The sequence below is a fragment of the Brevibacterium sp. Mu109 genome (assembly GCF_900169375.1).
GTDB classification, from domain to species: Bacteria; Actinomycetota; Actinomycetes; order Actinomycetales; family Brevibacteriaceae; genus Brevibacterium; species Brevibacterium yomogidense_A.
This window is the reverse complement of sequence record NZ_FXZF01000010.1, coordinates 1-57,671: the sequence shown is the minus strand read 5'-3', so window position 1 is coordinate 57,671 and position 57,671 is coordinate 1. Positions and strand designations below refer to the sequence as shown.

The window sequence follows — 57,671 nt, the reverse complement described above, 5'->3', positions numbered from 1 at the left end:
GAATGCGGACTGCATCGTCATCCAGGGGTCGAACATGGCCGAATGCCACCCCGTCGGCTACCAGTGGGTCGTCGAAGCGCGCATGCGCGGGGCGAAGGTCATCCACGTCGACCCCCGGTTCACCCGCACGACCGCGAACGCGGACAAGCACGTCCCGATCCGGGCGGGCTCGGACATCGTGCTCCTGGGCGCACTCATCCACGGGGTCCTCGAGCAGGACCTGTTCTTCGACGAGTACGTGCGCCACTACACGAACGCAGCGAACCTCATCAGCGAGGACTACCAAGGGCCGGAGGACCTCGAGGGGCTGTTCTCGGGCTTCGATCCCACGACGCACACCTACAACAACGCGACGTGGCAGTACGCGCTGGACGAGGACGGCGAGCCGCTCGTCGACCCGACGCTCGAGGACCCGCGGACGGTCTTCCAGATCCTCAAGCGGCACTACGCCCGCTACACGCCCGAAGCGGTCGAGACGACCTGCGGCATCAGCCCGAAGGACTTCGACTACCTCCTGCGCGCCGTCACGGAGAACTCGGGACGCGACCGCACGACCTGCTTCGCCTACGCCGTCGGCTGGACCCAGCACTCGCTGGGGGCGCAGTTCATCCGCACCGCGTCGATCCTCCAGCTGCTGCTGGGCAACATGGGCAGGCCCGGCGGCGGCGTCATGGCGCTGCGCGGTCACGCGACGATCCAGGGCTCGACGGACATCCCGACGCTCTTCAACCTGCTGCCCGGCTACCTGCCGATGCCGTCGGCCGTCATCCACGACCGCTTCGATGACTACCTCACCGGGGTCGGCAGACCGGAGACCCAGAAGGGCTTCTGGTCGAACGGGGATGCCTACACCGTGAGTCTGCTCAAGGCCTGGTGGGGCGATGCGGCGACGGAGGACAACGACTTCGCATTCGACTACCTGCCCCGCATCAACGGCGCGCACGGCACGTACCAGACGGCGGTGCGGATGCTCGAGGACGGCGTGGACGGCTTCTTCGTCCTCGGCCAGAACCCCGCAGTGGGATCCGCCAACGGCCGCATGCAGCGCATGGCGATGAGCCACCTCAAGTGGTTGGTCGTGCGCGACTTCTCGCTCATCGAGTCCGCCACCTGGTGGAAGGACGGCCCGGAGATCGAATCCGGCGAACTCGCCCCGGAGGACATCGACACGGAGGTCTTCTTCCTGCCCGCGGCCAACCACACGGAGAAGGCCGGCAGCTTCACCCAGACCCAGCGCCTGGTGCAGTGGCGCCACAAGGCCGTCGACCCGCCGGGGCAGGCGCAGAGCGAGCTCGACTTCTTCCACACCCTGGGTGTGAAGATCCGCGAGCGGCTCGAGGGCTCCGAGGACCCGCGTGACCGTCCCCTGCTCGACCTCACGTGGGACTACCCGATCGACGAGCACGGCGACGTCGACGTCGAAGCGGTGATCCGCGAGATCAACGGCTTCCACATCGGCGGCGAGGACGACGGCCGGCCGGTCGACGGCTTCAACGAGCTGCGCGGCGACGGGTCCACGGCCAGCGGCTGCTGGATCTATGCGGGCGTCTACGCGGGCGGCGAGAATCAGGCGGCGCGCCGGAAGCCCCGCACGGAGCAGGACGAGACCGCGCTGGAATGGGGCTGGGCGTGGCCGGCGAACCGACGGATCCTCTACAACCGGGCGTCCGCGGACCCCGAGGGCCGCCCCTGGTCGGAGCGCAAGCGCCACGTGTGGTGGGACGCGGACGCCGGACGCTGGACGGGCAGCGATGTGCCCGACTTCCCGGCGGATCGCGCCCCGGGCTCGACGTTCGAATCGGCCTACGGCGGCACGGGCTCCCTGCGGGGCGACGACCCGTTCATCATGCAGGCGGACGGCAAGGGGTGGCTCTTCGCCCCGTCGGGCATGATCGACGGTCCGCTGCCCACCCACTTCGAGCCGCAGGAGTCGACGGTCCGCAACCCGCTCTACCGGCAGCAGAACAACCCCACGCGGATGACGATGCCGCGCGAGGACAACCTGTCCGCACCCGGCGCGGGACTGCCCGGCTCCGAGGTCTACCCCTACGTCTTCACGACCTACCGCCTCACGGAGCACCACACCGCGGGCGGCATGTCGCGCTGGCTGCCGTACCTCTCCGAGCTGCAGCCGGAGATGTTCTGCGAGGTGTCCCCGGAACTGGCTGCGGAAGTGGGCCTGGAGCCCTACGGCTGGGCGACCATCGTGTCCCCGCGCGCCGCGATCGAAGCCCGTGTGCTCGTCACCAAGCGCATGCGGCCGCTCACCATCGCGGGGCAGACGATCCACCAGATCGGCCTGCCGTACCACTGGGGCGCGGGCGGCGGCGGTGCCGTCGTCGAGGGCGACTCCGCGAACGACCTCCTGGGCGTCACGATGGATCCGAACGTCTTCATCCAGGCGTCGAAGTCGCTGGCCGGTGCGATCATGCCGGGCCGGCGCCCGCGCGGTCCGGACCGCCAGGACCTCGTCGAGAAGTTCCGCAGCGAAGCCGGCCTCACGGAGGAGTCCGGCAACCAGCACGTGACCGTGCCGCCCGAGTACGTCGCCGCGTCGGTCGCCGCCGGCCACCTCGCGGAGCCGCTGTCCCAGGAGGAGCTCGAGGTCGCCTACGGGCCGCACGGCCCCGGCTGCACGTGCGACACCCCGATGGTCGAGGGTGCGGACTTCCGGCGGGCGGAGCAGCCGACACCGATGACGCACACCCACACGGACGACCGCACGGGTCGGGTGGGGATACTGCCCGGCGCCGAGGCCGTGGCCGAGGGGCCTGCCGGCGGTAGCGTGGGAGAACCCACGGCGGAGACCCCACGGGGCGACGTCGAGGAGGCTGCGCAGGAGCCGGCGGAAGAAGACGCCGAGGTGCGTGACGACGCCGACGGGCCCGGGGATGGTCGGGCGCAGGACGACGACGGCGGGCCCCGGACTGAGAGGGAGGACGACCGATGACGACGCAGGTCCGACGTGAGACCCTCGCGGAAGGAACATCCGCGAGCGGGTCCCCGGCGGCGGAGCCGCTCCTCGCGGATCGTCTGGGCGAGCCCACCGAGCACGCGAGCTGGGGCTCGCAGGCCCACGCGCGCAAGGGCTTCTTCACGGACACGTCGATCTGCATCGGCTGCAAGGCCTGCGAGGTCGCGTGCAAGGAGTGGAACCGCAATCCGCAGGACGGGACCTACGAGCTCCTCGAATCTTCCTACGACAACACCGGTGGCCTGGGCGCGAACACCTGGCGGCACGTCGCATTCATCGAGCAGGACGGCGACCGGATCGAGAAGGCCCGCGAATCGGGCCGGAAGCTCGTGGGTCTGGGGATGCCGACGGTGGGCCCGCCCGCGGGGGCGGCGACGACCTCGGGAGCGGCGGCCTCGAACGAGGACCCGGCGACGGCCTCGGGCGGGGGCTGCTCCGGGTGCGGCCCGTCCGGCTGCGGACCATCGGGCTGCGGGCCGTCCAGCGGCGGGGGCTGCGGCTCTAGTGCACCGGCCGACGCGGCGATCGGTGCTGGTCAGCCCAGCGGGGCGACCGTCACGACGGACGTGCTGGGAGGCCTGCTCGACGGGGGCGGGACCGGAGTGCCCGCGGATCTGTCGGGCATCGACACCACGCCGCCGGACACCGCGGACTTCCGCTGGCTCATGTCCTCCGACGTCTGCAAGCACTGCACGCACGCCGGCTGCCTCGACGTGTGCCCCACCGGCGCGCTGTTCCGCACGGAGTTCGGCACCGTCGTCGTCCAGAACGACGTGTGCAACGGGTGCGGCACGTGCGTGGCCGGCTGCCCGTTCGGCGTGATCGAGCGGCGCGACGACGGCACGATCAACACGCCGACGGACCGTGACGACCGCAGGGCGTCGGAGATGGATGTCCCCGACGCGGGCACCGCGAACAAGTGCACGCTCTGCTACGACCGGCTGCTCGAGGGGCAGGAGCCGGCGTGCTCGCAGACCTGCCCCACGCAGTCCATCAGGTTCGGCGACCGCGAGGACATGGTCGAGAAGGCCGAGGTCCGGGTGCGCGATCTGCACGCGAAGGGGCTGACGGAGGCCCGACTGTACGGAGCGAATCCGCACGACGGCGTGGGTGGCACCGGGTCGGTGTTCCTGCTGCTGGACGAGCCGGAGGTCTACGGACTGCCGCCGGACCCCCGCGTGCCCACGAAGGATCTGCCGGGCATGTGGGCGAGCGCGGGCGCGGCCGCCCTGGGCATGATCGGGGTCGCGGCCCTGTCATTCCTGGGAGGGCGCCGATGACGACCTCGCCGTACGATTCGTACCGTCCGCCGGACGGGGACCGGAAGCGCCGCCGCCGAGGCGGTGGTCGGGGCGGTCGCGGGGGACCGGGTGGCCGTGGTGGTCCGGGTGGCCGCGGCTGGATGAACCGCGGCGCCGACGGCGGGCGCGAGATGCCCATGGTCGAGGACGTCGAGTTCACCTCCTACTACGGCCGACCCATCGTGAAGGCCCCGCCGTGGGGCGACGAGATCAGCCTCTACCTCTTCCTGGGCGGCCTGGCCGGCGGCTCGGCGCTGCTGGGATTGGGCGCTCAGTTCACGGATCGGCCGGCGCTGCGGATGAGTACGCGGTTCGTGTCGCTGGGCGCGGTGGGTGCGGGTGCGCTCGCCCTCGTCGCGGACCTGGGGCGTCCGGAGCGCTTCCTCAACATGATGCGCACCGTGAAGATCACCTCGCCCATGAGCCTGGGGTCGTGGATCCTGGGCGGGTTCGGCACGGGAGCCGGGGTGGTCGCGGCCATCGAGGTCGACCGGCTGACGGGCGAGCGGATCCCCCTGGGGCCGCTGAAGCCGCTGCGGACGGCGCTCCATGCGCTGGAGACGCCTGCTGCCCTCGCCTCGGTCGTGTTCGCTGCCCCTCTGGCGTCCTACACCGGCGTGCTGCTGGGTGCCACGGCCGTGCCCACCTGGAACGCGGCGGGCCGGAACGGTCTGCCGGTGGTGTTCGCGGCCTCGGCGAGTGCGGCGGCGGGCGGCACCGCGATGGTGACGACTCCCGTCGACCAGGCCGGTCCCGCGCGGATCTTCGCGCTTGTCGGCACCGCGGCGGAGCTCGTCGCGATGAAGGTCATGAAGGACCGGATGCACCCGGTCGAGGTCGAGCCCATGGAGACCGGCGAACCGGGAGACAAGCTGCATCGGGCGGAGATGCTCGCGATCGCTGGCGGTGTCGCGACGGCCGCGCTCGAGGTGGGGGTACGGCTGCTGGGACGGCGTGCTGCGCGCGGGGCAGGCCGCGGGCAGACAGCCGTGCGCGTGGGTCTGCAGGTCGCGTCAGCAGCGGCGGGAGCGGCACTGGCGGGGGCCTCGGCGTTCACGAGGTTCGGGGTGCTGGAAGCAGGCATCGCCTCCACGACGGACCCGCGCCACGTGGTGGAGCCCCAGCGGGACCGGCTCGAGGCGCGTCGGGCCGCCGGCATCACGCACGATTCGATCACGACCATCGGCTGAGGGGCTCAGTAGCTGAGTGGTCGGAGCAGGTGAGGGGCTGAGCGGCCGGAGCGGCGGACGGCCGGACGACAAGGAGGTCCGGCCCGAGCGCTGAGCCCACGCGGTTCCGGTCCGTGCAGTCCCGGGCCGGGGGTTCTAGTCTTGGGGCAGGATCACGACGAAGGAGACCCACGATGTCGACATGGCTGATCACCGGATGCTCCACGGGGCTGGGGCGGGCGCTCGCCATCGCAGTGCTCGAGGCGGGCCACGACGCGGTCATCACGGCGCGCGACCCGCAGGTGCTCGCGGAGCTGGGTGATTCGTACCCGGAGACCGCAGCCGTCGTGCCGCTGGACGTGCGCGACCACGACCAGATCATCGCGGCGGTGGATGTGGCGAAGGACCGGTTCGGCGGAGTGGATGTGCTCGTGAACAATGCGGGCTACGGCTACAGGTCCGCCCTCGAGGAGGGCGACCCGGCAGAGGTCGAGCAGCTCTTCGCGACGAACTTCTTCGGGGCCGTCGACGTCATGAAGCAGGTGCTGCCGGGCATGCGGGAGCGCGGGGCGGGCACGATCGTGAACGTCTCGTCCATCGCGGGGCGGACGTCGCAGCCGGGGTCGGGGTACTACTCGGCGACGAAGTTCGCGCTCGAAGGCGCCTCCGATGCGCTGTCGAAGGAGGTCGGGCCGCTGGGAGTGCGGGTCGTCATCGTGGAGCCCGGCGGGTTCCGGACGGACTTCGCGGGGCGGTCGCTCACGCAGTCGGCTGTGCCGATCGAGGACTACGCGGACACCGCCGGCCTGCGGCGGAAGGAGAACGCGACGATCGATGGCCGCCAGCCGGGCGATCCCGTGCGCGCTGCCCAGGCGATCCTGCAGGTGGTGGCCTCGGACAATCCGCCGCTGCGCTTGCTGCTGGGGTCGGACGCGCTGCGCCGCGCCGAGGGCGAGCTCGTCGGCCAGCGCGCGGACATCGACGCGTGGGTCGACGTCACGCGCAGCACCGACTTCCCGGAGTGACCTGACTTCCCGGGGTGAACTGACTTCTCGGGGTGAACTGACGTCCCGGAGTGACGGTGCGGCTGGTGCCTCGTTCCAGATCCACCGCCTCGTCCCGAATCGTCGAGTGAGTGCAAAGCGGACCATCCGGGCGGTCGTGGGGACGGGTTGTACTCACTCGAGTGCCGCAGTGAGGTGGCCACCAGTCACCGGGGCACAGTCGGCGGCCATCAACCACCTGTCACTGGGGCACATCGAGTCGACACTCCTGCACGTCTCGGCCCCGATCCGTGTGCAGGAGTGCCGCCTCGACGAGGGATTGGTGCAGGAGTTCCGCCTCGACACACGTCGCGCTCACCGCACGTCGATGCCGTCTCCCGCGACCGTCTCGCCGATGACGGGGTAGCCGGGCACCTCGCCGACGACCAGCAGCCCGCCTGAAGTCTGGGCATCCGCGAGGACCAGCAGATCGTCCTCCGTGATCCCCGCATCGGCGCGGACGTGGGGCCGCACCCAGTCGAGGTTCCGGCGAGTGCCCCCGGACACGAACCCGTCGCGCAGGGCCTCCGCCGCGCCGTCGATGAGCGGAACCGCCGCCCGGTCGATCACCGCGCCCACGCCCGAGGCCCGCACCATCTTGTGCAGGTGCCCGAGCAGTCCGAAGCCGGTGACGTCCGTGGCGGCCTTCGCCCCGGCGGCCAGAGCTCCGTCCGCAGCATCCCGGTTGAGCGCGGTCATCGATGCGATCGCCGCATCGAACACCTCGCCCGTCGACTTGTGGCGGTTGTTGAGCAGGCCCACTCCGATCGGCTTCGTGAGGGTCAGCGGCAGACCCGCGACAGCAGCGTCGTTGCGCAGCAGCCGGTCCGGGTGCGCGGTGCCGGTGACGGCCATGCCGTACTTGGGCTCCGGGTCGTCGACCGAGTGGCCTCCGATCACCGGGGTGCCCGCCGCGTTCGCCACGTCCAGTCCGCCGCGCAGCACCTCGCTCATGAGCTCCATCGGCAGGACTTCGCGCGGCCATCCGACGAGGTTGATCGCGACGATCGGTGTGCCGCCCATGGCGTAGATGTCCGACAGGGCGTTCGCCGCGGCGATCCGGCCCCAGTCGTAGGCGTCATCGACGACGGGAGTGAAGAAGTCAGCGGTGGACAGGACCGCGAGCCCGTCCTGCACCCGGACGGCTGCGGCGTCATCGCCGTCGTCCAGGCCCACGATCACGTAGTCGAACTTCTGCCCGGAGAGTGACGAGAGGGCGGTCTCCAGTTCCCCCGGGGGGATCTTGCAGGCACAGCCCCCGCCGTGCGCCATGGAGGTCAGTCGGACCGGGGGTGTCTGGATCGTCGGTGTCTGGATCTGCGGCATCTGCTGGTCAGCGTCCTCGGTACCCATATCCGTGAGTGTACGTACGATCGGCGGCCCGTCGACACCCACTGCGCTCGATCCCGTGCTCACTGCCACGGACCCATTGCCGCACACGCCGCGTCGCATCCTCGTCGCGGGTGTGTCCGGGGCGGGCAAGACGACCTTCGCGGGACGGATCGATGCGACCACGGGCATCCCCCACACGGAGATCGACGGCCTGTTCCACGGCTCCGGAGGGGCCGCTCACAGATGTGTTCAGGACCCCCGACCACATCCTCCGGTGGGCGGTCTCCACGCGGCGCAAGTACGCGACGCTGGTGCCGCGCGTTGCCGCCCGAATCCCAGGCCTCGTCATCGTGCGACTGCGGACACCCGCCGAGGCCGCGGCGTGGCTCAGCGGCCCACTCGCCTCTGCGCAGGGTCAGGCGGCGGGCCGCTGAGCGGTGGGGTCCGGCGGGTCGGCCGTCGTGACGGCGACGGTCACGCGTGCCCGGCGCCTGCTGGGCTGAGACGTGCGGGATGCGGAGCTGATCTGCGCCGGTCGGACCGGGCGCCCCAGCGGCCGTCTTCGCGGTGGACCGCGATCGGGTGGTCGAATGTGGCCGTCACGTTGTCCGTGGTGAGCACCCGGTCTGCCGGCCCGTGGTCCAGCAGGGCGCCGTCGCGCAGCAGCAGGGCATGGGTGACGGAGCTCGGGATCTCCTCCAGATGGTGCGTGACCAGGAGAGTCGTGAGGTCCGGGTGCGTCACGGGCAGGACGTCGAGGGTCTCCAGCAGCTGTTCGCGTGCGGCCACGTCCAGGCCCGTCGCGGGTTCATCGAGCAGGAGCAGCTCGGGCTCAGTGAGGAGAGCGCGCGCGAGGAGAGCTCGACCACGCTCGCCCTGCGAGAGGGTGGGCCACGTGGCGCTCACCCGGTCAGCCAGACCGAAGATCGACAGCAGGTGGTGTGCGCGTTCCTGCTGTTCGGGGGTGGGTGTCCAGCGCAGCATGGTCTCGACTGTGCCGGTCAGACCGGTGAGCACGACGTCGAGGGTGGTCAGCTTCGACCGCAGAGGATGACGGGGATTCACGTGCCCGATCCGTTCGCGCAGCGCGCGCAGCTCGACGCGGCCCAGACGGTGCCCCAGCACGTCGACGGTTCCACTGGTGGGGTGCGCCGTCCCGCCTGCCAGGCTGAGGATCGTGCTCTTCCCCGCACCATTGGGACCGAGCATCACCCAGTGCTCTCCGCGCCCCACGGCGAACGAGATGCCGGGGAGGATGACGGTGGAGGCGCGGCGGACGGTGACGTCAGCGAAGGCGAGTGCGGTGGCGCGGGGATCGGTCATGGATGTCCTCGGGATCGTCGGTGGCGGAGTGAGGTGGGTGGAGGATCACGACGTTGCGGAGCGGGGGTCCTTGAGGCCCAGAAGGACCACCCATGCGAGCGCCGGCAGGGCGATGAGCGGCAGGAGCGCGTACTCGAGCCCCACTCGGTCGCCCAGTGCGCCGATCGCGGGGGACGCGAGCCCTCCCACGGAGACGGCCAGGCCCAGGGTAACCCCACTGGCGGTGCCCATGTGCCGTGGCAGGTAGTCCTGGCCCAGGCTGACATGCAGGGAGAACGGCACGTACAGCACGATCGAGGCCAGGGCGATGAAGAGGTAGGCGACCGGCCCGGGGATCAGCAGCATCCCGGCGACGATCGGCACAGCGAGCAGGTAGGCCCACCGGAGGATCGTGGTGCGCGGCCAGCGGCGCGCGAGGTGTCCGCCGATCGCCGTGCCGAACGCGCCCCCGATGTAGAAGACGAAGAGGGATGCGCTGGCCAGCGTCTCACCGACGTCGCGGTGCACGCTCATGAAGAGCACGATGAACGAGCCCATTCCCACGAAGACGATGGACCGGCAGATGATCGCGATCGACATCCGCAGGAATGCCGGCCAGTCGTCCCTCGCCCCGGCCGCACTGCTGCCCGCTCGTCGCGCGGTCACCGGTGCGGGCGAGTGGAAGCGGCCGATGAGTCCGACGGCGACGATGCCCGTCAGCGCCGGGATCACGAGCAGCGGCGCAGCCCGCAGTCCGAAGATCCCGACGGTCGCGGCGACGAACAGCGGGGAGACGGCGAAGCCGATGTTGCCGCCCAGGGAGAACCAGGACATCACGACGTGATCGTCGCGGCTGATCTCACGTGCGCGGCTGGCCCCCGCGGGGTGGAAGGCGGCGACTCCCGCACCGGAGACGGCGGCCGCGAGCGCCGTGATCCAGAAGGATTCGGACAGGGCGATCGCGCCGACTCCCACGCCCGCGAAGAGGATGCTCACAGGGATGAGCCACCGCATCGACCAGCGGTCGCCGAGGGCTCCGAAGAGCGGCTGGATGACCGAGGAGGACAGGGAGGACGCGAGCACGATCCCGGCCGCGGCAGCGTAGGTGTACCCGCGCTCCAGCACGAGGAAGGGGACGAGCGCGGCGATCGCGCCCTGGTAGAAGTCGACGCTCGCGTGGGAGTACGCCAGCAGCCGCGCCCCATGACGGGCGCTGCGCGATACGGGCGTGGAGAGCGGGGCGGACGACGTCATGCGTCCTATCCTGCCGCAGTTCAGTCGCCGACCTGCAGTACCTCTCCGAGCCCCAGTCGCCGGTACTCGGCACCGCCGATGAGCCCCGGCAGGATCTTGTCGGCGATCTGCCTGCCCTCCGCGGACAGGATCGCATCGTGGATCGGGACGACTGTGGTGGGGGAGACCTCGGCGGCGTAGTCGGCCGCCTCGGCGAGCTTCATCCACGGAGCGCTGACGGGCAGGGCCAGCAGCTCGACCCGCGCGTCGTCCGGCAGTCGGGGGAAGGAGTCTCCCGGGTGGAGGACGACCTCGTCGATGAGGAAGGCGAGGTTGGAGACCTGCGGCAGGCTCGGATGGATGACGGCGTGCTGCCCGCCCAGCGCCCGGACGCGGAATCCGGCCGCCTCGAAGTCGTCCCCCGGCCCGGTGACGTGCACCCGGGCGACCGGGGCACCAGCGGTGGCCAGGGCCTCGGCGACGGATCCGGGTGCCCACACCTGCAGGTCGGGAGAATCGGCCATCGCCGCCGCGAGCCGCTCCGGCTCGACATGGTCGGCATGCTCGTGGGTGATGAGGACTGCCGCGGTCCGTTCGAGCAGTCGCGGATCGGTGAAGGATCCGGGGTCGATCGCGAGCCGTGCGCCGTCGCGCTCCAGCCGGATACCGGCGTGGCCCCACACTGAGAATTCGAGTGCCATGAGTACTCCTTCCGCGCCGCGTGGGCGCTCACGGACGGGGCTGGGGGATCTGACCGTCTCCACCGTAGACGGGGAAGGTCTGCAGTGGGAGTGGCGTGCGGAGGGCTCGGCGGACGTCATCGGAGTGGTGCCGTCACCGAGGCCCCAGCTCCTCTGTGAGGCAGTCGCCGAGGCCCGGGTGGGCGAAGTCGAACCCCGCCCGTTCCAGCGCGGTCGGCACCGCGTGCTGCCCGGCGAGCGCGAGTTCGTCCGCGCCGTCCTCACCCAGCAGCAGGGCGGGGCCGAACCGAGGCGCTCGGAGGAACGCAGGGCGGTGCACGTGGGAGCCCATCGCCTTCGCGAACTCCTTCTGCCGCACGATGCCCGGCGCCACGGCGTTGACCGGCCCCGTCAGAGTCGCATCGACGATCGCCCGCGCATAGACCCGCACGAGGTCGTCGTGGCTGATCCACGGGAACCACTGCTCGCCGGAGCCCAGCGGACCGCCGCCGCCGGCGAGGTACAGCGGGACCTGCAGCGCGAGGAGCCCGCCCAGTCCGCTCATGACCAGTCCGGTGCGCACGGAGACGCGGCGGACCCCGGCGGATTCGACGGCGGCGGCCTCGGCCTCCCAGGTGCGGCAGACCTCGGCGAGGAAGCCGTCGCCCGCAGGCGCTGCCTCATCGGCCGGCGTGCGTCGGTCCGTCCCGTAGAGGCCGACCGCCGATGCGCAGATGAAGGCTTCGGGACGGTCCTGCTCCGGCAGGGCTGCGATCGTCGTGGCGAGCAGGCGCGTCGTGTCGATGCGCGAGGTGAGGATCTCGTCCTTCGCCCGGTCCGTCAGTCGGCCGCCGATGCTGCGGCCCGACAGGTTGACGACCACGTCTGCCCACGCGAGGTCCTCGCGCAGCAGGTAGCCGGCCTGCGGGTCCCAGCGGGATTCCTGATCGGGGCGCTCGCCGGTGTCGGAGAGGGGGCGTGTGTCGTCCGCGGAGGTCGTGCCGGGGGCGGCCGCTGCCGAGGCCGTGGCAGGGTCGCCTGCTGTGCGGGCCCGCGCTGCGCTGCCGGCCGCAGGCTCGTGCCGGACCAGCCGACGCACGGTGTGGCCTGCGGTCATGAGCAGGGCGCACAGCTGGGTGCCGACGAGCCCCGATGCGCCGGATATGAGAATGCGCAGCGGCCGCGCGCCGCCGATCGTGGGCGCATCGATCTGACGGAGGAAGTCGAACTCCCGGTGCAGCCTGTCGGTGCGAGCGGCGAAGGTGCTGCGCAGGGTCTTGAGGAGCTGGTTCTCCGGGATGCGCGCTCCGGGCAGGCGGGAGAGTCGCGACCCGATGCGGGAGCCCAGCTCCGTGTCCGTGAGCAGGGCGGCGCGGGGAAGTTCGACGGTGACGTCGTCCTCGACGGAGGTGGCGATGGCTTCGGTCGAGGAGGCCGGGTCGCCGGCGGAGCGGAACACGTGCCGGTGCTCCCACGAGCGCAGCGGCGCCAGCGGCGAATCGACCATGAGGTCGCCGAAGCCGAAGGCGCTGCCGGTCAAGGCAGTGGGGGAGTTCTGCTGCGGGTCGGCATTCTGCGGGTGCGCTGCGAGCGGCGCGACGCCCGGGTCGTCCAGTGCGAAATGCTCCGACTTCCACGGGACGCGCACGGATCCCCGTGAGCCGGGGACCGCGATCTTCATCGATGTGCGGGTGCCGGGGGCATTCGGGTTCCCCTCGGCGACGACGGTCTGCGCCCAGTGGGGTGAGAGGCGGGTGACGGCGCCGGGCAGCGAATGCCAGCGCACCACCTGATCGAGCGGCGCGGCGATGGTCTCCTGCGAGTGGAAGCGGGTCATGGTGAGTCCTCTCGGGTCGGGTGTGTGGTCTGCGGGCAGGACTGCGGGAGGGCGATGACGTCGTCCGCGGTCCGCGCGAGCACCTCCAGCATCTGCGAGAAGCCGGGCTCCTCGACCGGGAAGTGGCCGCTGCCGTCCAGCATGTGTGAGGCGTGACCATACCCGGCGAGGCGGGAGTGGAAGGTGAGGGACACATCGGCGGGTGTCCAGCGGTCCTCAGCCGGGTGCACGAGGGTGGTGGCCGGGCCGGAGTAGTCCTCCGGGGCGACGAGCGGGCCGTCCGTCACGAGCGTGCGGTACCAGCCCAGCGGCATCGCGCCGGCGCCTCCGCGGTCGTCGGTGGTGACGGCCTCGGCGAGGCCCGGGTCGTTCGCGATGAGCTCCATCGGCGCGATCGTGGCGAGGGGGAGGAAGGCGGAGGCCAGGGGACCTCGGGCCAGGGTCAGGGAGGTGGGTACGACCGGTGCGATCTGCGGCCAGCGGGAGATCCGGCGCAGGACCGCGACGTCGGAGAGGTCCAGCAGGCAGGTTGCGACTACGGCGTCGACGTGCGGGGAGACGGCACCCAGGTCGTAGGCGAGCATCCCACCCATGCTCGCGCCGATGGCGATGAACGGCCGGTCAGCGATCCGAACGGTCAGTCCGAGGAGGAGCTCCTGCCAGTCTCCGTAGGTCACGTCCGGGTCGTGGGCGGGGCGGGTGAGGCCGTAGCCGGGCAGATCAGCCAGCACCACCTGGATGCCGAGGGCCGCGATGTGAGCGGCGAACGGGCGCATGGCCGCGGCGTTGCCGCCCGCGCCGTGTATGAGAAGGGCTCGGACGGGCGCATCATCGCTGCCGATCGCCTCGACATGGACATCCCACCGCCTGTGCCGCCAGGTGCCCATCCGCACCTGCGTCCCCGCGGGGACGGGGCGGACGAATGTTTCGTACCGGCGTGCGTGGGAGGTGAGGGTCGTGAGGGGGACAGCGGGATCGAGCAGGGATCCGAGGCTCATGGGGGCGAGCCTACGGCCGGCGCGGACCGACGGACAGGTCGAGAGCTCAACACTCGAGCGATTTCCGCCGTGGAATCACTCGAGTGTTGAGCTCTCGGCGACTCAGGTCGATCTGCCGCATGCGCTGCTGCGCGGTCGCGACCCCTGATAGATTCGCGGGCGGAGGCGTCTGCGTCCTGGTGGTCGTCCCGGTCTTCAAAACCGGCGAAGCTCAGTATCTGGGCTTGGCGGGTTCGATTCCCGTCCGCCTCCGCCGAGCTTCCGTCGTCCGAAGGAGGGCCCGTGGCGCACGATCCCCGCACGCAGGCAGGCGGTACCGCCGGCGATGATCCCGTCCGCGGCACCGGCGAACCAGCCCACGGCGACCCAGCCCGCGGCACCGGCGACCCCCGTCGCCGCATCCCCCGCACCGACGCCCTGCTGGCCCTGCCGCCGGTGGAAGCCGCAGTCGCCTCCCTGGGCGAGAGCGTCGTCAAGGGGCTCATCCGAGCCACGCAGGATCGTGCCCGCACCGGCGCCATCGCGCCCGAGGCCGTTCAGACGGAGCTGCTGACCGCTCTCGGCACTCAGCGCGCCTCCTCGCTCACACCGGTCCTCAACGCCACAGGCGTGCTCGTCCACACGAACCTGGGCAGGGCGCCGCTGTCCCAGGCCGCCCGGACGGCGCTCGCCGACGCGGCCGGATACACCGACCTCGAGTTCGACCTCGCCTCCGGGTCCCGCTCCCGCCGAGGCGCCGGGGCCCGCGCGTCCCTGCTCGCTGCCTGCCCGGCCGCCGAGGACGCCCTCGTCGTCAACAACGGCGCCGCCGCCCTCATGCTCGCGACCACCGCCTACGCGCAGGACGCGTCCGTCCTCATCAGCCGGGGCGAGTTCGTCGAGATCGGGGCAGGCTTCCGCCTGTCCGACCTCATCGAGTCCGCGGGTGTTGTTCTCACCGAGGTCGGTACGACGAACCGGACGCATCTGGCCGACTACTCACGAGAGTTCGAGCGGTCGGACGCGTCCGCGGACGCGGGTGGTGTCACCTACCTGCGCGCCGTCGCGTCTCCACCCATCGGTGCGGTTCTCAAGGTCCACCGCTCCAACTTCCGCATCGACGGATTCACCGCGGAATCGTCGATCGCGGACCTGGCGGCGCTGTGTCATGAGCGGGACGTGCCGCTCATCGTGGACCTCGGCAGCGGGCTGCTGGAGCCGGATACACGACTGCCGGAGGAGCCGGATGCCGCGACCGCGCTCGCCGCCGGGGCGGACGTCGTCATCGCATCCGGAGACAAGCTGCTGGGCGGTCCGCAGGCGGGGATCCTCCTGGGCCGGGCGGACGTCATCGCGACTCTGTCCCGCCACCCGATGGCGCGGGCGGTGCGGGCCGACAAACTCACGCTCGCCGCGCTCGAGGCCACCCTCGCAGCCGGCGAGCCGCCCGTCCACGAGGCACTCCACCTCGACCCCGAGGTCCTGCGCCTCCGCACGGAACGCCTCGCCGCCGCGCTCGACGGGCAGATGGCTGCGCGCATGGAGCGGATGCAGTCCGGTACCGGCGTGCCCGAGCGAGCAGTCGAAGGTGCGACCGCGGATGCGGATCAGTCGCAGCCCCGCCGAAGCCTCGTCGCCGCGCACGTCGTGCAGCACGCCGGCCGCGTGGGCGGGGGCGGCGGCACCGGAGTCGATCTGCCCGGTTGGGCGCTCGCCGTCCCCGAGGCCGCGGCTGCGCCCCTGCGCACCGGCACCCCCGCGATCGTGGGCCGGGTGCACGAAGGCCGCTGTCTCATCGACCTGCGCTGCGTGCCGGAGGACCGCGACGGCGACATCGCGACCGCCATCGTCGACGTGCTCGCGAACCTGATCCCGGAGCCGGACTCACGATGACGCGGCCAGGGTCGTTCGTCGTCGCGACGGCCGGGCACGTGGACCACGGCAAGTCGACGCTGGTGCGCGCGCTCACGGGCACCGAGCCGGACCGCTGGGACGAGGAGAAGCGCCGCGGCCTCACCATCGACCTGGGATTCGCGTGGACGGCGCTGCCCAGCGGCCGCGAAGTCTCCTTCGTCGACGTGCCCGGGCATGAGCGGTTCCTCGGGAACATGCTCGCCGGGATCGGGCCCGCCCCGATCGTCCTCTTCGTCGTCGCCGCCGACGAAGGGTGGATGCCGCAGTCGGACGACCACCGCGACGCGATCGCGGCGCTGGGCATCCGGCGGGGCCTGCTCGTCGTGACCCGGGCGGACCTCGCTCCGGATTCCGTCGCTGAGGTCGTCGCCCGCTCCCGCACGGAGCTTGCGGGAACAGGCCTCGCCGAGGTGGAGGCGGTCTCCGTGTCCGGGACGACAGGGGAGGGGCTCGATGCGCTGCGGGAGGCGCTCGATCGCGTGCTCGCACAGGCTCCGGTACCGGACACCGGTGCGCGCGTGAGGATGTGGATCGACCGGGCCTTCAGCATCTCCGGTGCGGGGACGGTGGTGACCGGCACGCTTGGGGCAGGGGTGCTGCGGCCCGACGACGCGCTCGTCATCGCAGGTGAGAAGGCTCGTGAGACGGTGACGATCAGGGGTCTGCAGAGTCATGACGCGGCTGAGGACGCACTGGCGCCGGTGACCCGCGCCGCGGTGAACCTGCGCGGCATCGCTGCGGACGACCTCGGACGCGGCGACGTCCTGCTGACCCCCGGCGCCTGGACGCTCACCGATACCGTCGACGTGCGCAGGGCGACAGGCGAGGACTTCGACGATGCCCCGCGCGAGCTGTCAGTGCACGTGGGCACGGCTGCCGTGCAGGCGAGGCTGCGACCGCTGGGCACCGAGCACGCCCGCCTCACCCTCGCCCGACCCCTGCCGCTCACCGTGGGCGACCGGATCCTGCTGCGGTCGACGGGCAGCCGAGCGGTGCGCGCGGGCGTGCAGGTGCTCGACGTCGACCCGCCCGCACTGGCGCGCCGCGGTGACGGCCGGCGCCGCGCAGAGACGCTTGCCGGCATGAGTGCCGAGGGGGACCTCCTCCACGAGGTCCGCCGCCGGGGTGCTGTGCCGGTCGCGCTGCTGACGTCCCTGGGAGTGGCCGTGCCGGAGGATGGGGCCGCGAGCGGCGCCGATGGTGGACGGCGTGGATTCGAGAAGACCGGCTCTCACGACCGTGAACCGCACCCAGCCTCTGCGCTGCCGGAGGGCGTCGTGCGGGTGCGCGATCTGCTGGTCGATGCGGAGCGGCTGGACGCGTGGGCGGCAGCGCTGGGAGACGCGGTCGAAGCAGACCACTCAGCGGACCCATTGTCGCCTGGTCTCACAGGGAAGGCAGCGGTCGATCGCCTGGGTCTCCCCGACCTCGGCGGTTTCGAAGAGGACCGTCAGCAGGCGGCGCAGGCGACCTCGGCGCTGTTGTCTGCAATCGTTCGGAAGAGCGGGCTTCTCGTCGAGGACGGGCGGATCCGGTCGAAGGCGGCGGTCCGCGGCATGGGAGCGGCCGAACCGGCGGTCCAAGCACTCGAGAAGGACTGGGCGGGGTCTCCGTACCGCGCGCCGGAGGCCCGTGACCTGGAGCGGTTGAGGCTGGGACCGCGGGAGATCGCGGCAGCGGAGAAGCAGGGCAGGCTCATCCGTCTGGGCGGGTCGGACGCTCGCGGGGGAGCGGGCGTGCGCGGCGGGACCGCAGGTCAGGGCGACAGCATCCTCCTGGGGCCGCAGGCACCCGCGCAGGCGATGCGGGTGCTGACGGGGCTATCGCAGCCGTTCACGACGAGCGAGGCGCGGAAGGCTCTCGATACGACGCGGCGGACTGTGATCCCGCTGCTGGAGCACCTGGACGCGCGGGGCTGGACGAGGCGGTTGGACGCCGGTCATCGGGAGGTCGTCGGCCGTTGAGAGTGCGGAGTCCCGGTGGGTCGCCCAGCGGAAGTCGGGGACAGGACCTCACCCAGTGCGTCCCGTTCGTCCTCAAGGAGGCGCTGCATCCGCATGGGCGATTCTCGCAGAGGTCCTGCGTCAGGTCTGGGTGAAGCGCGTCCGGTATGACGTGGGCGTCGTGGCGTATTCAGCGACGAAGCGCTGACGGAACGTCACGGGACTGCTGAACCCGCACTCGTCCGCGATGCGTGCGACCTGCCACGACGTGGTCTCCAGGAGCGAGCGGGCCCGGTCGAGCCGCCTCGACCGCACCCACGCTGCGGGACCGGTGCCCGTCACCTCGTGGAACCGGCGTGTGAAGTTCCGGCGGCTCATGTGGGCACGCTCCGCCAGATCGTCGACGGAGAGGGAGCGGTCGAGGTGCGCGAGCGCCCACTCGATCACCTCGCCCAGGGCGCCGTGGCCGTCCTCTGCGGGCAGCGGACGCTCGACGTACTGGGCCTGTCCGCCCTCGCGGTGCGGGGCGATGACGAGCTGGCGGGCCACCCTGGCCGCCGCAGCGGCTCCCAGGTGCTCGCGGACGATGTGCAGACAGGCATCGAGAGCCGAGGCCGTGCCTGCGGACGTGAGGACGTCGCCGTGATCGATGTACAGAGCGGACTGGTCCACGTCCACGCGGGGAAAGCGGCCGGCGAAAGCGCCGGCCGCTGACCAATGGGTCACTGCCGAGCGGCCGTCCAGGGCGCCGGCCTCCGCCAGCGGAAACGCGCCCAGGCACAGCCCCACCACCGTGGTGCTCCGGCTGTGCGCCGTGCGGATGAGGTCCGTGAGCCCGACGGGGGAGGGGCGCAGGTCCTCGTGCCAGGACGGGAGGATCAGGAGGTCGGCGCCCTGCGCCGCTTGTGGATCCCCGATCGGCGCGAGGTCGATTCCCTCTGCCGTGCGGATCGTGCCCCCGGTGTCGCTCCAGAGCACGACCTCCCAGTCGTCGGCGAGACCTAGTCGCCCGACCTCTCCGAACACCGTGACGGGGGCGGTCGTGTGGAAGAGGGAGATCCCGTCGAAGATGTGGACTGCGATCCTCATGTGGCCCGATTCCATCGATAATGCGCGTTCATGCCACTCACGGTACGCGTCCCGACCGGGGGATGCTGGATGCGGCAGCATCCGATCACACCAGGAGGAATCACCATGTCCGCACCCCGCCGCGCTCTCATCGTCGTCGACGTCCAGAACGACTACTTCGATGCGGAGGGCCCGCTCGCCATCCAGTACCCGCCGCGCGACGAGTCGCTCGCGAACATCGTGCGCGTCCTCGAGGCGGCCCAGCAGGCCGGTCTGCCCACCGCAGTGGTGCAGCACCAGTATCCGGAGGGCTTCCCGGTCTTCGCCGAGGGGTCCGAGGGACAGAAGCTCCACGCGGATGTGGGCGCGCTCGCACACGACGGGTGGAAGCGCGCGACGAAGTCGGTCGCCAGCGTCTTCCCGGAGACTGGCCTCGCGGCGTGGCTGGAGGAGAGCAGCGTCGACACGATCACGCTCGTCGGCTACATGACCAACAACTGCATCCTCGGCACTGCAGCGGATGCCGAGCCGATGGGCGTGGCCGTCGAGGTCCTGTCCGACTCCACCGGCGCGGTCAACCTCACGAACGCGCAGGGCAGCGTCCCGGCCCAGCAGGTCCACGAGACCCTCATGACGCTGCTGAACTCGAACTTCGCGGCCGTCAGCAGCACGGAGACGTGGCTGAAGGCGCTGGAGTCGGGCGAGGCCATCGAAGGCAGCAATCTCCCCGCCTCCGCCACGGGGGCGTGAGCCGGCTGCGGCGGAACGTCCCGGATGAGAACGCGATGACCCCCTGCCAGGTGGCAGGGGGTCATCGCGTGTTGTCATCCGGGACGTTCCGCTCCGGGACCGGTCCCGGGGTCAGCCCACGTCGTGGGAGACGACGACGTCCGCGCGCTTCGGGGCCTTGATGAATGGAGCGCAGACGACCGCGCTCGTCGCGAGGATCCCGCCGACGATGAACGCGATGCGGGCGCCGTGGAACAGGCCGTCGACCAGTTCGGACCCGCCCGTGGTCTCTGCGGCTGCGACGGCGCTCATGACCGTCACGAAGATCGTGGTGCCGATCGCGCCGCCCAGCTGCTGGCCGGTGTTGAAGATGGCCGAGCCGTGCCCGTAGAGATGGTGGGGGACGTCGCTCAGCGCGGCGGACAGGAGGCCGGTCATCAGCATGGCCAGGCCGATGCAGAAGATCGTGTGGAACGCGACGATGAGGCCGAGCGCGGTGCCCGGGTCGATGGTCGTGAACAGCCACTGTCCCAGCGCCAGCATGAGAGCACCGGGGATCAGTACCGGGCGCGGGCCGTGGCGGTCGAAGACTCGGCCGAAGATCGGTCCCACCGCGATCTGGATGAGTCCACCGGGAAGCAGCATCATGCCGATGGTCATGGTGCTCAGGCCGCTGCCGTTCTGCAGGAAGATCGGCAGGATGACGACGGTGCCGAGCAGTGTGCCCATGGCGATCATGATCATGGCGACGCTGAGCGTGAATGTGCGGTTCGCGAAAGGCTGCAGGTTCAGCAGTTCACGGCCGATGCGAGTCAGGTGGACCTGTCGGGTGATGAACAGCGCCAGTGCGGCGAGGCCGATCACGAGGCTGACCAGCGGGACCGTGGGGCTGTCCAGGACGCTGCCGAACGTGGAGATCGCATAGACCAGACCGCCGAACGCGAATGCGGAGAGGATGACGGAGAAGACGTCCACCGGCAGCCTGCGGTTGGCCGACGGCACCTTGATGAAGACGATTCCGAGGACCAGGATGACTGCGGCCAGAGGTGCCATCACTCCGAAGATCCAGCGCCATGACAGCGAGTTGACGATGATGCCCGACACGGTGGGGCCGATCGCGGGACCGACTGCGATCACGATCGAGTTCAGACCCATGACCATTCCCCGGTGCTGGGCTGGGACGAGTGACAGGGTGGTGCTCATGAGCAGCGGCAGCACGATGGCGGTGCCGATCGCCTGGATGATGCGGGAGATCAGCAGGACGCTGAAGCTGGGAGCGACGATCGCCAGGACGACGCCGACGAGGAAGCTGCAGAGCGCGAAGACGAAGAGGGTTCGCAGGGTGAAGCGCTGGATCAGGTAGCCGGTCAGGGGGATGACGACTGCCATGGTCAGGAGGAATCCGGTGGTCAGCCACTGACCCGCCTCCGCGGTCACCCCGAAGTCCGCCATGATCGATGGCAGCGCCACCGTGAGTACGGTCTCATTGAGGATCATCAGGAAGGCGCCGAGCGCCAGCGCGCCGATGATCCCGGTGAGCTGCTTCGTCGACAGAGCAGGTGGGGCCGGCGGGGCAGGACGGGCTGGTGAGGCCTGCGCGGCCGGTGCGGAGTGGGTGGACGTCGTGCCTTCGGCGGACTGAGCCATCGGGGCTACCTCTATCTGTGTGATGTGAACCGTCACGCATCATGTCATGGTCTGACATCTTTCATAAGCCAAACCTGTCAGTGTGTGACGCATATAATGCTGAGGAGGCATCCTCGGCCCGACAGGCCGCACTCCGTCACGAAATGAGCCGAACCGTGGGAATCCGAGAAGAGCACCGCGCTCGCATGCTCCGCGACATCCAGAGCGCTGCGCTGGACCTGGTCGAGCAGCAGGGCCTGGACGCGACGACGATCGGGGACATCGCTGCGCGGGTGGGGGTCTCCGAACGCACCGTCTTCCGGTACTACGCGTCCAAGGAGCACGCGCTCATGCCCGGTCAGCAGGGGCTGATCGACGCGCTGGTGGGGCACGAGAGTGCGCACACCAGCGCCGCGGGCATCCTCGAGGACCTGCTGGCAGTGGTGCGCGAGCTCTTCTCCCACGAGGTCGAGCAGCGTGACTTCCGCCGGATCTCCCGCCTGCTGGTCCATGAGCCGGAGATGGTGCGGGTGGTGGCGCGGCAGGAGCGGAGCATGGTCGAGGCGCTCAGCAGAGAGCTCGTGCGGCGCGACGCTCTGGGGGCGCTCCAGGGACTGGTGGTCGCGGAGGTCGTGACCGCCACCTGGCGGATCGCGTGGCAGTCCTTCGCGCAGGAGGAGTTCGACGGCAAGGACTCCGACCCGCTGGCACTCTTCGACGAGACGGTGCGCGAACTGGCAGGGCTGTTCCCCGGCGCCTGAGTTCCTGAGCCCTCGTCGTCCCGACGGAGCGCGCCGAGGTGACCAGCCAAGCCAGCCGAGGTCCCAGGCACAGTCCGGTGGCCCGGGCACACGTCGGTGGCCCGGACGCCGAGGCCGAGTGCGCGGTCCCTCCGTGTACCGTGAGATGGCCGCTGCGGACCGTGATCGTGAGCCCTCAGACCCCGTGCGCGCCCGTTGTGCCTCATCGTCTCGTCGTCGGAAAGGACTCCCATGACCGTTCGCATCATCGTCATCGAGCACGAGGACGGCACGGATGCGCGCCGATTCGGTCGTTGGCTGGAGGCGGCGGGGGCGACCCTGGATGTGCGTCGCCCCTACCGCGAGGCGAAGTCGTGCGGTGCGGTCGAGCGGGACGCGGCGCTCGCCCACCTGCCGACGCTCGAGGAGCTGCGGGAACCCGGGGTGGGCCTCGTCGTCCTGGGCGGTCAGGACGGGCCGATGGACGATGAGCAGAACCCGTGGTTCCCCGCGGTGCGTGAGCTCCTCCTCGCGTCGGTCGCAGGGGAGTTCACGAGCGTGAACATCTGCCTGGGCGGCGAGATGCTCGCCGAGGCGCTTGGGCGACCGGTCGTTCAGCGAGAGGTTCCGCAGGTGGGGCTCATGACGGGGCACCTGCGTGCGGAGGCGGCTGACGATCCGCTCTTCTCGCGTGTTCCCGCGGAGTTCCCCGTGGTGCTGTGGCACGGGCTGCAGATGGAGCTGCCCGACGGGGCGACGCATCTGGTCGACGGGACGGACGCGCCGATCCAGGCGTTCCGGGTGGGGTCGGCGTGGGGCACGCAGTTCCACCTCGAGGCCGATGCGGCTTTGCTGCGCGGCTGGGCGAAGGACGGGTCCTCCCTGCCGGGCGGGTTGACGGTCGATGAGGTCGTCGCGCCGGTGGCGGACGCGGAACCTGCCCTCCAAGAGGCGATGGACCCGATCGCCCGCGCCTACGTGGAGCTCCTGGCGGCCGAACGCTGACGGGCGCTGCCGACCCCTGAGCACTGCCGGGTGCCCCCGACCCCTGAGCGCTGACAGCCGCCGAGCGCTCCTGGCCGCCGCTCACTACGCTGCGCCTTCCGCGCCCCCGTATCCCCTCGAGACGCCGGTTACCGGTATCAAACGCCGCGCTCTGGCACGGTGTTTCATACCGGTAACCGGTGTTTCGTATCGCTGGTGCTCAGCCGGCGCGAGAGACGGCGTGCTTGATGTCGTGGAACGTCGACGGCGAGAACAGGTCGGCCCACGTGAGCTGGTAGACGCGGTAGCCGAGGTTCCGCAGCTGGTAGTCCTGCCGGCGTTCGCGGCGGGCACGCGCGGCGCCTGTCTCTCCGTCGGTGTACTTGATCTCCCCATTCACCTCGACGATGATCTTCGCTCCGCGATGGAGGAAGTCGACGCGAGCGATGAAGCCATCGTCCTTCGTACCGAAGGTGGCCTGCGGCACGAATCCCGCGATGCCGTGCTCGTGGAAGCGGACTGCGCAGATGGACTCCGCGGGGGACTCTCGCGCACGGTCTCCCAGAGAGAACGCCGTCCGAGCCCGCACCGAACCACGGCGCCGGCGGATGGACCTGGCCAGTTCGGCGATGTCCTCCGTGGACACCAGCTCCTTGCGCAGGGCATGGTCGATCATCGGCACGGAGACGTCCAACGGATAGTCGAGGGCGACATCCAGGAGCGTCCGGCGCACAGTCGTGACAGGCAGTCCGTCGATCTCTGTCGCTTCGCTGGGGTGGAGGACGCGCTGTCGGATGATGACCTGCTTGTAACCGCGCGACCTCCCAGGGCGCACGGCTTCAGCACGACCCTGGATCGGTCGGGTGAATGGCAGACCCCACAGGAGCGCGGCGCTGACGTGGGACAGAGTGCAGTCCTCGGCGAGGTCGTCCACGTATGTCCGCGTGAGGATCCGCAGCCTCGCTGCATGACCACGGAGCCCTTTCACATCGAGATCGATGAGGTCCCCGGTTGAGCGCTGCTTCAGCAGTGCCAGTGCGGCATGCGATCTGCGCGGGCAGTCTGGCCGGACGACGTACAGACCGCGTCGGACTCGTATGAGACAGCAGCGGAGTGCATCGGTGACCAGAGACCGTGAGAACCCCGCGCGGTGAAGGTCCGCTCGAGTGATGATGACGTCCATGCACCGACGGTCGCGCGCAGACAGAAGAGGTTCAAGAGCCCTCATATCCCTGTGGATAGAGCATGGAGCGTGCACGTGATTGTGACCTCGGGTGGGCACGTCGCGCCTCGTCGATTCCTACAGGTGCCCACACGCCGGCTACCGACACGAAACGCCGCGCCCTGGCACGGTGTTTCGTACCGGTAACCGGCGTCTCGGCGAGGACGGGACGGTGAGGAGGGGAGGGTGGGGAGGGGCCGGAGGGGACGGACGAGAGCCCCGGCCCGCGCACGGCCTCAGAAGAAGCCGCTCGTGATCTCCTCCGACTCCTTGGCCAGCCCGTTGTCCCGCTTCCATTCGAGCCACAGGCGGTACGTGTCCTCATCGGACGGGTCCGTCTCCATGAACTTCGCCCACTCCTCGTCGAGGCGCTCGCCCCGCTCGATGAGCTCGTCCTGCTTCGCCTGCGCCTCATCGCTCCAGCGGTCGTGCTCCTCGAGCCAGCGGATCGTGCCCTCGTGGAACGGCGTCTCCGTGGGGACGTCGAGGACCTGCTCGGGCTCCCAGCGCGGCAGGCTGATCGTCGTGTCCTTGTACTCCGGGTACGTCTTCGCCATCGCCTCGATCAGCGTGTAGATCTGATCCTCCGGCATGTCGTCGTACGCTGCGATCGCGACGCTGTAGAGGACGCCGTTGCTCTCTTCGCCCTCTTCCTGCGCCGGAGCGCGGTCGAAGGAGCCCACATTCAGCGCCGGGACGACCGCCTGCATGCGCTCGACCGCCTCCTCGTCATCCGCGTCCAGGTCGACCCATTCGACGTCGACATTCGACGCGAGCTCGTAGAGGGAGCCGCCGTAGACCGCGCCGTAGATCATGTCGATCTGCCCGTCCTGCATCGCGGAGGCCTGCTCGCCGTAGCCCACATTCACGAGTTCGACGTCGTCCAGGGTGAGGCCGCCGTGCGCGAGCAGCGCCTGCACCTTCGCGTTGGCAGACGGGTTGGCGGTGTACAGGGGCACGCGCATCCCCTCGAGATCGGCCATCGATTCGATGCCGTCGCCCGTGCGCGTCATGACGCCGTGCGGTGACAGCGGAGCCCAGACGACGCGGATGTCCTGCGGCCCCCAGTCCTCGTTCGCGAACTCGTTGACGCCCTCGAAGCCGAAGATGTACTCGTCACCCAGACGGCCGACCTTCGCCGCGCCTGCCCGCAGCGCCGCCAGCCGACCCACGGACGTATCGGACGTGATGATGCGCAGCCGTGCGCCGGTCTCCAGCGACACCCGGTCGGTCACGCCGGCCAGATCTGCGTACGAACCCGTGGTCGTGCCGTACGTGGTGAAGACAAGCGGGTCCGGCAGGCCACCGACCACATTGTTCTGCGCCTCGCAGCCCGACAGCACGAGAGCCCCGGCAGCGACAGCGGCGACCACAGACGTCGCCCGAGCGCGCCTGTGTGCACGATTCTTCAGCCTGATCATGTGTGCTCGTGTGCTCCTGCCATCGTCGTCGACCGGTCGGGTGGACCCGGGCACATCGTAGCGGACTACTGAGCCGTGCATCACTAATGATCATCAAATGATACTCAGGCGGCAAAACTGCTGAACGGCCGGAACATCAGACCGCGGAGCGCACGCGCAGGTTCTCCGAGAAGTTCTCCGCGAGCGCTTCGCCTGCGCGGTGGTGGAAGTCGCGGGTCGCCTCGCGCACGGCCCGGACGTCTCCGGCATCGAGCGCCTCGAGGACCTTCCGCTGTCCGTCCACCGTGATCTCCGGCCAGCCCGGGATGTCCGAGTACAGGGTGCGCGGGACGAACCGGATGCACAGCCCTGCCGTCCACCGCAGCTTGGGGGAGCGCGAGGCGTGGTTGATGAGCGAGTAGAACGCGCGATTGCGCGAGTCCAGACCGTTCGCGGCGTCGCGGTGGAGCATCGCGATCGATTCGTGGTGGAGCGCCCTGAGCTCGGTCCGCTGCGCATCGGTCAGCGCGTCCATCGCCCGCGCTGCGAGCTCACCGCTCACGAATCCCAGCGTGAGGAACACGTCGCGGATGTCGTCGCCCGTGAGCGGAGCCACGGCGAAGCCCACCCCTGGCCGGCGCGCGACCAGGCCCTCCGTCACGAGCCGCTGCATCGCCTCGCGGACGGGCGTCAGCGACATCTCGTACTGCGAGGCGAGTTCGTGGACGCGCAGAGAGCTGCCGGGGGGCAGGTGCCCCGAGATGATGTTCTCCCCGATGTCAGATGCGACGATCGACGCCGAGGTCCCATACCGGCGATCGCGCTCGGTCACCGTGCCGTGGTGCGCGTGCCCGCTGTCTCGTCCCATTGCCCGTTCGCTTCCTCTGCAGTCGCCTGATCGCCGCTACCAGCAGTGCGCGGGGCGGCCGATGCACTCGATCGACCGCCCCGCGCACCACTCGTCACAGACTGACGAGCACCGTCTTCGTCGCCGTGTACGCGTCGAGCGATTCATAGCCCTTCTCCCGGCCGTAGCCGGACTTCCCGAAGCCTCCGAAAGGGTACTCGACCCCGCCGCCGGCGCCGTAGGCGTTCGCGTAGACCTGGCCCGCTCGGATGCGGGCTGCCAGGCGGTGCACCCGGGACGAGTCCCGCGACCACACGGCGGCCATGAGCGCGTAGTCCGTGCCGTTGGCCAGCGCCACGGCTTCGTCCTCGTCCTCGAACGTGCGCGACACGAGGACCGGCCCGAACACCTCCTCCTGGAAGATCTCCGCGTCCTGTTCGACACCCGCGATGAGCGTCGGCGAGAAGTACGCGCCGTCGCCCAACGACGAGCCGGTGGGCCTGGTCCCGCCTGTGACCACACGGCCCGAGGCCCGCTCCACCATCCCCGTCACACGATCCTGCTGCTTCCGCGAGATGAGCGGTCCGAGGTCGGGGTCCGACGATCCCGGCCCCAGCGTGGTCGACTCGAAGGAGGCGCGCAGTCGCTCGAGCAGCTCGTCCTCGACGGAGCTGTGCACGAGCAGGCGCGACCCTGCCGAGCACGTCTGACCTGCGTTCTGCAGGATGCCCTTCGTGGCGAACAGCGCGACCCGGTCGAGGTCGGCGTCGGGGAAGACGACGTGCGGGGACTTCCCACCCAGCTCGAGCGTCGTCGGCACGACGTTGTCCGCCGCGGATCCGGCGATGAGCTTCCCCACCGCGTTCGACCCGACGAAGCCCATGTGGTCGATGCCCGGGTGGGCTGCCAGGGCGGCCCCGGCCTCGGCGCCGATCCCCGGGACCACGTTGATGATCCCGGGCGGGAACCCGGCCTCGACCGCCAGTTCGGCGAGGCGGACGGCGGATCGGGGAGTCTCGTCGGCCGGCTTGAGCACCACGGCGTTGCCGGTGACGACGGTGGGTGCGACCGCGCGGCCGAACAGCTGCAGCGGATAGTTCCAGGCGATGACGCTGCCGCACACGCCCAGGGGCTCGCGGCGGGTGTACACGTGGAACGCCGGGTCGACCGGCAGCTGCAGTCCGTAGTACGAGTCGATCGCTCGACCGTAGAACGTGAAGTACCGGGCGGTCACCTGCCCGTCGGTCCGCGCCTGTGAGATCGGCTTCCCGGTGTCCTCCGAATCGAGGCGGGCGAGCTCCTCGACGTTCTCGAGGACGAGCGCGGCGAACGCCTGGGCGACGTCCGCGCGGTGCTCCGGCTTCGTCGCCGCCCACTCCGGCTGCGCGCGACGGGCCGCGGCGACGGCCGCATCGATGTGCTCGGCGGTGCCCCTCAGGACCTCACCGATCACGTGGCCGTCCGCCGGATCGACGTTCTCGTACGAGTCCGCGCCGGTCACTCGCTCACCGGCGATGAATGCGGGCGTCTGAGTCATCGTCCCCGCGCACCTCCCCGTGCGGTCGTGGATCCCGCCGCCGAGGTCCCGGCCGGCTTTCCTCCGCTGTTCGCCTTCCCTGCGCCCGCCCGCGGCTTCCCAGCCGCCGGCGCGGACGCCGACTGCTTGGCGTCGGCCGTGACCGCTGCCTCCACGGATGCCCCGATGTCGTCGCCGGCGCGCAGAGGTCTGCCCTGGAAGATCCCTTCGTGCGCGAGGATCGGCCTGCGATCTCCGCCCAGCTCCGGGTAGCGCTCCTCCAGCTTCTCGCGCTTCTCCATCGAGCGGCGCCAGTAGTTCACCGCATCCGGGCTGCCGCCTGACATGCCCTTCCAGCTCTTGGGCATGTCCTCACGGCTGTGGCCGGCGGACGCGAATCCGCTGGTGCGCACGGTGGTGAGGACCCGGCGCGATGCCTCCCCGCAGTCCGGGCAGTCCGGTGCGGGCGACGACATCGAGGCGACACCGGCTTCGAAGCGATGGTCGCGTGTGCACTTGTAGTCGTAGAGGATCATGAGTAGTACTCGTCCGGTCCCATCTTGAAGTTCTGGCGCTGTGCCTCGTCGTGGCCGAAGATCATCTCCGCGCCCGTCTCCTGCTCGATGCGCCGCAGCTTCTCCACGGACTCCAGCCAGTCGAGCGAGCTCCACACGATCGCCGCGCCGATGGCCGGAGGCCCGTAGGACTCCTCCATGTACACCGCATCCGAAGTGAAGATCTTCGTGCCCTCGTTCGGCAGGTCCACGCGCAGCGACATCGTCCCCCATGTGTGTCCCGGGGTCTGGATGACGGAGACGCCGGGGACGATCTCGTCGTCACCGGTGATCCCGCCGATGCTCAGGCCCTTGTAGTCGTCCGGGATGTGGGCGCCCTTGTTGTAGCCCGAGATGTCCGCGACCCCGTCGAGCTCCGCCTGGCTCGTCACGATGCGCGTCTTGCCGTTGTCGAACATCTTGGCGTTCGCCGCGTGGTCGAAGTGCAGGTGCGAGAGGACGAGGATGTCGATGTCGTCCGGAGCGAGGCCCATCTGGGACAGGCTGGAATCGAGGTAGCCGGAGTCGCCCTCCGGGTCGTCGAGGACGGGGAAGAACTCGTGGAAGCCCGTGGGTTCCCAGTGCGTCTGCCAGTTCCGGGGGACGCCGGTGTCCCAGAGGATCTTGCCCTCCGGATGGTCGATGTAGACCGCATGTGTGGGCACCTGGCCCCATGCGCGGGGATCGTTCTTATGCTCGCGCGTCTTGATGACGGTGTGCGGTGCCAGGAGCAGCCAGGTGCGGTCGGCTTCCATCGTCCCGGACTCGAGGATGTGCACTTTCATGTCTGGAGTGGCCATCGGAATCTCCCTCTCGCTTCTGCTTCGTCGTTGAAGGCGTGACGTTCCGTGCGGTGCTGTGCGGCGTTCCGTGCGCTGCGTCCACGACGAGCCCCCGTCGGAGTCGTTGCTGGACTCCGCGTAGGGAACCCACCGCACGTTCAAATATATTTCAGATCGCTCAGGAGTCAAGGGCCTCGCCCCAGGTTCCGAATCGAAGCATGCGCGTATGCATATACCTCTTGACGGTCGGAATATATTTGAGTAGCTTCGCAAGGGCCGGTCCTTCGAGATGGGCTGGCATCACTCGGCGCTCCGGCGCCGCACGACGAGGTGGGTGTGCATGGTCACTGGACGGAATCTTGTTCTCGAGGACGTGGGGAGCATCGCTGCCCGCGAATACGATGTCCCGGATCCGCCTGCGGGCGGACTGGTGCTGGAGATGATCCGCGCGAACGTGTGCGGATCCGACGTGCACATCCTGAACGGCGGTCACCCCTTGGTGGGTCCCGGCTGCGTCATGGGGCACGAGGGGATCGGCCGCGTCCACGCCCTGGGCGAAGGCGTCACGGCGGACTTCGCGGGTGAACCGCTGTCCGTGGGCGATCGCGTCGTGTCGACGTACTTCCAGGCGTGCAGGCGCTGCCCTGAATGCAACAACGGCCACCCCAACATCTGCCGCAACGCCTATACCGGCTGGTCGAAGCAGGCGGACGAAGCGCCCCACTTCCACGGCACGTTCGGCACGCACTACGTCGTCGGACCCAGCTTCGCGGTGTACAAGGTGCCGGAGGGCGTGACCAGCAAGGCGGCCTCGAGCGTGAACTGCGCACTGTCGCAGGTGTTCTACGGATGCCTCGTCGGTGAGGTGTCCTACGACGACAAGGTCGTCATCCTGGGGGCCGGCGGCCTGGGCGTGTGCGCCTCGGCCGTCGCGAGCAGCTTCGGGGCGACCGTGTGGGTGGCGGAGATGGCGCCGCAGCGGTTGGAGAAGGTCAAGGAGTTCGGCGCCCACCACACCGTCGACCTCACCCAGGCGGACGGTTCGGATGGCCGCGTGGACCTCGTGAAGGACCTGACGGACGGCGGCGCGGACGTGGTCATCGACCTCACGGGTGTGCCGTCGGCATTCTCGGAAGGCGTGCGCATGACGCGCGCCGGCGGGATCTTCGTCGAGATCGGCAACATCACGCCGCACAAGTACACGGACTTCGACCCGGGCCTCTTCACGCGCACGGGTGTGCAGATCCGTGCCGCCATCCGCTATCCGCAGAATGTGCTGGGACGAGCGATCCGGTTCGTCGCGGACACGCCGCACTTCCCCTGGGAGTCCCTCGTCGACAAGGACTTCACGCTGGATGAGGTGGAGGAGGCGCTTGCGCAGGCCGCTGCACGGAAGGTGACGCGCGCCGGCATCGTCATCAGTGACTGATGTGTCGGCATGCGGACGACTGATCGATCCGCCACTCGCTGATCGAGGCTTGTGACGGTAGGACAACGACAGATGAGATCCACGGAGGAGACCACGATGAAGATCACTGGCGCAGTACTCGATTCCGTCGGCACGGCAGAGCGGCCGTACGCGGACAGCAAGCCCCTGCGGATCGTCGACCTCGAGCTCGATGGGCCGGGCCCGGACGAAGTGCTCATCAGGATCCGCGCGGCGGGCCTCTGCCATTCCGACCTGTCCGTGGTCGACGGCAACCGGCCGCGGCCCACACCGATGCTCCTGGGCCACGAGGCCTCGGGCGTGGTGGAGAAGGTGGGGGAGAACATCACCGACCTGACGGCCGGCCAGCAGGTGAGCACTGTCTTCCTGCCGCGCTGCGGCGAGTGCGAGAACTGCCTCACGAACGGCAAGCTGCCGTGCATCCCCGGCACCGCGGTTAACAACGCCGGCACGCTGGTGGGCGACCACATGCGCCTGCACGAGGGTGACGACGAGGTCTACCACCACGTGGGCGTCTCCGGTTTCGCGACGCACGCGGTGCTGCACCGCAGCTCCGTCGTGCCGGTCGGCGATGACGTGCCGCCGGAGATCGCGGCGGTCCTGGGCTGCGCCGTGCTGACCGGCGGCGGTGCCGTCATCAACGCGGGCGATCCGCAGGACGGCGACGCCATCATGATCGTGGGGATGGGCGGTGTCGGCATGGCCGCGCTCATCACGGCGGTGTCGCTGAAGAAGGGGAAGGTCATCGGTGTCGACGCCAACGAATCGAAGCTGACCCGTGCGAAGGAGCTGGGGGCCGATGAGGTCTACACCCCCGCACAGCTCGAGGAGAACGGGGTGAAGGCGCCCATCGTCATCGAGGCGGCGGGCCACCCCAAGGCGTTCGAGACCGCGTTCAAGGCGACCGGAGTGGGCGGCAAGACGGTGACGGTCGGACTGCCGTCGCCGCAGGCAGAATCAGTGATCACCCCGCTGACACTCACGGCGGAGGCGCGGACGATCGTGGGCTCGTACCTGGGATCCGCGGTTCCGTCAAAGGACATCCCCGTCTACGAGAAGCTGTGGCGCGACGAGGGCCTGCCCGTCGACGAACTCATCTCCTCGACGATCACGCTCGACGAGATCAACGGGGCGCTCGACCGCCTGGCCGACGGTGAGGCGGTCCGGCAGGTCATCCTGTTCGAGGACTGAACGACTGCTGGGGCCCGAGAGGCTTCGACGCTGAGCAGGCTGGCGGCGCCTGGCAGTCGTCGACGCTGAGCGGGCCCCGGCCGGGACGGCCTTCCCTCCGTCCGGCCGGGGCATGTGTCCCAGACTGGCATCCGGCACGGACACAGGCTCGGCCGGGGCGTCCGGTGGGCGCGATCGCACGTAAGCGCACCTCGAGTCGCAAACCGCAGTGTCATAGCACTGCAGTTTGCGACTCGAGGTGTCTTTCTGGGGTGAGCGCGCGGGTCACCCCGGGGACGGGCAGGGGCCCGTCCGGGTCACTCCGGTCGGTGGGCCAGGGCGCCCTCCTGGTAGACCTGCTCGGCCAGGGGTCGGAAGTCTGTCGCCTCCTGGTCGTACCACTCGTCGAGGTCTGCCACGTCACCGTCGTCGGTGTAGCCCAGCTCGTCGACGACGCTCGCCCAGTGCTCGGCGCGGTCCTGCAGGCCGGTGCGGATCTCTTCCTCGATGACGCCGTCCGCGATGAGTCCGTCGACGAGGTCCTCCTGCGTCTCGAGGACGGTGTCGCGGGCCTCGTCCGACATGTCCGTGAACTCGCCGCCGGCTTCGCGGACGTCGGCCACCGCGTCCGCGCTGGACCCGACGACGGCGGAGATCTGTCCGTGGAACCAGTCGATGTTCGCGGCGTCGAAGATGATCTGCTGGTACGGCAGCGGCAGGGTCTCGAAGGACGATCCCGCGACGTGTCCCGCTGTCACGGCGCCCGTGAAGCGGTCCTCACCCAGTGTCGACAAGTGCGGCGCGACCTCCAGCAGGCCGGTGGAGCCGGCGACCATGCCCTGGATGAAGGTGCAGTCGACGGTGCTGCGCTGCAGGGCCTCGAAGACCTCGCCGTACTCCATGGACACCGGTGACGCGCCCAGGTTCTCCGAGATGGGCGTCTGCGCGGAGCCGCCGATCCGGATCTGCCGCCCCTGCCAGTCATCCGACTCCGATCCGGGCGCGTTGCAGGCCGCCCAGTAGTTCCCGGACGAGACGAGCGGGTTGAGGGGGACGACGCCGTTCTCCTCGTACTCGGCGAGGACGGCATCGTTGTTCCACGCGGCCTCGCTCATCTGCGCCTGCGTGATCGCCTCACCCGTCAGAGGTGCGGAGCTCGTGTAGTGGCTCAGCTTGTTGTACGCGTCGACCAGTGGGTACTCGGCGGGGAAGTAGATGGGCACGCTGTAGGCGAGGTCCAACCGGCCATCGGCCAGTGCGTCGTCGACCTCTGCGTACTGAGCGATGGACTGACCCCACGCCACGTCGAAGCTGATCTTGCCGCCGGAGCGCTCCTCCACGGCGTCCATGAAGGACTTCTCTGCGACGGCGGCCGCAGCGTCCGGGGATGCTGCGTAGGGCTGGATGGTGAGCGTGATCGGGTCGAGGTCCGCGATCGCGGTGTCGACATCCGCCTGAGCGGCCGCGTACTCGAACCCGTCTGCGGTTCCTCCGCCTCCAGCGCTCCCGACAGCTCCTCCGCACGCACTGAGGAGTGCGAGGCTCGCGGTGGCTGCGCAGACTGACAGCAGTGGCCGGTACTTCGTGAGAGTCATGTTTCCCCTTCGAAACAGAGCGAACGTTCAGCAAGTGCTGGATACAGAGATCAATAGACCACAGTGCGGGTCGCCGGTCAAAATGCCGGGACGGCGTGCTGAGACGCCTGCCAGCGGTGATCCACACTGCGCCGCCCACCCCCAATCTGCGCCGAGTGAGTACAACCCGGCCCCCCACGTGCGCGTTCCGGGCCGGGTTGCACTCACTCGGAGGGCTGGCGGGCCGGAGGGCTGGCGGGTCGGCGTTCCGGCGGGCGGTGGCTCTTAGGCCTCGGTGAGGCCCGGACCCGTGTCGAAGCGTTCGGCCAGCTGAGCGCGCAGCCGCTTGGCCTCGGCCTGGCGGTCCGCCTCGGCACGCTCCTCCTCGCCGGGCTGGGAGGGTCCGTCTGCTGTTCCGGCGGCCACGGCCTCGGCGAGTTCGCGGAACGCCCGCGTCACGAGGACGGCCGGGATCTCCGGGCCCGAGGCGAAGGCCGGCCTCCCGGCCCCCGCCGCCTCTTCGTAGGCGCGAGTCGCCTTCGCGGCGCTGATCAGCGCGCTCGAATGGACCGGCTTCCGCTGCCCGGGCTTGCCGCCCAGGCCCCACATGACGACGGCCTCGACCTGGAGCTCCAGCATCTGATCGTCGGGAAGGCGCAGGCGCTTGGGCAGGGTCTCAGCGAAGCGGGCGTGCGCGGCGGGGTCGGTGGGTCCGTGCTGCCAGGCCTCGAAGTCCGCATCGACCACGCGGCGCCCGTTCCATTCCTCCAGCCATCCGGTCACGAAGAACAGCAGCATGAGGGCGCTCGACTTGTCGATGCCCGGCTCGCTGAAGCGGGCGTGAGCGACGATCTGGTGGGCGGTGAGCGTGGTGAGTGGTGCCGGCTGGTCAGAGGAGTCGGACTGGGGAGACGTCATGCGTCCATTGTCTCGCGAGACAGTGGACATGCGAGGCAGTGTGCGCGGATCCGTGGTGCGCACGTCTGTGGTCCGCCCGTCCGCGGCTGCGCGTGTGCCCGTATCCTGGGGAGCTGTGAGCCGCACTCCCTGGAGCCCCGCCGTCCCCGTCATCCTGCTGACCGGATACCTGGGTGCGGGGAAGACGAGCATCCTCAACCACCTGTTGCGGCACCCCGATTCCCGTGTGGGCGTCGTCGTCAACGACTTCGGCGATCTCAACGTCGATGCGGGGCTTGTCGCCGGACAGGTCGACGAGCCAGTCTCGATCGCCGGCGGCTGCGTGTGCTGCCTCAGTGACACGAGCGCACTCGAGGGTGCGCTGGCGTCTCTCGCCGATCCGCGACTGGAGCTCGACGCGATCATCGTCGAGGCGAGCGGGATCGCGGAGCCCCTCACGCTCGCGCGGATGGTGAGTCAGTGGGGACACCATCGGTTCCACCTCGCGGGTGTGGTCGACATCGTCGATGCGCTCATGCACGAGGAGACCGTCGACATCGGATCCCTGCCGCCCGTGCGCTACGCGGCGACGACGCTGGTGGTCGTCAACAAGCTCGACCTCCTGCCGGTGGAGGAGCGCGAGGCGGCTGTCGAAGCGATCCGCCGGCGCGTGCACCAGCGCAACCCGCGCGTCCTCGTGACGGGGACCGTGTTCGGGCGGCTCGACCCGGCACTCATCGTGGATGTGAGCGCGGGTGTGGGCGCGGGTGTGGATGCGGTCGCGGGGCGGGGGAGCGCTGTGTCTGAGGGGAGTGGTGCGCCGGAGTGGAGTGCGGACGAGCCGACCGGGGTCACCGAGGTGCAGGGCGAATTGCCCGTGTGGGACCTGCTGCGCCAGGAGTACTCGGAACGGGAAGCCGCCGCATTGGCGGAGATCGACCAGACCGGGGTCCCGCATCGCCACGCCCGCTCCGTGACGGTCCGCATGGAGGGGTGCGCCGACCCGGCCGGCGTCCTGGACTTCGTGGAGGATCCGCCACCGGGAATCTACCGGGTGAAGGGGACCATCGCGGTCGCGGACGGGAAGGCGATCCGGAGGTTCATCGTCCAGGCGGTCGGCCCGAGCGTGTACGTGTCTGCGGTGCCGGCGCGGGTGACGAGCGCGCAGGGTCACAGCGCTGCGGGCAGTCACGGCACTCACGACGACCACGGCGACCACGGCGACCACGACGATCACGGCAGCCACGGCCGTCTTGTCACGAGTGAACTCGTGGCGATCGGCGAGGACTTCGACGAGGACGCGGTCCACGCGACCCTGCGCGCCGCGATGACAGCAGCCTCCGGGCCCGGCGGCACGGGCGAGAGTGCGGGTGAAACTTCCGAGCCCGCCGGCGCGAGTGAGGCCACCGGTCCGGACGGCGACGTGGGGTCGGCACGATCCGGCACGGGCGGCCTCGGCGGCGGGGTCCGGATTCCCTCCGGCCTCGACCGGCTGGACCGATACGTGCGCCTGCACAGCTGACGGGAGGCCGGCCCCGGCGCCCCGGCCATCCCCCGCCCCGGCCATCCCCCGCCCCGCCCATTCTCTGCCGAGGGACATCCGTACGGTTCGAGGGACGGATGCCCCCGGCGTGCCCTCGAACCGTGAGGCCGTCCCTCGAGGAACCGAGCGCCCGCTGCGGGAAACCGCACATCTTACGAGTGGACCAACCGGTGGACCAAAGGGGTGAATCGTCTCTCTGGGCGTGGAAGCACTCAGAGAGACAACACATCTTGTCGATCCATGGGGACGCGATGCGCTGATCGAGCCGCCATTCGCGTCTGCCGCCGCAGTAGAACATCGTGCGTGATCGGTGCGTTTCTGCACCGCCTGCTGTCCGGTGCGTCGTGGAAGCACTCCCCTGACCCGCCCTGCCGACGCGTCTGCACAGTGCGCACCACATGACGAGCACGGTCTGGTCACGAACCGGGATCCGCATCGGGAAGGGGCGGATTGCGGGTTCCCACGAGTAGTTGAAGACCCTTCGCAGTTCGGATAGAAATGCGTTCACCGGACACCTTTCGGCCGATGCCTGCGCGGCTGTGCTCATGCCCGCAGGTCGGGTGAGAATCCCTTCACCCGTCGGCCTGTCCGGTCTGAACGTGGAGGTTCTGTCATGGGTTTCGAAGTGCGACAGCGCGAGCTCGTCCGCCTGCGCGCGAAGATCGACCAGCGTCTCAACGTGGCGGTGGTCGGCGGCCCGGGCATGGGCAAGACCGCACTCGTCAACGCCCTTCTCCGCGACATCGATGCGGCGATCGTCCGCGTACCGTGCAGCCGCGCGGATTCCAACATCCGACTGTCAGGTGTGCGGGTCGCCCTCGCCGCGCTGCGGATCCTCGGAGACCACGGGCTCGTATCCGACCTCATGGTCCTCGCGGAGAGCGACCTCACGGCGGCGGAACGCGCGGACGCCGCGGTTGATCGCATCCTCGCTGCGGGGCTGCCCCGCAGCGTGCTGGTGGTGATCGACGGGATCGACTACCTGGACCAGGAATCCCAGGAGATCATCGGCCACATCCTGCGGCGCATGTCGAGCTCGCCGATGCGGGCAGTCGTCACGGCCCGCCGCCTCGCCGAGGACGGTCCGATGTCCGGCATCCCCGTCATCGAGCTGGAGCCGCTCGATCGGATGACGACCATCGAACTCGCCCACGAGATGGTGCAGGAGACGATCAGCGAGGACGCGGCTGCCACCGCTGCAGTCGCCTCCGGCGGCAATCCGGTCGTCCTCCAGAACATCCTCACGACCATGACCGCGCGGCAGCGCCGTGGGGAGGCGCCGTTCCCGCGTCCCGTCCGCACGAGCGATGTGACCGCACGCGCTTCGCTCGCCCAGATCGCCGACGTCTCCGACGAGGCACTCGAGGTGCTGCGCATCATCGCGCTCGCTCCGCTCACACCCGTCGTCGCACTCCAGCGCCGCTTCGCCCATGTCTGGGAGGAGATCTACGACCTCATCTCCCGCGGAACGCTCGAGCAGGAGAGCTCGTACCTGCGCATGGGGGATCCGCTCCTGCGTTCGACCCTGCACTGGGGGATGACCGCCGGCCAGCGCAGTGCGCTGCGGAAGGCGCTCGTCGCCGAGGTCCTGGTCGCCTCGGAGTCCGCAGTCGCCGAGGCGACCGTGGGCTTGGGGACCTCCGCCTCGGAGGCTGTGCCGGCGACCGCCTCGGCATCGGCGTTGGCCCCCACGCGGGCTGCGGCTTCCATCGACGACGCGATCACCCGCTGGCACCTGTCGTTCACGGAATTCTGCGAGGACGCCCCGTCCACACTGCTCCGCGATGCGCGGAGCCTCATCATCGCGGGCCACGCGGACGCGGGGGTGTCCTTCGCTGAGCGTGCCCTGATGCTCGCGCCGAATACGGCTGTGATCGCGCGCCGACTGCTGGGCCTGGCAGAGGAGTTGGCGCTGAACGGCGACCTCGTGTTCGCAGAGCGGTACGCCCGCTTCGCGAAGGCGAACGAGGACACCGAGCTGCAGATGCGCGCACTCGCCCTCACGATCCAAGCTGACTTCTTCCGGCGCGAGGCGGTTCCCGCGGGCGTCCGCCACCTGTGGGGGGCGGCGGAGATCGACGAGGCCCCGGACGCCGTGGCGCGGGTCCAGCTCACGCTGGCGCTCTGCCACGCGGAGCGGTTCGAACTCGCGGAAGCGGAAGAGCTGATCGCCGCTGCGGACGAGCTGAGCGAGTCCTTCAGCGCCATGACGCGCATGATGCGCGACTGCGCCCGCGTCATGCTGGACGGGTACCGCGGTGACGGCGAGCACGCGCTGGCCGTGTATCGGACACTGCTGGCGCCGCGTCGAGCACTGATGCCGGCCTTCACCGCGATCACGGCGGCCCGCGCCCTCACCTACTCCGAGCACTTCACAGAGGCTCGCGAGATCTTCGAGCTGATCGAACGGCGCCTGAGCACGCAGTCCCTCTGGTACCCCATCGTGCCGATCCTGCGGGCGGAGTTGGAGATCCGCGTCGGCAACCTCCACCTTCTGCAGGACCTCGGCCGCCAGGCGAACCGCCGGCGCATCCCCGGCCAGTCGACCCGCGAGGACCAGAGACTGCTCCTCGAGTGCTGGCGGCTCTACGCACGAGGCAGGGAGAGCGACGCGGAAGAGGTCGAGCAGGAGCTCGTCCGCCGCGCCTCGGCCACGGGGAACAGGGGCGCGCTCGCCCTGCTCAGCGGCCTGCAGGGGAGCCACCTCCTGGCCGTCGGTCTGCCGACGGAGGCGGTGCGCCACCTCCAGCGCTGCGATGAACTGGCGCCCGGGGACATCGACCCCACGGTCATCCGTCACGAGCCGGACCTCATCGAAGCGCTCATCCGCGTGGGGCGGCGCGAGCACGCGGTGCTGGTGCTCCAGCGATTCCGTTCGCGGCTCAACCGCTTCCCCTCGCGCTGGGGCGACCTCTCCGCACAGCGCTGCGAGGCGCTGCTGGCGAGCGGAGCGGAGTCGCTCGAGATCTTCCGCCGGCTGCTGCGCGGGTGGAGGCCGGTGGATTCCGACCATGAGAAGGCGCGGACGCTCGCAGCGCTCACGCTCTACGAGCGCACAGGGGACCGCGCGCGGACCAGGTCACTGACTCCCGTCGAGGTGCGGGACGTGCCCGTACGGCAGGAGAACACCCTCCTCACCCAGTTGAGCGACGAGGAGCGGACGGTCGTCGACCTGGTGCGCGAGGGCTGCCGCAATCGCGAGATCGCGGAGAAGATCTTCGTCTCGCTCCGCACAGTCGAGATCCGACTCACAGGCATCTACCGACGGTTCGGAGTCCGTTCGCGCACCGAGCTCGTCGCGAAGCTCACCGGGGTCCAGGAGCCCGTCCCCGGCTGAGCCGTTCCCCGGCTGAGCCCATCCCGGGCTGAGCCGGGGCTCCTCTCTCAGAGCCCCTGGGGCCTCCTCTCGTACGGAGACTCCCGGGGGCTCCTTCGCGCCCAAGGCCGCGCTCGTCCGGCCGGCCACCCCTCGCGGATTGCCGCATCACCGGTGTGGGGCCCCGCAGAGCGCTCCCGGAACCGCCCTTCCGCCCCTCTTCTCCTGCCTACTGTGGCGTGTCACCGCCTGGCGGCGAAGCACTCGTCCGAGTCGCTCCTGCCCAGGGGTACAGGACACAAGGATGTGGGGAGGGACCATGACGGTCATCGGAGAACCGATGCTCTCAGGGGCGATCACGGGTTCATGGAGTGGTGTGGGGCAGCGGCTGGTGCGCGGGACGTGGTCCCGCAGATACGCGCTGCAGTCGGTCATCGACTGCGCGGCGTGGACCGTGGCGCTGGTCGGTGCCTGGACGATCGTCGAGGTGCGGACGGTGCCCTGGTGGCACGTCGCCTCCCTCATCGCGATCGCCTGCGTGCTGCAGGTGCTGATCGGCTGGGTGCTGCGGCTCTACCGCCGGCGGTACCTCTACGGCAGCTTCTCCGAGCTGGGAGCGGCGGCCACCTCGGCGCTCGTCATCGGCGGTGTGCTCGTCGTAGCGACGACGGAGGCGCCGTCCATCGTCCTGCTCGCGGCGTTCGGCGCCCTCACACTCATGGGCGGCAGCCGCTACCTGGTCCGCCTCGCACACGACAGCGCACAGCGTCCCTCCGCCGGATCTCCCGTCATCGTCATCGGTGCGGGCGATGCGGGAATCTCGCTCGTGAGGCAGATGCTCGCGGATCCGGAGAGCCCGTACAGGCCTGTGGGGTTCGTCGACGACGACCCGGAGAAGCGCTTCCTCCGCGCGTCGGGAGTGCGCGTGCTCGGGACGACGAGCCGCCTGGCCGAGCTCGCCGCATCGGTCCAGGGGTTGGTCTCCGGATCGATCTTCGAGCGGAGTGCCCAGTTCTTGAACCAAGTCGGCGTCCACGCCAGCGGCCACCAGAAGAAGGACAGTGCCACCAGCGCCGCCGGGACCAGGAACACGTTCCAGACGGACTGCCGGGCCCCTTCCATAGCCCAGGCCTCGAAGAACACGGTGGGCAGCAGGGTCACCAACCCGATGCCGATCATCGCCAGCATGAACGGCCAGGTGTTGTGGTGGGAGACCTGGAGCGGGAAGTGCGGCAGGACCGCCCAGGTGCGGGTATCGCCGTTGAGGCTCCGCCAGACGACGTAGAACACCAGTGCCGCGGCTCCGCCCACCAGCAGAAGCATGCCCCAGTAGGCCGGGATGTAGGCGATGGGAGCGAGCCAATCGGGCATGAGGGAGTCCTTTTCGGGCCCGGCGGTGGTTCACCACCGACGATACCACCCGTCCGGGTGCCGCAGCCGGGTCGCGCCCGTGCCGGTGGTGAGGCACCTGACCGCCTGAACCACGCCGCCCACCTCGATTCCGACTCCTGACCTCCGAACAGAGGAAGGAGCGCAGCCTACGCGCTGCGCTTCACGAGCTCACTCACGATCACACCGGAGTCGTAGGCCGTCGTCTCGAGGTGCTCGAACTGCGCGGGCTCGTACTCCGTCGCGGCGAACAGCGGAATGCCTGCGCCGAACACGACCGGATTGCGCTTGAGGACGACCCGATCGATCTCGCACAGCAGCTGAGAGGCCAGATGGCCTCCGCCGCACAGCCAGATGTCACCGCCGGGTTCCCCGCGCAGCTCCTGGACGGTGCGGGCCGGGTCCTCCGCCGTGACGCGCAGGTTCTCAGCCTCCGTCTGCTGAGTGCGTGAGAACACGATCTGCTCGAGGTGGCGGTAGGGGCTGTCCATCCCCTCGGGCAGGCCGACCGCGTACGTGTTCCATCCCATGAGGACCGTGGAGAAGCCCCCTGCGGACTGGTCGATCCCCAGCTGCTCCGCGTAGACGGTGGGGATCGTGTCGGCGAAGCGCTCGTTGAGGGCGCTCATGTGGTCGCCCTCGAACGTGAACGCGTCGAACTGCCCGTCCGGTCCTGCGATGTACCCGTCGAGGCTCACGGCCACGTAGTACACGAGTTCGCGCATGTCTCCTCCTCGTGACCACCATCGGTCACGGGTTCAGGCTACAGACCGTGTCCAGGGGCCGCCTCGTCTACGCCTTCAGCGCGTAGTGGCGGCCGGTGAGCCCGTCGAGGATGATCTCGACCGGGCGGCCCTCCTTCGTGCCGGTGAGCCACCAGTTGGGCTTCCCGAACAGCAGCGGTTCCCGCAGCGGATGCAGGCGCCCGGGCGCGCCCAGGCGCCTGCCGCGCAGCAGCACGCTGCGCACGAGGTCCCGTGCGGCCCGCTCGCCCTGCTCATCGTCGAGGACGCGCCGGGGTGCGGAGATCGAACCCGCCGAGGCGCCAGCCCGGTCCGACGGGTTCCCACCCGAGGAGTCGGGCACCCCTGCCGTGCCCGAGGCGCCGGTCCGATCGTCGACACCCCCGGCTGGGGCCGCATCGACGGCTGCGGGCGCACCCCCGGCACCGTGCTCGGCCCCGTCCTCGGCCGCGGTGATCGCCACGAAGTCGATGTGCTCCCAGGGGTCGGTCGCGTACGCGCGCCCGCCCACCAGGTCGACCAGTGCGTGCGCGGAGGCGGAGCCGTCGCGCCTGCGCACCTCGTACGAGGTGGCGAGCATCGGGTGGTGGTACAGCTGGGCCGATGCATCGGCGACCCCCGGCACCCGCCGCCGCAGCCACGCGACGGCACGGTCCTGCGTGACGCGGACGGGCCATGCCACGGAGGGCGCGCGGGCGGGTTCGGCGGCCCGGACCTCGGCCGCGGTCATCCCGGCATCCCTGTCACGTGGTCCTCCTGTCGCCATGCGGTCATTCCGATGTGCCGGGGCGCTGGGCGGACAGGGTCGCGTCCTCGCCGATCACCAGGTGCTTCGGGATGGGGGCGACGCGCATGGTCTCCTCGACGGCGGCCAGGACCGCCGGCGGCACGGGGTGCGACTTCTGGGTCGCGAGAGAGCCGATGACGATGCCCAGGACGGACGCGATGATGCCGACCATCATCGGATCCATGCCCCACATTCCGGACGTGTCGAAGATCTGCGCACCGACCGCGCCTACGGCGCCGGCGATCATCGACGTGATGGCGCCCGGCGTGTTCGCCTTCTTCCACCAGACGGCGCACACGTAGGCCGGGACGAACGCGGAGCCCATCGTCGCGGTCGCGAAGACCACCAGATCGAACACGCCGGGCGGCTGCCACATCGCGAGGATGAGGCCGATGATCGCGATCACGAAGATGACGATGCGCGAGATGTTGACCGCGGCCTTCTCGCTGAGGTTCTTGATGAGCGTGCCGCCCAGATCCTGCGAGGCGATCGTGCCGGCCTGCAGGAGGATCGAATCGGCCGTCGACATGATCGCCGCCATGATCGCGGCCATCACCAGGCCCACCGCGAACGGTGGCAGGACGACCTGCGCGACCTCGAAGATCGCCAGTTCCGGGTTGTCGAGGTTCGGCACGATCAGCAGCGCGAAGAGGCCGATCAGGTACGCGCCGGGGATGAAGAGCAGGTTGAACCCGGTCGAGTAGAGCCCCGCGGTCCGCGCGATCGACGGACGCTTCATCGACATGTGGCCCACGTTCACGTGGGGGTAGCCGATGTAGCCGATCGAGAAGATCAGCAGCGCGCCCAGGATGACGCCCCATTCGCCGAAGTACTGGCCCTCGGCGCCCCACATGGTCAGCAGGTTCGCGTTGACCTCCTTGACGCTTTCGTGGCCGGCGGTCAGGCCGCCCACGTGCTGCACGGTGGCGATGAGGATCCACAGCATGCCGATCACCATGATGATCGCCTGGAGGAAGCCGGTGTAGGCCACGGCGAGGTAGCCGCCCAGGAACGTGTAGATGAGGATGATCGACACCGCGATGACGAGCGAGACGTTGAGCCCCAGGCCGGTCACGGAGGAGAAGCCCTGACCGCCCGCCAGCAGCTGTGCGAGCACGTAGAGGAACAGGCAGCCGAGCGCGATGGGACCGGCGACGAGCTTCGTCCAGATCGACGGGTAGCGGCGCTCCAGGTAGCCGATCGACGTGATCGAGCCCAGCAGGTACGACAGCTTGCGCATCCGCCTGCCGATGATCGACAGGTTCAGCACGCCGCCGCCCAGGTCGCCCAGCGCGAACCACATGCCGTAGTAGCCCTGGCTGTAGCCCAGTCCGCCGGCGCCCAGGAACATGTAGCCGGACATCGAGGTGGACTGCATACGCAGCGCCGTGACGGGAGCGCCCAGGCTGCGGCCGCCCAGCAGGTAGCCCTCGCGGCTATTCGAGCTGCGGCGGCTCACGGCCAGGCCGATGCCGATCACCACGGCGAAGTAGATGAGGATGAAGACGATCTCGATCGACATCAGCGCGTCCCCTCTCCGGATGCGGCGGTGCCGAGGGGACCGTGCCCGTCCGTGCCGGGGTCGTCGCTCGAGGCGTCGTAGTCAGCGTCCTCGAGGGTCCAGTCCTTCGTCCTCACATAGAAGACGATCGTGTAGACGACCCAGAACAGCATGACGCCGCCCATGATCAGTGTGGTGCTCATCGGGAGCCCGAACATGTCGTGTGCCCCTCCTTCGACTTCTTCGTCCTGCGGAGTAATACGACTCACATCTTCACAGTCTTTGTTGAGGCGTCAAAGCGCGTCTCACGGATCGGGTGCGTGAGCCGCACAGGTATCGCAGCGATACCTGTGCGGAGCGCATGAGAGGCGATCCGCCTGAGACGTCGAACGCCCCTGCCTCACGAGGAGGCAGGGGCGTGACAGGGGCGTTCGGTGGGTGACGCGAGGCGTCGACCAGGAGGATCAGATCATCGGTCGGGTCAGTCGATCGCGTCCGGGTCGTCGTTGGCCTTGCCGAGGTCGTTCTGGGCGCGCCATTCGATCCAGAGGGTGTTCTCCTGATCAGGATCGGGATCCGTCGCCTGGAACTCCTCCCACTCCTCGTCGAGGCGCTCGCCGCGCTCCAGGAGCTCGTCCTGCTTCTGCTGTGCCTCGTCCGACCACCGGTCGTTCTCCTCCAGCCACCGGATGAGGCCCGGGTGGAAGGGCGCCTCGCGCGGAGTGTCCTCGACCTCTTCGGGGTTCCAGCGCGGGGTGTTGACCGTGGTGTTCTCGTACTCCTCGAAGTTCTCCGCCATCGCGGACACGAGTGCGTAGACCTCGTCCTCACTGGTGTCCGCCATCGCGGTGATGGGCAGGGTGTAGACGAAGCCGTTCGTCTCCTCGCCCTCCTCCTGCGCGGGTGCGCCTTCGAAGGGGAGGACGTTGACGGACGCCGTGAGCTCGTCGATGCGGCTCACGGCCTCTTCGTCGTCCGGGTCGAGCTGGACCCACGACACGTCCATCTGCGATTCCAGCTCGTACAGGCTCGCGCCGTAGACCTGCTGGTACAGCATGTCGATCTGGCCCTGCTGCAGCCCGTCCGGCTGCTCGCCGTAGGCCATCTCGACCTCGATCACGTCATCGCGCGTGAGGCCGCCGTAGGCCAGGTAGGCGTCGATCTTGCCGTTGACGGAAGGATTCGCAGTGATCTTGGGGACCTTCTTGCCCTTGAGATCCGCGGGCGTCTCGATGCCGTCCGCGGTCCGCGTGAGGAGGGAGTGCGGGGACAGCGGCGCCCACACGACCCGGGTGTCCTGGGGTCCCCAGTCCTCGTTCGCGAACTCGTTGAGCCCCTCGTAGGCGAAGATGTACTCATCGCCCAGTCGGCCCATCGCCGCAGCGCCGGACTTCATCGCCGCCATCCGGCCGATCGCCGTGTCGGAGGTGATGATGCGGACGCGGGAGCCGGTGGCCTGCGACACCGCATCGGAGACGGCCGCGGTGTCCTGGTAGGTCGAGGTGCCCGTGCCGTAGGTGGAGATGACGAATGGGTCGCGGATCCCACCCACCATGTTCGTCTCGGACGGTCCAGCGCAGCCGGACAGCAGGAGTGCTGATGCGGCCAGTGCGGCCGTGAACGTCGGCAGTCGCCTCATGCGCGGGCCTCCTTCTTCGTGGTGGCGGCCGCGGGGACTGCGGTGGAGCTGAAGTCCGGTCCGCGCTTGCCGATGAGGAACGCGAGGATGATCGTGACGGCGCCCAGGCCCAGTCCGATGAGGGACGTGGTGGTGGCCGGCCACAGGAGCAGGAGTCCTGCAGCGAGGGACACGACGCGGATGACGATCCCGACCCTGCGGCTGTTGAGTGTCAGATAGCCCTCGAAGCCGGTGGCGAGGAAGTAGATGCCGATCATCGCGGTCACGAGGGCGATGAGGATCTCCGACAGCGTCGAATCCTGTGCGACAAGGGCGGGGTTCACTGCGAACGCGAACGGGATGATGTACTTCACCGCTCCCAGCCGCATCGCGGTGAGTGAGGTCGACATGGGTGGGGTTCTGGCGATGTTCGCCGCGGCGAACGAGGCCAGGGCCACCGGCGGGGTGATGTAGGAGACGGTCGCCCAGTAGATGACGAACAGGTGCGCCGCGATCGGGTTGACGCCCATCTCCGTCAGGGCCGGGGCCATGACGATCGCCAGCAGGACGTAGACGGCGGACACCGTCATGCCCATGCCCAGCACGAAGCTGGTCACCGCGGCCGCGATGAGGATGAGCCCGAGGTTGTCGCCGACCAGGTTGACCAGCTCACGTGCCAGCGACAGCGAGACACCTGTCATGGACAGGCCGCCGACGATCAGTCCGACGCCTGCGATGATGCCGATGATCTCCGCGACCGTTTTGCCGGAGGCGTAGACGAAGTTCAGGAACGACGAGGGCGTGAGCTTGTAGCGCTTCATGAACAGCATGCAGATGAGCAGGAAGCCGATGACCCAGAAGGGCGCCTGCGATTCGTTGTTCATGACGACCAGGAGCAGGACCAGGCCGACGAGCGCGACGATGTACGGAATGCCCGTGAGGAGGGTGCGGGCCAGCTTGGGCAGCTCGGCCTTCGGCATGCCGCGCAGTCCGGACTTGGCGGAGTAGGCGTCGACCTGGAGGAAGATGCCCCAGTAGTAGAGGAACGCGGGGATGGCCGCGGCCAGGGCGATCTGTCCGTAGGGGACGCCGACGAAGGACACCATGAGGAACGCTGCGGTGCCCATGATCGGAGGCGTGATCGTACCGCCGGTGGCTGCAGTGGCCTCGATGCCCGCGGCGTACTTCCCGGGGAACCCGGAGCGCTTCATCGCCGGGATCGTCATGGGGCCGGTGGTGAGCACGTTGGACACGGCGGAACCTGACATCATGCCCATCGCGGCGGACGACACGACGGAGACCTTGGCAGAGCCGCCGCGGTAGCGGCCGAACGCGCTCATGGCGAGGTCGTAGAAGAACAGTGCGCCGCCGGAGAACTGCAGGGCGACACCGAACATGAGGAAGCCGACGAGGATGCTGGCCGCTGTCTGCAGCGGGAGCCCCATGATCGAGTCGACGCCCATCGCGTGGATCTGCGCGGTGAGGTCCAGACGGAACGGGATGCCCTGGAGGAAGCTCACGGGGATGCCCGCCGCGAAGACCGGGTAGAGGGAGAACACCAGCGCGATGCCGGTGACGATGAGGCCCGCCGTCCGGCGGAGGGTCTCCAGCACCAGGATCCACAGGAGGAACGCGAAGACCATCGCGGTGGGCGGTGCGACGTAGTCCCAGCCGCGCTCGAAGATGCGCTGGCCGTTCATGCCGTAGTAGATGGTCGTGACCATGATGAGGGCGGCCAGGACGATGTCGTACCAGGGCACGGAGGTGCGTGCGGTGACGCCGCCGGGCTGCTTCCTGATCGGGTAGATGATGAACACGATCGGCAGGAACGCGGCCAGCAGGTAGTACAGGAAGCTGTTCGTCAGCAGGTTCGTGCCGCCCAGGTTCCAGAAGAACACCTGGTTGAGCACCAGCACCACACCGGCGACGGTGAGCGCCATGACGACGACGCGCCAGAATACGGGGAGGTGCGTTCCGGTGTTCGCCGGGTCGCGGTCGAAGTCCAGCTGCTCCTCGACGTCGACGGCCTCAGCGGGAGGGTCGCCCTCCGGTGCGGTGGCGGTCGCCACGGCTCCGGGGTCCGCAACGGGCGTCGTGTCGCCGTCGTGGCTTGTGCGTGATGTGCTCATGGGCACCTCTCCGTTGAGGGAACAGGTCCGTTTGTGGGGTGCGAGAGACCGGCTGACGCCGGTGAACTCGTGAAGAACGACGGCAATGCTACCCAACCTGTGACGTGGCTCAACGTCTCTTAAGTCGACCGCTCGATCAGCCGAAACGGGTCATATCAGAAGCGGCTCGCATTCATGACGGACGCGTGGTGAATGATGCGTCCTATGACCGGATTCCATGCAATATGCTGGCATTAGGTGGATGCTGGGACTTGATGTCTGTGCGAGACCTCACAATCTGTTGTGTGTGGAGACTCACAGAGCCGCGAAGGGTGGATCGATGACGATGGACGTGTCCCACAGGGGACTGACTGACGCACAGGTGGCGGCGCTCGTGGATGAGCTCGCCGAGGCTGCGCGCACGGGGGCCAGGATCGCTCCCGCGAGCCGGAGGCATCCCGCGATGACGGTGTCGGATTCCTACGAGGTCCAGCGACTGTGGCGCGCACGCCGTGAAGCTGAGGGCGGACGGGTCGCGGGCTTCAAGATCGGCCTCACGTCCGTTGCGATGCAGCAGGCGTTCGGCCTCGACGAACCCGACTATGGCGTGATCTTCGAGGACCAGATCCTCGCAGCCGGTTCGACGGTGCGGGCGACCGCGTGGAACAACGCGCGTGTGGAGGTGGAGCTTTCCTTCCTCCTCGCCTCCGCGCTGGTGCCCGGTCAGGGTTCCGGCGCGGACGGCGCGTTCACGGCGGAGGACATCCTCGCGGCGACGGCGTGCGTGGTGCCGTCCCTGGAGATCCTCGACTGCCACGTCCGCGAGGAGGGCATGACGGTCATCGACACGATCGCGGACAACGCTGCACTGGGCGCGGTGGTCCGCGGTGACCGCGAGTTCGACCCTGCCTCGTTCGACCTGTCGTGGGTGGGTGCGAAGCTCCGGATCAACGGCGAGATCGTGGAGACCGGGGTGTCTGGCGCAGTGCTGGGCCACCCTGCGGACAGTGCCGCGTGGTTGGCGAACCGTTTCGCGGAACAGGGTGAGACGATCCCCGCTGGTTCGCTGCTGCTGTCCGGCTCCTTCACACGTCCCCTGCCTGTGGCCGCCGGCGACACGGTCGTTGCGGAGTACCAGGGTATGGGTGAGGTGCGCGTTCAGTTCACATGAGCCGGACGGCGGGCTTCGTGCGGGCGGACAGGTCCAGTTCCGTGCGCAGGTGCGGTCAAGGACCGATCGGCGGCGACGTCTGTCCCCCGACCGCCGGGCCCGGTCACACCCGGTGCCGCCGCACCTCTCCCCTCGCCATCCATCTTCGGCCCGCCTGCCCCAGAGCCCTGCGGCACCGTGGTGAGGAAGCGGTTGTCGAAGAGCATGTAGCGGTCGAAGAGGCTCAGGCTCATTGACGGCGATCGCTCCAGGCGGTCGAAGCGCGCGACGGCGCCCCGGAGCGTGGGGACGACGGAGGAGAACGCGGGGATCCGCTCTGCGGGTGAGTCCTGCTCCCAGCTGCCACTGGCGCGGAACTCCAGGCCGCGGTCGGTGACCCGCAGCAGCTCCAGGACCGGCTCGCCCTCGACCGGATCCACGACGAGTCCCAGATCGCCAGGACGCTGCAGGCCGAACCGGTGGCGGGCCTGCCGCCCGGCCGCAGCGGCAGCGGTGAGCCGGTGGATCGTGTGCGCGGCCTCGTCCGGATCCGAGAATTCCACTGCGGGCATCCGGCTGCACAGGTCGGCGAAGGACGCGGGCATGAGGACGGTGACCGGAGGGTGAGCCTCCGCGGTCGCCTGCGGGGCCTCGGCCTCGGCGATGTCACCCAGGATCCAGAGGATGCGGCCGTCCGGCGAGGCCTCGACCGTGAAGCGGCCCGCCGCATAGGTGTGGCGGCCGGAGGGGGTCACGAGGGTGAGCCCTGGGGCCTCCGCCCGCAGGTCGATGCCGGGCTCCCAGTCGGCCAGACCGGGCGAGTAGACCTTGAACGGCCCGGTGGCGAGTGCCTGCGGCACACCGGGTTCGAGGTCGCTGGGACCGGCGACGTCGACGGGGCTGAGGTCGGGGTGGACGGCGCGGGGAAGGCCTGCGGGGGTGTGCGAGTCCATGGCTGCTCCTGCGGTGGTGCGGCGACCCGGCGACCGCCGGCTCGTGGGCACACCGTCGCACGCGGCACGGACATGGCGGCCGCGCCTCGTCCCCGCGCGCCAGCCCCGCACAGCCCACCGCCGCATCTCATCCTCGCGACGGATCCGCGCGTCCGTGCTCTCCTCTACCCTGGCCGCATGGGTCCTCGTGTGCCGTTCGCCGCTCGTCTGTGGGGCCTCCTCACGGGGTCGACGGCACTGCCCCCGCCGGGTGGACGCGGCCGAGGCCAGGGCGCCCCGGTCTGATCCGCGATGCCTGCGCGGGGCTGGGCATCGCGCTCGTCATCGCAGGAGCGCACTGGGCGATCGTGGGCTCGGTGATCCTGAGCGACGCGTCAGACCTGAGCGCTCATCAGCCGCTCTGGCTGCGTGTCGTCGCGCCGCTTGCGTTCGGTCTCGTCGTCGCGGTGCGCCGTCGTCTCCCCGTCACCGCGCTCATCATGGGCACTGCGGTCTTCTTTGGGTTCGTGGCGCTGGGCTACCTCGAGCTGTTCGTGACGCCGTTCGTGTACTTCTACATCCTGTACTCGGCGGGCGCGTGGAGCTCCCGGCGCACCCTCGTGACCGTGCTGCGCCTCCTCATCGCCGCGGGCGTGTGGGCGTCGCATCCGCGTCACCCCGGGACACTGCCTCACCCCGGGACGCCGCCTCACCCCGCGACGCCACCTCACCCCGCGCCGCAGCCCGCCGTCAGGCAGTGCTGTCAGACCCCGCTGTCGCGCACGAACTGCTCGGGGATCCCCCTGCCTCCGATGAGGTCCGGCTGGGCCGTCCACGCCGTGAGCCCACCATTCCACCGGCAGGATCACTCCGTTGATGTAGGAAGCACGGTCCGAGGCGAGGAAGCAGATCGCATCGGCGATCTCCTCGGGCTGGGCGATGCGCCCCAGCGGGATGCGCTGGGCATAGGTCTCCTCGATGCTCGCGTCGTTGTCGAGCGTGGGGCGCAGGATCGGGGTGGCCACCGGCCCCGGAGCCACGGAGTTCACCCGGACACCGCGCCGGCTGTAGTCGACGGCCATGCTGCGGGTGAGGTTGATGACCGCTCCCTTGGCCGCCGCGTAGGCCGCCATGCGACGGTCTCCGGCCAGCCCGGAGATCGAGCTCGTCGTGACGATGCTGCCGCCGTCTGCCACCAGGTGGGGGAGCGCGGCGCGGCACAGGTGGAACACGCCGTCGAGCACGACGGACTGGACGGCCCTCCAGTCCTCGTCCTCGATCTCTGCGACTCCGCCTGCACCGCCGATCCCCGCATTCGCGACGACGATGTCGAGTCGTCCGGCCTGCCCGGCGAAGTCCGCGACGGCGGCGTCCACGGCGGCGGAGTCGGACACGTCGACCGCTGTCGTCACCAGGTTCTCCTGGTGCTCGGGGACGGAGGCGGCGAATGCTGTGAGACTGTCCGCCGCGTAGTCGAGGACTGCGACGCGCGCCCCTCCCGCCAGCAGCCTGCGGGTCACGGCGGCTCCGATCCCGGATGCACCGCCGCTCACCACCGCGGCGCGTCCTGCGAATTCTGCGTTGATCTGGGTCATGCGTTCTCCGATCATCTCGCTCATCGCCTGCGGCCGTTCGAGCGGCAGGGGCACAAGGCTGCGAGGTCCAACACCTCATCCGTCTGTGATGCGGTTCACGCTACCTGCCGTGCGCGACCCCGTCACTCACGATGATGCGACCGGCCGATTGGGTGCGGAGAGGCGCGTATCGAACCGAGTGCTGGCGAGGGTGCGCTCTGCCGACGTGATGAGGCTGAGCAGGTCGGGCGAGACGTACGCCCGCAGTCCTCTCCCGATCGAGGCCGTCTCGAGGACGCCGGCCTCCCGTAGGGTCTCGAGGGCCTTGTGCGCTGCCTGCTGCGAGACATCATGGATGCGAGCGACGGTCGCTTGGGTGAGGACCGGCGTGCCGGGCAGACCATCGAGGATCGGGGTGACGGCCGAATCGCTGCGCAGTGCGCGCTTCTTGCCTTCGGTGGCACGGTGATCAGCGACGCGCTGCGCCCAGTCCTCGCGCAGTTCGTCGATCTCATCTGCGAGGAGGCTGGCGCGCTCCGCGGCCTGGAGCACGGCGTCGGTGAAGACGCCGATCCATGTCTCCCGACCGGCTGTGACGGCGGCCGAGTCCGACGCTCCCTCTGCACGGTAGGCCGTGAGGCCCTCGATGTACCTGTCGCGGAAGGTTGCGAGCACGAGACTCACGGGCAGGATGGAATCCTCGGTGAGACCGCGACGCGTGAGGACGGTGTGGATGAGCGCGCGGCCCACGCGTCCGTTCCCGTCGGCGAACGGGTGGACCGTCTCGAACTGGGCGTGCACGAGCGCCGCCTGCACCAGGGGAGAGTGCGCAGCACCATTGATGTACTGGACGAGGTCGTCCATGAGCGCGGGCACGTGTTGAGGGGCCGGGGGCACGAACTCCGCTTCCAGCGGGTGGTGCTGGGAGCCGCCCACCCAGTTCTGGGCAGACCTCAGACCGTGGAGCTGAGGAGAATCCGTCAGAAGTGATCGCTGGAGAGCCATGATGTGCTCGACAGTGAACTCCACGACCGCGGTGCTCCTGTCGGTCGCTTCCCGGACGGCCGTCATGTTGTTCGCCACCAGCTTCGACGTCTCTCGCAGTCCCTCGACGTCTTCGTTCTGCCCCAGCTCCGCCAGAGCGACGTTCTTCGCGTTCGGGGCGATTCCCTCGATACGCGAGGACGCGATCGCCTCCGAGCGCAGCAGGAACCTGCTCACCGATGCGAGGCCGCGCGCACCGCGTCGGTCCAGCTGACGGACGGCGCTCTCCGCATGCGCGATCCGCTGTGACAGCTGGGGCGACAGCGACAGGGCGCTGTCGGACAGCGTGTCCGGGAGGTGCGAGCTGTATGGGCCGGTGCGGCGCTCGCGGCGCGGCACATGCTCGGCGACCGAGGTCGACTCCTGCTGCTCCCACGTGCCCATGCGATGTTCCCCCTCGTGACCCTGCGCTCAGCGCTAGAGAATGCTCCGAGCGCCACGGTTACAACTTTAAGCCTTAAAGTTGTAACCGTGGCCGTGTGCGATCACTTTAAGCGTTAGCCTGCACTGCCCGCTCCCGAGGCCGCACTCAGTGCCGCTGTCGGCGCCCCGCAGGCGCAGCCGTGGTTCCTGCTCCCGCATCCCACCATGTCGCCATGCGCCACAGGCGCTCGATCGGCCCCTGCCCCACGAAGCGCAGCCACAGCGTCGACCAGATCCACTGGAGGACCAGGATCGCCGCGCACACCGCCATCGCGGTCGCCCACACCCGGTCTGTGCCGGCCGCCAGTCGACGACGAAGAGTAGCGGTGGTGGCCAGCGGGACGGCGGCGGCCGCGGAGCCGTCGGGCACGCCGTGGGCGAAGGCCTCCTCGAGCTGCTCGACGTCGTCGTGGAGGGTCTTCGTGAGCTCGCCGGCGGAGCGCGCTTGGACGCGGCCCAGCGGGATCGACTGCAGCGTCTGGACGATCCGCAGGCGCAGTCGGCGGAGCATGCGGTAGGTGGCGGTGTGGGCGAGGTGCTCGGAGGCGGCGGACGTGAGCGCACGGACCACAAGGGCCACGGCGGTCCAGCCTGCGATGGCGGGGATACGTCCGAGGGCGTCGTCGACGAAGAGCGCGACGGTGACCGCGTAGACCGCCAGATAGGGGGCCAGGGAGCAGGCGGCGGACACGACGGCCAGGAGGCCCGCGGCGAGGAGGGCAAGGCGCTGCTCCCGGATCGCGTCGCGCAAAGTGGCCGTCAGGGGCGGCTCTGCGGGCGTGGCCGGGGTGGCTGCCGCGTCCGGGGGAGTGGTGGCCAGCGCGGCCGAGGTCGCGGCATGCGAAGTGGTGGTCACGGAACTGACAGTAAGGTGCACCTCACTGAAAATCAATGAGTATGTATTAAGCGACGCGGGAACCTGTCCCCGTGGTGGTGGGGCGGTTACGGTGGGCGGGTGGACGAGCGACAGGAGCAGGGTGCGAGCCGTGGACGTGGGCGTCCGCCGCGCACCCTGGTGACGCGGGACGACATCGCCGAGGCCGCCCTGAGAATCGCGGGCGACGCCGGGTTCCCGGCCCTCACCATGCACGGGCTGGCGCGCGAGCTGGGGGTGACGACGCGGGCGCTGTACAACCACGTGCGGGATCGCCAGGAGGTCGTCGATCTGGCCGCGCAGCGGATGCTCGAGGCGCTGCCGCAGACGCAGTGGTATGCGAGCCGGTGGCGGGAGTCGCTGCGGGAGGGGTATGAGGAGGCTCGGGCGGCGTACCGGCGGATGCCGCGCGCGGTGCTCGTGTCACTCGACGGGACGGTGACACCGAGCGAGGTGCCGGCGGCGCGCTTTCTGCTTGCGGAGTCGATACTGACGTTCTTCACGGACATCGGGCTGTCCCTGGAGTGGGCGATGGCGATGCGGGGCGCGTTCCTGTCCGACGTCTTCGCCCACGCGCTGCTCATCGACTACCGCTACGACCGGGGGAGTGAGGCAGTGCGCGAGGCGATGGGCCAACCGATCCCCGCTGGCTGGCTGGAGGCACAGCCGGACGTCGAGGCGCCGTTGTCTCGCGGAGTCGCCTCCCTGCCATCACTCACGAGCGACGACATGTTCGCTGCCGTTGTGGACCTGCGGATCGCGGCGATTGAGCGGCTGCTGGAGGTGGGGAACGTGGGGGAGTGAGCGCAGCCGGGGCAGAAGCGCGACGGTCGATGACAACCGACATTCAGGCGACGGGGAATCTTATGGAATGGGGATGGAATCCGGACTCGGTGATAGCCGGGGCGACAGTGCTCGCGACAATCGCGGCGATCATCGCGGGCTGGTACGCCGTGCTGTCGTTCAGGCAATTGCGGAAGCAGGCTGACGATACTGCGAAAGCAGCCGCTGCAGCGCAGGACCAGGCGAACGCCGCGAACCGGCAGCTTGAAGATGAGCGCAATCGTCGCCAGCGCGAACAAGCAGATAGATTCGCAGTGTGGACGGACCATTCGGGCGACGGCAGCGAAGTGGAGAAGCTTTTCGTCGTCATGCAGAACTCGTCAACCATGCCGATTTATGACGTGAGAATCGCCGCCTGCCTGGGCTCTACGAAGAATCCGGAACTCTTCTATGCGTTGCAGCCCAAGGAAGTTCCCCCATCCGCCGATGGTCCGGCGCGGCACCAGGCGGCAGGAGCCACGCAGACGCACTGGCCCGCCTACAAGAAGCGCCGGCCCAAGAATCCATGTCCCAGAGTTGAGGTGATTTTCAGGGACGCCGCGGGCACCACCTGGAAGAGGGACGTGGAGGGAAGGCTCGATCGCTATGACGCGACGGAGGCACCGATGCCCCCCACGTGGCTCAACCACAGGAAGAAGCCGGTAGTCCCACGAGGGTGACGCCCGCTCGCGCACGCGCGTTCTGCCTGCCCGCTGGTCCCCCCCCAACACACCGATTGATACATGAGTCAATCGGCGGTTGACCAGCAATTGACGTAGGCCCCAAATGGTGGAAAGTCCTCAAGTCGACTGTTCTCGTAGCCAACCGCGGGGAGATCGCAGTCCGGCTCATCGATGCTGTGCGCGCGGCGGGGATGACGGAAGCCGTGATCTCCGTATCAGTGAATATTCGCTTCTTCGGGGTCCACCAGTCGTGTGTTCAGGGGCCACTGCGCTGATCGCTGGATAGTGCGCGTGGGGACCAGTACTGGCGTGCTTGGGGGCCACCGTGCTTAGGCTCCTTCCGCCGCGTGTATTGGGCACGCGGCGGAAGGAGACCAATCATGGTACGGAAGATCAGGGCGAAGTTGGTGCTGCAGTTACGCGCAGACGGCCTCTCCGCACGAGCGATCGCGGCCTCTCAGGGGATGTCGCGGAAGTCCGTGACCGCGGTGTTCGAGGCCGCCGACACGGCCGGGCTCGGCTGGGACGACGTCAAGGACCGCACTGATGGCGAGGTCTACGAGCTGGTGTTCCCGGGCCGCGGTGAGCATCAGAGCGTGTTCGCTCAGCCGGACTGGGAACAGGTCCACAAGGAGCTGGCGCGGGTCGGGGTGACGCTGAAGCTGCTGCACAGCGAGTACACCGACGACTGCATCGCGGCGAGGGCGCCGGCGATGGGATATGACCGCTTCTGCCGGACCTACCAGCGCCACATCCTCGTCACCGGAGCAGCATCCAGAGTCGGACACAAGGCGGCACAGACGGTCGAGGTCGACTGGTCCGGACCGACCATGCAGCTGCATGATCCCGCCACAGGAGAAGCGACGAGGGTGTACTTGTTCGTGGGTTGTCTGCCGTTCAGCCGGTACGCGTTCGTCGAGCCTGCCCTGGATATGAAACAGGACACCTGGCTGCGGGCCCATGTGGCGATGGTCGAAGCCTTCGGCGGATCGACCCCACGAATCGTGCCGGACAACCTCAAGACCGGGGTACTCAAGCATCCCCGCGAAGGCGAGATCGTCCTCAACGACGCCCACCGGGAGATGGCCACACATTACTCCGCAGCGGTGCTGCCAGGCAGGATCAGAGCGCCGAAAGACAAGGCCAGCGTGGAGAACACCGTCTCACACGTCGCCACCTGGATCATCGCCGGACTACGAGACCGCAGGTTCGCGACTCTGCCGGAACTTCGAGCAGCGATCACCGAGCGGGTGGCGGCCTACAACGCTGAGCCGTTCCAGAAGCGACCAGGCTCCCGGCAGAGTGTGTTCGCCGCTGAGGAGCAGCCGTTGCTGACACCCCTGCCGCAGGTGGCCTACGAGATCAGCCACTGGGTCTATGGCCGGCGGGCGGCGCGCAACGGACACGTCAGTTGGCAGCGGAATCACTACTCGGTGCCGGTTGCGCATATCGGTACGAAAGTGGATCTGAGGATCATCGACCGCGTGCTGGAGGCCTACCGCGGCACCGAGCGACTGAGCAGCCACCTGCTGCTGCCCGAAGGGTCGGCCAACGAGTATCGGACGAACGATGCTGATCTGCCCAACGGTGAGAGATATCAGCCGTGGGACGCCCCGAGAGTACGAGAATGGGCCGAGCGGATCGGATCATCAGCCCTGGCGGTGGTCAACAGGATCTTCGAGTCCGTGCCGGTGGATGAGCAGGGACTCGATGCCGCCCTTGCTGTCCTGCGGCTGTCGCGGCGGTACTCGGCAGAGCGGGTGGAGGCTGCCTGCCGGATCGCTCTGGCCGGGCCGATCCGTTCCCCGCAGTACGCCCACGTACAGCCGATTCTGGCGACCGGGCAGGACAAGGCCGCCGAGCTGAGACCGCCACGAGAAGAACTTGTCGAGCACGGCGGCTACGTACGCGGGGCGTCCTACTACGCAGAAGGGGGCGCGAAATGAGCGGGACCGACGGTGAGACGAAGCGGAAGCTGCGGGAGATGGGCGCTGCCGCCCTGCTGGAGGCACTGGAGAGCGAAGACGAGAACCTCGTGCTGGGGATGGGCTTCGATGACCGGCTACGCCTCGTCGTCGATGAGGCTCACCAGACGTTCAACCACGCCAAGGTCGAGGGTCTGATCCGGCGGGCCGGGCTGCGCTACCCCGCGGCGGATCTACGCCGCGTGAACCGGGTCGAGGAACGCGGGCTGGATCGTCACGTTCTTGCCCAGCTGGCCACCTGCTCGTTCATCGAGCGTCAGCAAAACGTCGTCTTCCAGGGCTTCACCGGTTCCGGGAAGTCCTACCTGGGGTGCGCGCTGGCGAAGCAGGCCTGTCAACATCGGATCCGGGCCCACTACATCCGTATGCCTGATCTTGAAGAGGCGTGGGCGCTTGCGAAGGACAAGCCGCAGGGGACCACGAAGTTCCTCCGCAAGTACGCCGCCTTCACGTTGCTGGTCATCGATGAGTGGCTACTCGATCATCCAGATGAGTCGATGCGCAGCATGCTCTTGGAGTTGCTCGAACGTCGCTATGACAGTGCTTCGAAGGTGTTCTGTACCCAGTACGCGAAGAAGGATTGGCACCAACGACTTGGTTCCGGGGTCCATGCCGATGCGATCATGGACCGCATCGTGCACAACACCATCTGGGTCGATACCGGCACGCACTATATGCGCGAACAAGCGATACTGAACCAGTAGGAAGGCTGTCGGTGGGGGCCGGTGGCCCCCACCGACACCATCCCTGGTCCCCGACGGCAATATCGGTGGTCCCGAGAGGCAATATCGGGCTCTTCAGAGTTGAGTGTGGGTTGAGGCATCCAGCCCGCCGGCGATTAGGAGCATGCGGAGTCGATAGTGATCGAAGTTGCGGAACCCGCGAGCGATACGCCGACCGAGCTCGATGAGCCCGTTG

At 69.2% G+C, this 57,671-nt stretch carries 46 protein-coding genes, 1 tRNA gene and 1 pseudogene (1 of these 48 running past the window's edge); 22 read left to right on the top strand and 26 right to left on the bottom strand.

Going from position 1 to position 57,671, the window contains the following annotated elements; translation table 11 throughout:
- From fdnG to BSP109_RS07770, 4 genes and pseudogenes are all read left to right on the top strand, one after another.
- Positions 1–2,530: pseudogene (gene fdnG / locus BSP109_RS07785) on the top strand (formate dehydrogenase-N subunit alpha) (its annotated part extends 641 nt beyond the left edge of the window); the annotation flags it as partial.
- 416 nt (positions 2,531–2,946) lie between these two features.
- Positions 2,947–4,254, top strand: a complete 1,308-nt coding sequence (locus BSP109_RS07780) for a 4Fe-4S dicluster domain-containing protein (RefSeq protein ID WP_101599928.1) — start codon at positions 2,947–2,949, stop codon at positions 4,252–4,254.
- Complete coding sequence (gene nrfD, locus BSP109_RS07775; protein ID WP_087003617.1) at positions 4,251–5,465, top strand: NrfD/PsrC family molybdoenzyme membrane anchor subunit; 1,215 nt, start codon at positions 4,251–4,253, stop codon at positions 5,463–5,465. The genes BSP109_RS07780 and nrfD overlap by 4 nt, the downstream gene beginning before the upstream one ends.
- Before the next feature lie 173 nt (positions 5,466–5,638).
- Positions 5,639–6,469, top strand: coding sequence for an oxidoreductase (locus tag BSP109_RS07770; protein WP_087003613.1), 831 nt, complete (start codon positions 5,639–5,641; stop codon positions 6,467–6,469).
- Positions 6,470–6,802: 333 nt separating this feature from the next.
- Here BSP109_RS07770 and selD read toward each other — a convergent pair whose 3' ends face one another.
- Positions 6,803–7,813, bottom strand: coding sequence for a selenide, water dikinase SelD (gene selD, locus BSP109_RS07765; RefSeq protein WP_087004265.1), 1,011 nt, complete (start codon positions 7,811–7,813; stop codon positions 6,803–6,805).
- 251 nt (positions 7,814–8,064) lie between these two features.
- On the opposite strand from selD, the gene BSP109_RS17695 reads away from it, so the two are divergent.
- A complete protein-coding gene (locus tag BSP109_RS17695; RefSeq protein WP_256970139.1) occupies positions 8,065–8,253 on the top strand; it encodes a hypothetical protein in 189 nt (62 codons plus the stop codon).
- A gap of 40 nt (positions 8,254–8,293) precedes the next feature.
- On the opposite strand, the gene BSP109_RS07755 is transcribed toward BSP109_RS17695, so the two are convergent.
- The 5 genes from BSP109_RS07755 to BSP109_RS07735 form a co-directional block, all read right to left on the bottom strand.
- Positions 8,294–9,142 (bottom strand): ABC transporter ATP-binding protein, encoded by an 849-nt coding sequence (locus BSP109_RS07755; protein WP_101599927.1) that lies wholly within the window; start codon positions 9,140–9,142, stop codon positions 8,294–8,296.
- A 45-nt stretch (positions 9,143–9,187) separates the two neighbouring features.
- On the bottom strand, positions 9,188–10,375 hold the full coding sequence (locus BSP109_RS07750) for an MFS transporter (protein WP_101599926.1): 1,188 nt from the start codon (positions 10,373–10,375) through the stop codon (positions 9,188–9,190).
- A 20-nt stretch (positions 10,376–10,395) separates the two neighbouring features.
- Entirely contained in the window at positions 10,396–11,055 is a 660-nt protein-coding gene (locus tag BSP109_RS07745; RefSeq protein WP_087003605.1) for an MBL fold metallo-hydrolase, read from the bottom strand.
- A gap of 133 nt (positions 11,056–11,188) precedes the next feature.
- A complete protein-coding gene (locus tag BSP109_RS07740) occupies positions 11,189–12,871 on the bottom strand; it encodes a TIGR01777 family oxidoreductase (protein WP_101599925.1) in 1,683 nt (560 codons plus the stop codon).
- Positions 12,868–13,869, bottom strand: a complete 1,002-nt coding sequence (locus BSP109_RS07735) for a carboxylesterase (RefSeq protein ID WP_101599924.1) — start codon at positions 13,867–13,869, stop codon at positions 12,868–12,870. The genes BSP109_RS07740 and BSP109_RS07735 overlap by 4 nt, the downstream gene beginning before the upstream one ends.
- A 161-nt stretch (positions 13,870–14,030) precedes the next feature.
- Between BSP109_RS07735 and BSP109_RS07730 the strand changes: the two genes are divergently transcribed.
- The 3 genes from BSP109_RS07730 (at position 14,031) to BSP109_RS07720 (ending at position 17,726) form a co-directional block, all read left to right on the top strand.
- Positions 14,031–14,122, top strand: a tRNA-Sec gene (locus BSP109_RS07730).
- Between the two features lie 146 nt (positions 14,123–14,268).
- A complete protein-coding gene (locus BSP109_RS07725) occupies positions 14,269–15,741 on the top strand; it encodes an L-seryl-tRNA(Sec) selenium transferase (protein ID WP_257944603.1) in 1,473 nt (490 codons plus the stop codon).
- The gene (locus tag BSP109_RS07720; RefSeq protein ID WP_101599922.1) at positions 15,738–17,726 is read left to right on the top strand and encodes a SelB C-terminal domain-containing protein; all 1,989 of its coding nucleotides are present in this window, start codon (positions 15,738–15,740) and stop codon (positions 17,724–17,726) included. The genes BSP109_RS07725 and BSP109_RS07720 overlap by 4 nt, the downstream gene beginning before the upstream one ends.
- Before the next feature lie 120 nt (positions 17,727–17,846).
- On the opposite strand, the gene BSP109_RS07715 is transcribed toward BSP109_RS07720, so the two are convergent.
- On the bottom strand, positions 17,847–18,794 hold the full coding sequence (locus tag BSP109_RS07715; protein WP_101599971.1) for a GlxA family transcriptional regulator: 948 nt from the start codon (positions 18,792–18,794) through the stop codon (positions 17,847–17,849).
- A gap of 105 nt (positions 18,795–18,899) precedes the next feature.
- Between BSP109_RS07715 and BSP109_RS07710 the strand changes: the two genes are divergently transcribed.
- Positions 18,900–19,523 carry an isochorismatase family protein gene (locus BSP109_RS07710; RefSeq protein WP_101599921.1) on the top strand — a complete coding sequence of 208 codons (624 nt, stop codon included), beginning with the start codon at positions 18,900–18,902 and terminating at the stop codon, positions 19,521–19,523.
- Between the two features lie 111 nt (positions 19,524–19,634).
- Here BSP109_RS07710 and BSP109_RS07705 read toward each other — a convergent pair whose 3' ends face one another.
- Positions 19,635–21,149: an MDR family MFS transporter gene (locus BSP109_RS07705; protein WP_101599920.1), complete on the bottom strand. Its 1,515-nt coding sequence runs from the start codon at positions 21,147–21,149 to the stop codon at positions 19,635–19,637.
- 155 nt (positions 21,150–21,304) lie between these two features.
- On the opposite strand from BSP109_RS07705, the gene BSP109_RS07700 reads away from it, so the two are divergent.
- Positions 21,305–21,889 carry a TetR/AcrR family transcriptional regulator gene (locus tag BSP109_RS07700; RefSeq protein WP_180959650.1) on the top strand — a complete coding sequence of 195 codons (585 nt, stop codon included), beginning with the start codon at positions 21,305–21,307 and terminating at the stop codon, positions 21,887–21,889.
- Positions 21,890–22,120: 231 nt separating this feature from the next.
- Positions 22,121–22,873: a type 1 glutamine amidotransferase gene (locus BSP109_RS07695; RefSeq protein WP_101599918.1), complete on the top strand. Its 753-nt coding sequence runs from the start codon at positions 22,121–22,123 to the stop codon at positions 22,871–22,873.
- A 199-nt stretch (positions 22,874–23,072) separates the two neighbouring features.
- On the opposite strand, the gene BSP109_RS07690 is transcribed toward BSP109_RS07695, so the two are convergent.
- From BSP109_RS07690 to BSP109_RS07665, 6 genes are all read right to left on the bottom strand, one after another.
- Entirely contained in the window at positions 23,073–23,786 is a 714-nt protein-coding gene (locus BSP109_RS07690) for a hypothetical protein (RefSeq protein WP_143275778.1), read from the bottom strand.
- A 524-nt stretch (positions 23,787–24,310) separates the two neighbouring features.
- Positions 24,311–25,495, bottom strand: a complete 1,185-nt coding sequence (locus BSP109_RS07685) for a TAXI family TRAP transporter solute-binding subunit (RefSeq protein ID WP_101599917.1) — start codon at positions 25,493–25,495, stop codon at positions 24,311–24,313.
- Between the two features lie 136 nt (positions 25,496–25,631).
- Complete coding sequence (locus tag BSP109_RS07680; RefSeq protein ID WP_101599916.1) at positions 25,632–26,342, bottom strand: GntR family transcriptional regulator; 711 nt, start codon at positions 26,340–26,342, stop codon at positions 25,632–25,634.
- Positions 26,343–26,436: 94 nt separating this feature from the next.
- Entirely contained in the window at positions 26,437–27,858 is a 1,422-nt protein-coding gene (locus tag BSP109_RS07675; RefSeq protein ID WP_087003565.1) for an aldehyde dehydrogenase family protein, read from the bottom strand.
- Positions 27,855–28,373, bottom strand: a complete 519-nt coding sequence (locus tag BSP109_RS07670; RefSeq protein WP_101599915.1) for a zinc ribbon domain-containing protein — start codon at positions 28,371–28,373, stop codon at positions 27,855–27,857. Before BSP109_RS07670 ends, BSP109_RS07675 begins: the two co-directional genes overlap by 4 nt.
- Positions 28,370–29,191 (bottom strand): N-acyl homoserine lactonase family protein, encoded by an 822-nt coding sequence (locus tag BSP109_RS07665; RefSeq protein WP_256970136.1) that lies wholly within the window; start codon positions 29,189–29,191, stop codon positions 28,370–28,372. Before BSP109_RS07665 ends, BSP109_RS07670 begins: the two co-directional genes overlap by 4 nt.
- Positions 29,192–29,513: 322 nt before the next feature.
- Between BSP109_RS07665 and BSP109_RS07660 the strand changes: the two genes are divergently transcribed.
- On the top strand, positions 29,514–30,602 hold the full coding sequence (locus BSP109_RS07660) for a zinc-binding dehydrogenase (protein ID WP_180959649.1): 1,089 nt from the start codon (positions 29,514–29,516) through the stop codon (positions 30,600–30,602).
- A 96-nt stretch (positions 30,603–30,698) separates the two neighbouring features.
- Positions 30,699–31,811 (top strand): alcohol dehydrogenase catalytic domain-containing protein, encoded by a 1,113-nt coding sequence (locus BSP109_RS07655; protein WP_101599913.1) that lies wholly within the window; start codon positions 30,699–30,701, stop codon positions 31,809–31,811.
- A 296-nt stretch (positions 31,812–32,107) separates the two neighbouring features.
- Here BSP109_RS07655 and BSP109_RS07650 read toward each other — a convergent pair whose 3' ends face one another.
- Complete coding sequence (locus tag BSP109_RS07650; protein ID WP_101599912.1) at positions 32,108–33,385, bottom strand: C4-dicarboxylate ABC transporter substrate-binding protein; 1,278 nt, start codon at positions 33,383–33,385, stop codon at positions 32,108–32,110.
- Positions 33,386–33,649: 264 nt separating this feature from the next.
- Entirely contained in the window at positions 33,650–34,282 is a 633-nt protein-coding gene (locus BSP109_RS07645) for a hypothetical protein (RefSeq protein WP_101599911.1), read from the bottom strand.
- 115 nt (positions 34,283–34,397) lie between these two features.
- Between BSP109_RS07645 and BSP109_RS07640 the strand changes: the two genes are divergently transcribed.
- From BSP109_RS07640 to BSP109_RS07630, 3 genes are all read left to right on the top strand, one after another.
- A complete protein-coding gene (locus BSP109_RS07640) occupies positions 34,398–35,783 on the top strand; it encodes a GTP-binding protein (protein WP_219618513.1) in 1,386 nt (461 codons plus the stop codon).
- Positions 35,784–36,417: 634 nt separating this feature from the next.
- The gene (locus BSP109_RS07635; RefSeq protein WP_101599909.1) at positions 36,418–39,141 is read left to right on the top strand and encodes a LuxR family transcriptional regulator; all 2,724 of its coding nucleotides are present in this window, start codon (positions 36,418–36,420) and stop codon (positions 39,139–39,141) included.
- Positions 39,142–39,439: 298 nt separating this feature from the next.
- Positions 39,440–40,405, top strand: a complete 966-nt coding sequence (locus tag BSP109_RS07630; protein WP_180959648.1) for a hypothetical protein — start codon at positions 39,440–39,442, stop codon at positions 40,403–40,405.
- Positions 40,406–40,658: 253 nt separating this feature from the next.
- Here BSP109_RS07630 and BSP109_RS07625 read toward each other — a convergent pair whose 3' ends face one another.
- From BSP109_RS07625 to BSP109_RS07600, 6 genes are all read right to left on the bottom strand, one after another.
- On the bottom strand, positions 40,659–41,234 hold the full coding sequence (locus BSP109_RS07625) for a dihydrofolate reductase family protein (protein WP_101599907.1): 576 nt from the start codon (positions 41,232–41,234) through the stop codon (positions 40,659–40,661).
- 67 nt (positions 41,235–41,301) lie between these two features.
- Positions 41,302–41,982 (bottom strand): hypothetical protein, encoded by a 681-nt coding sequence (locus BSP109_RS07620; protein WP_101599906.1) that lies wholly within the window; start codon positions 41,980–41,982, stop codon positions 41,302–41,304.
- Between the two features lie 40 nt (positions 41,983–42,022).
- Entirely contained in the window at positions 42,023–43,561 is a 1,539-nt protein-coding gene (locus tag BSP109_RS07615; RefSeq protein ID WP_101599905.1) for a sodium/proline symporter, read from the bottom strand.
- Complete coding sequence (locus BSP109_RS07610) at positions 43,561–43,758, bottom strand: hypothetical protein (protein WP_087003524.1); 198 nt, start codon at positions 43,756–43,758, stop codon at positions 43,561–43,563. Before BSP109_RS07610 ends, BSP109_RS07615 begins: the two co-directional genes overlap by 1 nt.
- A 263-nt stretch (positions 43,759–44,021) precedes the next feature.
- Positions 44,022–45,179: a TAXI family TRAP transporter solute-binding subunit gene (locus tag BSP109_RS07605; protein WP_101599904.1), complete on the bottom strand. Its 1,158-nt coding sequence runs from the start codon at positions 45,177–45,179 to the stop codon at positions 44,022–44,024.
- Complete coding sequence (locus BSP109_RS07600) at positions 45,176–47,287, bottom strand: TRAP transporter permease (protein ID WP_101599903.1); 2,112 nt, start codon at positions 47,285–47,287, stop codon at positions 45,176–45,178. The genes BSP109_RS07605 and BSP109_RS07600 overlap by 4 nt, the downstream gene beginning before the upstream one ends.
- Positions 47,288–47,573: 286 nt before the next feature.
- Between BSP109_RS07600 and BSP109_RS07595 the strand changes: the two genes are divergently transcribed.
- The gene (locus BSP109_RS07595; protein ID WP_308297908.1) at positions 47,574–48,437 is read left to right on the top strand and encodes a fumarylacetoacetate hydrolase family protein; all 864 of its coding nucleotides are present in this window, start codon (positions 47,574–47,576) and stop codon (positions 48,435–48,437) included.
- Here the strand turns inward: BSP109_RS07595 and BSP109_RS07590 are convergent.
- The 4 genes from BSP109_RS07590 to BSP109_RS07575 form a co-directional block, all read right to left on the bottom strand.
- Positions 48,425–49,369 carry a hypothetical protein gene (locus BSP109_RS07590; protein WP_101599902.1) on the bottom strand — a complete coding sequence of 315 codons (945 nt, stop codon included), beginning with the start codon at positions 49,367–49,369 and terminating at the stop codon, positions 48,425–48,427. The genes BSP109_RS07595 and BSP109_RS07590 overlap by 13 nt on opposite strands.
- 374 nt (positions 49,370–49,743) lie before the next feature.
- A complete protein-coding gene (locus BSP109_RS07585) occupies positions 49,744–50,943 on the bottom strand; it encodes an SDR family NAD(P)-dependent oxidoreductase (RefSeq protein WP_219618512.1) in 1,200 nt (399 codons plus the stop codon).
- Positions 50,944–51,069: 126 nt separating this feature from the next.
- Positions 51,070–52,350 carry a Fic family protein gene (locus BSP109_RS07580; RefSeq protein WP_101599901.1) on the bottom strand — a complete coding sequence of 427 codons (1,281 nt, stop codon included), beginning with the start codon at positions 52,348–52,350 and terminating at the stop codon, positions 51,070–51,072.
- Between the two features lie 145 nt (positions 52,351–52,495).
- Positions 52,496–53,245 (bottom strand): DUF418 domain-containing protein, encoded by a 750-nt coding sequence (locus BSP109_RS07575; protein WP_101599900.1) that lies wholly within the window; start codon positions 53,243–53,245, stop codon positions 52,496–52,498.
- Positions 53,246–53,344: 99 nt separating this feature from the next.
- Between BSP109_RS07575 and BSP109_RS07570 the strand changes: the two genes are divergently transcribed.
- The 5 genes from BSP109_RS07570 to BSP109_RS07555 all read left to right on the top strand — a co-directional run bounded on the left by BSP109_RS07570 (position 53,345) and on the right by BSP109_RS07555 (position 57,457).
- Positions 53,345–54,067: a TetR/AcrR family transcriptional regulator gene (locus tag BSP109_RS07570; protein WP_180959647.1), complete on the top strand. Its 723-nt coding sequence runs from the start codon at positions 53,345–53,347 to the stop codon at positions 54,065–54,067.
- 29 nt (positions 54,068–54,096) lie between these two features.
- Entirely contained in the window at positions 54,097–54,765 is a 669-nt protein-coding gene (locus tag BSP109_RS07565; RefSeq protein ID WP_101599899.1) for a hypothetical protein, read from the top strand.
- A gap of 89 nt (positions 54,766–54,854) precedes the next feature.
- The gene (locus tag BSP109_RS17975) at positions 54,855–55,043 is read left to right on the top strand and encodes a biotin carboxylase N-terminal domain-containing protein (RefSeq protein WP_374700148.1); all 189 of its coding nucleotides are present in this window, start codon (positions 54,855–54,857) and stop codon (positions 55,041–55,043) included.
- Positions 55,044–55,148: 105 nt separating this feature from the next.
- Entirely contained in the window at positions 55,149–56,714 is a 1,566-nt protein-coding gene (gene istA / locus BSP109_RS07560; RefSeq protein ID WP_101599898.1) for an IS21 family transposase, read from the top strand.
- Complete coding sequence (locus BSP109_RS07555; RefSeq protein WP_101599897.1) at positions 56,711–57,457, top strand: ATP-binding protein; 747 nt, start codon at positions 56,711–56,713, stop codon at positions 57,455–57,457. Before istA ends, BSP109_RS07555 begins: the two co-directional genes overlap by 4 nt.
- The last annotated feature ends 214 nt before the right edge of the window (positions 57,458–57,671 follow it).

Coding starts and splice junctions, on each gene's coding strand:
- nrfD (WP_087003617.1), top strand. CDS start 4,251: ATGACGACCTCGCCGTACGATTCGTACCGTCCGCCGGACGGGGACCGG.
- BSP109_RS07630 (WP_180959648.1), top strand. CDS start 39,440: ATGACGGTCATCGGAGAACCGATGCTCTCAGGGGCGATCACGGGTTCA.
- istA (WP_101599898.1), top strand. CDS start 55,149: ATGGTACGGAAGATCAGGGCGAAGTTGGTGCTGCAGTTACGCGCAGAC.
- BSP109_RS07650 (WP_101599912.1), bottom strand. CDS start 33,385: ATGACTCTCACGAAGTACCGGCCACTGCTGTCAGTCTGCGCAGCCACC.
- BSP109_RS07665 (WP_256970136.1), bottom strand. CDS start 29,191: ATGGCCACTCCAGACATGAAAGTGCACATCCTCGAGTCCGGGACGATG.
- BSP109_RS07680 (WP_101599916.1), bottom strand. CDS start 26,342: ATGGGACGAGACAGCGGGCACGCGCACCACGGCACGGTGACCGAGCGC.
- BSP109_RS07580 (WP_101599901.1), bottom strand. CDS start 52,350: ATGGGCACGTGGGAGCAGCAGGAGTCGACCTCGGTCGCCGAGCATGTG.
- BSP109_RS07590 (WP_101599902.1), bottom strand. CDS start 49,369: ATGGACTCGCACACCCCCGCAGGCCTTCCCCGCGCCGTCCACCCCGAC.
- BSP109_RS07610 (WP_087003524.1), bottom strand. CDS start 43,758: ATGTTCGGGCTCCCGATGAGCACCACACTGATCATGGGCGGCGTCATG.
- BSP109_RS07605 (WP_101599904.1), bottom strand. CDS start 45,179: ATGAGGCGACTGCCGACGTTCACGGCCGCACTGGCCGCATCAGCACTC.
- BSP109_RS07645 (WP_101599911.1), bottom strand. CDS start 34,282: ATGACGTCTCCCCAGTCCGACTCCTCTGACCAGCCGGCACCACTCACC.
- BSP109_RS07635 (WP_101599909.1), top strand. CDS start 36,418: ATGGGTTTCGAAGTGCGACAGCGCGAGCTCGTCCGCCTGCGCGCGAAG.
- BSP109_RS07720 (WP_101599922.1), top strand. CDS start 15,738: ATGACGCGGCCAGGGTCGTTCGTCGTCGCGACGGCCGGGCACGTGGAC.
- BSP109_RS07735 (WP_101599924.1), bottom strand. CDS start 13,869: ATGAGCCTCGGATCCCTGCTCGATCCCGCTGTCCCCCTCACGACCCTC.
- BSP109_RS07755 (WP_101599927.1), bottom strand. CDS start 9,142: ATGACCGATCCCCGCGCCACCGCACTCGCCTTCGCTGACGTCACCGTC.
- BSP109_RS07770 (WP_087003613.1), top strand. CDS start 5,639: ATGTCGACATGGCTGATCACCGGATGCTCCACGGGGCTGGGGCGGGCG.
- BSP109_RS07685 (WP_101599917.1), bottom strand. CDS start 25,495: ATGATCAGGCTGAAGAATCGTGCACACAGGCGCGCTCGGGCGACGTCT.
- BSP109_RS07615 (WP_101599905.1), bottom strand. CDS start 43,561: ATGTCGATCGAGATCGTCTTCATCCTCATCTACTTCGCCGTGGTGATC.
- BSP109_RS07620 (WP_101599906.1), bottom strand. CDS start 41,982: ATGACCGCGGCCGAGGTCCGGGCCGCCGAACCCGCCCGCGCGCCCTCC.
- BSP109_RS07585 (WP_219618512.1), bottom strand. CDS start 50,943: ATGACCCAGATCAACGCAGAATTCGCAGGACGCGCCGCGGTGGTGAGC.
- BSP109_RS07675 (WP_087003565.1), bottom strand. CDS start 27,858: ATGACTCAGACGCCCGCATTCATCGCCGGTGAGCGAGTGACCGGCGCG.
- BSP109_RS07740 (WP_101599925.1), bottom strand. CDS start 12,871: ATGACCCGCTTCCACTCGCAGGAGACCATCGCCGCGCCGCTCGATCAG.
- BSP109_RS07670 (WP_101599915.1), bottom strand. CDS start 28,373: ATGATCCTCTACGACTACAAGTGCACACGCGACCATCGCTTCGAAGCC.
- BSP109_RS07705 (WP_101599920.1), bottom strand. CDS start 21,149: ATGGCTCAGTCCGCCGAAGGCACGACGTCCACCCACTCCGCACCGGCC.
- BSP109_RS07565 (WP_101599899.1), top strand. CDS start 54,097: ATGACAACCGACATTCAGGCGACGGGGAATCTTATGGAATGGGGATGG.
- BSP109_RS07655 (WP_101599913.1), top strand. CDS start 30,699: ATGAAGATCACTGGCGCAGTACTCGATTCCGTCGGCACGGCAGAGCGG.
- BSP109_RS07780 (WP_101599928.1), top strand. CDS start 2,947: ATGACGACGCAGGTCCGACGTGAGACCCTCGCGGAAGGAACATCCGCG.
- BSP109_RS07750 (WP_101599926.1), bottom strand. CDS start 10,375: ATGACGTCGTCCGCCCCGCTCTCCACGCCCGTATCGCGCAGCGCCCGT.
- BSP109_RS07600 (WP_101599903.1), bottom strand. CDS start 47,287: ATGAGCACATCACGCACAAGCCACGACGGCGACACGACGCCCGTTGCG.
- BSP109_RS07660 (WP_180959649.1), top strand. CDS start 29,514: ATGGTCACTGGACGGAATCTTGTTCTCGAGGACGTGGGGAGCATCGCT.
- BSP109_RS07625 (WP_101599907.1), bottom strand. CDS start 41,234: ATGCGCGAACTCGTGTACTACGTGGCCGTGAGCCTCGACGGGTACATC.
- BSP109_RS07745 (WP_087003605.1), bottom strand. CDS start 11,055: ATGGCACTCGAATTCTCAGTGTGGGGCCACGCCGGTATCCGGCTGGAG.
- BSP109_RS07715 (WP_101599971.1), bottom strand. CDS start 18,794: ATGAGGATCGCAGTCCACATCTTCGACGGGATCTCCCTCTTCCACACG.
- BSP109_RS07710 (WP_101599921.1), top strand. CDS start 18,900: ATGTCCGCACCCCGCCGCGCTCTCATCGTCGTCGACGTCCAGAACGAC.
- BSP109_RS07555 (WP_101599897.1), top strand. CDS start 56,711: ATGAGCGGGACCGACGGTGAGACGAAGCGGAAGCTGCGGGAGATGGGC.
- BSP109_RS07695 (WP_101599918.1), top strand. CDS start 22,121: ATGACCGTTCGCATCATCGTCATCGAGCACGAGGACGGCACGGATGCG.
- selD (WP_087004265.1), bottom strand. CDS start 7,813: ATGCCGCAGATCCAGACACCGACGATCCAGACACCCCCGGTCCGACTG.